At 68.1% G+C, this 56494-nt stretch carries 57 protein-coding genes and 4 pseudogenes (1 of these 61 cut by a window edge); 26 read left to right on the top strand and 35 right to left on the bottom strand.

Features of this window, described 5'->3' with window-relative positions; genetic code table 11:
• Together NC4_RS44755 and NC4_RS44045 are read left to right on the top strand one after the other, a co-directional pair.
• Positions 1–1267 (top strand): annotated as a pseudogene (locus tag NC4_RS44755) (arabinosyltransferase domain-containing protein); its annotated part reaches 276 nt to the left of the window's first position; the annotation flags it as partial.
• A gap of 168 nt (positions 1268–1435) precedes the next feature.
• The gene (locus tag NC4_RS44045) at positions 1436–2680 is read left to right on the top strand and encodes an arabinosyltransferase C-terminal domain-containing protein (protein WP_169814853.1); all 1245 of its coding nucleotides are present in this window, start codon (positions 1436–1438) and stop codon (positions 2678–2680) included.
• A gap of 104 nt (positions 2681–2784) precedes the next feature.
• On the opposite strand, the gene NC4_RS21245 is transcribed toward NC4_RS44045, so the two are convergent.
• From NC4_RS21245 to NC4_RS44035, 4 genes are all read right to left on the bottom strand, one after another.
• On the bottom strand, positions 2785–3939 hold the full coding sequence (locus NC4_RS21245; protein ID WP_084529551.1) for an alpha/beta hydrolase: 1155 nt from the start codon (positions 3937–3939) through the stop codon (positions 2785–2787).
• A gap of 133 nt (positions 3940–4072) precedes the next feature.
• Entirely contained in the window at positions 4073–4678 is a 606-nt protein-coding gene (locus NC4_RS21240) for a ketopantoate reductase family protein (RefSeq protein WP_218021253.1), read from the bottom strand.
• Between the two features lie 2 nt (positions 4679–4680).
• Positions 4681–4803, bottom strand: coding sequence for a hypothetical protein (locus tag NC4_RS44040; RefSeq protein ID WP_281186348.1), 123 nt, complete (start codon positions 4801–4803; stop codon positions 4681–4683).
• Positions 4804–4848: 45 nt separating this feature from the next.
• On the bottom strand, positions 4849–4983 hold the full coding sequence (locus tag NC4_RS44035; protein WP_281186347.1) for a 2-dehydropantoate 2-reductase N-terminal domain-containing protein: 135 nt from the start codon (positions 4981–4983) through the stop codon (positions 4849–4851).
• Positions 4984–5120: 137 nt separating this feature from the next.
• Here NC4_RS44035 and NC4_RS21235 point away from each other — a divergent pair, with 137 nt between their 5' ends.
• From NC4_RS21235 to NC4_RS21215, 5 genes are all read left to right on the top strand, one after another.
• Complete coding sequence (locus NC4_RS21235; RefSeq protein WP_067541157.1) at positions 5121–5726, top strand: ABC transporter permease; 606 nt, start codon at positions 5121–5123, stop codon at positions 5724–5726.
• A complete protein-coding gene (locus NC4_RS21230; RefSeq protein ID WP_067541156.1) occupies positions 5719–6879 on the top strand; it encodes an ABC transporter ATP-binding protein in 1161 nt (386 codons plus the stop codon). Before NC4_RS21235 ends, NC4_RS21230 begins: the two co-directional genes overlap by 8 nt.
• A complete protein-coding gene (locus tag NC4_RS21225) occupies positions 6876–7625 on the top strand; it encodes an ABC transporter permease (RefSeq protein WP_067541154.1) in 750 nt (249 codons plus the stop codon). The genes NC4_RS21230 and NC4_RS21225 overlap by 4 nt, the downstream gene beginning before the upstream one ends.
• Positions 7622–8608, top strand: a complete 987-nt coding sequence (locus tag NC4_RS21220) for a glycine betaine ABC transporter substrate-binding protein (RefSeq protein WP_067541152.1) — start codon at positions 7622–7624, stop codon at positions 8606–8608. Before NC4_RS21225 ends, NC4_RS21220 begins: the two co-directional genes overlap by 4 nt.
• 108 nt (positions 8609–8716) lie before the next feature.
• Positions 8717–9655 carry a hypothetical protein gene (locus tag NC4_RS21215; RefSeq protein ID WP_157554997.1) on the top strand — a complete coding sequence of 313 codons (939 nt, stop codon included), beginning with the start codon at positions 8717–8719 and terminating at the stop codon, positions 9653–9655.
• On the opposite strand, the gene sigJ is transcribed toward NC4_RS21215, so the two are convergent.
• Positions 9648–10568, bottom strand: coding sequence for an RNA polymerase sigma factor SigJ (gene sigJ, locus NC4_RS21210; RefSeq protein ID WP_067541150.1), 921 nt, complete (start codon positions 10566–10568; stop codon positions 9648–9650). The genes NC4_RS21215 and sigJ overlap by 8 nt on opposite strands.
• 177 nt (positions 10569–10745) lie before the next feature.
• Here sigJ and NC4_RS21205 point away from each other — a divergent pair, with 177 nt between their 5' ends.
• The gene (locus NC4_RS21205; protein WP_067541147.1) at positions 10746–12212 is read left to right on the top strand and encodes an MFS transporter; all 1467 of its coding nucleotides are present in this window, start codon (positions 10746–10748) and stop codon (positions 12210–12212) included.
• Between the two features lie 27 nt (positions 12213–12239).
• Here NC4_RS21205 and NC4_RS21200 read toward each other — a convergent pair whose 3' ends face one another.
• The 5 genes and pseudogenes from NC4_RS21200 to NC4_RS21185 all read right to left on the bottom strand — a co-directional run bounded on the left by NC4_RS21200 (position 12240) and on the right by NC4_RS21185 (position 16997).
• A complete protein-coding gene (locus NC4_RS21200; RefSeq protein ID WP_067541145.1) occupies positions 12240–12878 on the bottom strand; it encodes a response regulator in 639 nt (212 codons plus the stop codon).
• A gap of 1 nt (position 12879) precedes the next feature.
• Positions 12880–14049, bottom strand: coding sequence for a sensor histidine kinase (locus tag NC4_RS41725; RefSeq protein WP_067541143.1), 1170 nt, complete (start codon positions 14047–14049; stop codon positions 12880–12882).
• Between the two features lie 5 nt (positions 14050–14054).
• Positions 14055–14387 carry an MMPL family transporter gene (locus NC4_RS44750; RefSeq protein ID WP_369690775.1) on the bottom strand — a complete coding sequence of 111 codons (333 nt, stop codon included), beginning with the start codon at positions 14385–14387 and terminating at the stop codon, positions 14055–14057.
• Positions 14388–14508: 121 nt separating this feature from the next.
• A pseudogene (locus tag NC4_RS21190) lies at positions 14509–16206 on the bottom strand (MMPL family transporter); the annotation flags it as partial.
• Between the two features lie 92 nt (positions 16207–16298).
• Positions 16299–16997, bottom strand: coding sequence for a class I SAM-dependent DNA methyltransferase (locus NC4_RS21185; RefSeq protein WP_067541141.1), 699 nt, complete (start codon positions 16995–16997; stop codon positions 16299–16301).
• Positions 16998–17106: 109 nt separating this feature from the next.
• On the opposite strand from NC4_RS21185, the gene NC4_RS21180 reads away from it, so the two are divergent.
• Together NC4_RS21180 and NC4_RS21175 are read left to right on the top strand one after the other, a co-directional pair.
• Positions 17107–18414, top strand: coding sequence for a M14 family zinc carboxypeptidase (locus NC4_RS21180; protein ID WP_067541139.1), 1308 nt, complete (start codon positions 17107–17109; stop codon positions 18412–18414).
• Positions 18415–18467: 53 nt separating this feature from the next.
• Positions 18468–19085: a TetR/AcrR family transcriptional regulator gene (locus NC4_RS21175; protein ID WP_067541137.1), complete on the top strand. Its 618-nt coding sequence runs from the start codon at positions 18468–18470 to the stop codon at positions 19083–19085.
• On the opposite strand, the gene NC4_RS21170 is transcribed toward NC4_RS21175, so the two are convergent.
• From NC4_RS21170 to NC4_RS21140, 7 genes and pseudogenes are all read right to left on the bottom strand, one after another.
• Positions 19071–20003, bottom strand: coding sequence for a carbohydrate kinase family protein (locus NC4_RS21170; RefSeq protein WP_067541136.1), 933 nt, complete (start codon positions 20001–20003; stop codon positions 19071–19073). The genes NC4_RS21175 and NC4_RS21170 overlap by 15 nt on opposite strands.
• On the bottom strand, positions 20000–20674 hold the full coding sequence (locus NC4_RS21165; protein WP_174566869.1) for a class II aldolase/adducin family protein: 675 nt from the start codon (positions 20672–20674) through the stop codon (positions 20000–20002). The genes NC4_RS21170 and NC4_RS21165 overlap by 4 nt, the downstream gene beginning before the upstream one ends.
• 11 nt (positions 20675–20685) lie before the next feature.
• The gene (locus tag NC4_RS21160) at positions 20686–21117 is read right to left on the bottom strand and encodes a nitroreductase/quinone reductase family protein (RefSeq protein WP_067541134.1); all 432 of its coding nucleotides are present in this window, start codon (positions 21115–21117) and stop codon (positions 20686–20688) included.
• Positions 21117–22329: pseudogene (locus NC4_RS21155) on the bottom strand (lipase family protein). The gene NC4_RS21160 and the pseudogene NC4_RS21155 overlap by 1 nt, the downstream one beginning before the upstream one ends.
• A 16-nt stretch (positions 22330–22345) precedes the next feature.
• On the bottom strand, positions 22346–23320 hold the full coding sequence (locus tag NC4_RS21150) for an alpha/beta hydrolase (RefSeq protein ID WP_067541133.1): 975 nt from the start codon (positions 23318–23320) through the stop codon (positions 22346–22348).
• A gap of 105 nt (positions 23321–23425) precedes the next feature.
• Entirely contained in the window at positions 23426–23758 is a 333-nt protein-coding gene (locus NC4_RS21145; protein ID WP_067541132.1) for a hypothetical protein, read from the bottom strand.
• Positions 23759–23842: 84 nt separating this feature from the next.
• On the bottom strand, positions 23843–24436 hold the full coding sequence (locus tag NC4_RS21140) for a TetR/AcrR family transcriptional regulator (RefSeq protein ID WP_067541131.1): 594 nt from the start codon (positions 24434–24436) through the stop codon (positions 23843–23845).
• A 121-nt stretch (positions 24437–24557) separates the two neighbouring features.
• Here NC4_RS21140 and NC4_RS21135 point away from each other — a divergent pair, with 121 nt between their 5' ends.
• Positions 24558–26180 carry a carboxylesterase/lipase family protein gene (locus NC4_RS21135; RefSeq protein ID WP_084529549.1) on the top strand — a complete coding sequence of 541 codons (1623 nt, stop codon included), beginning with the start codon at positions 24558–24560 and terminating at the stop codon, positions 26178–26180.
• Here NC4_RS21135 and NC4_RS21130 read toward each other — a convergent pair.
• The 8 genes and pseudogenes from NC4_RS21130 to NC4_RS21100 form a co-directional block, all read right to left on the bottom strand.
• A complete protein-coding gene (locus tag NC4_RS21130) occupies positions 26159–26809 on the bottom strand; it encodes a response regulator (protein WP_218021251.1) in 651 nt (216 codons plus the stop codon). The genes NC4_RS21135 and NC4_RS21130 overlap by 22 nt on opposite strands.
• A complete protein-coding gene (locus tag NC4_RS21125; protein WP_084529547.1) occupies positions 26806–27798 on the bottom strand; it encodes a sensor histidine kinase in 993 nt (330 codons plus the stop codon). Before NC4_RS21125 ends, NC4_RS21130 begins: the two co-directional genes overlap by 4 nt.
• Positions 27795–28832: a serine hydrolase domain-containing protein gene (locus tag NC4_RS21120; RefSeq protein WP_218021250.1), complete on the bottom strand. Its 1038-nt coding sequence runs from the start codon at positions 28830–28832 to the stop codon at positions 27795–27797. The genes NC4_RS21125 and NC4_RS21120 overlap by 4 nt, the downstream gene beginning before the upstream one ends.
• On the bottom strand, positions 28826–29209 hold the full coding sequence (locus NC4_RS44030; RefSeq protein WP_218021249.1) for a serine hydrolase domain-containing protein: 384 nt from the start codon (positions 29207–29209) through the stop codon (positions 28826–28828). Before NC4_RS44030 ends, NC4_RS21120 begins: the two co-directional genes overlap by 7 nt.
• Before the next feature lie 88 nt (positions 29210–29297).
• A complete protein-coding gene (locus NC4_RS21115; protein WP_067541127.1) occupies positions 29298–29957 on the bottom strand; it encodes an RraA family protein in 660 nt (219 codons plus the stop codon).
• 86 nt (positions 29958–30043) lie between these two features.
• On the bottom strand, positions 30044–31531 hold the full coding sequence (locus NC4_RS21110; RefSeq protein ID WP_067541125.1) for a nicotinate phosphoribosyltransferase: 1488 nt from the start codon (positions 31529–31531) through the stop codon (positions 30044–30046).
• Positions 31531–32370, bottom strand: a complete 840-nt coding sequence (locus tag NC4_RS21105; RefSeq protein ID WP_169814844.1) for a phosphoribosyltransferase family protein — start codon at positions 32368–32370, stop codon at positions 31531–31533. Before NC4_RS21105 ends, NC4_RS21110 begins: the two co-directional genes overlap by 1 nt.
• A 45-nt stretch (positions 32371–32415) precedes the next feature.
• Positions 32416–33253: pseudogene (locus NC4_RS21100) on the bottom strand (phytanoyl-CoA dioxygenase family protein).
• 130 nt (positions 33254–33383) lie between these two features.
• Here NC4_RS21100 and NC4_RS21095 point away from each other — a divergent pair.
• Both NC4_RS21095 and NC4_RS21090 read left to right on the top strand, forming a co-directional pair.
• Positions 33384–34238, top strand: a complete 855-nt coding sequence (locus tag NC4_RS21095) for a DUF4389 domain-containing protein (protein WP_084529543.1) — start codon at positions 33384–33386, stop codon at positions 34236–34238.
• Positions 34239–34407: 169 nt separating this feature from the next.
• Complete coding sequence (locus NC4_RS21090) at positions 34408–35424, top strand: alpha/beta hydrolase (RefSeq protein WP_067541660.1); 1017 nt, start codon at positions 34408–34410, stop codon at positions 35422–35424.
• Here the strand turns inward: NC4_RS21090 and NC4_RS21085 are convergent.
• Genes NC4_RS21085 through hutH form a run of 4 tightly spaced genes read right to left on the bottom strand, consistent with a single transcriptional unit; the run spans position 35407 to position 41121 of the window.
• On the bottom strand, positions 35407–36708 hold the full coding sequence (locus NC4_RS21085) for a formimidoylglutamate deiminase (protein ID WP_067541120.1): 1302 nt from the start codon (positions 36706–36708) through the stop codon (positions 35407–35409). The genes NC4_RS21090 and NC4_RS21085 overlap by 18 nt on opposite strands.
• A complete protein-coding gene (locus NC4_RS21080; protein ID WP_067541119.1) occupies positions 36705–37922 on the bottom strand; it encodes an allantoate amidohydrolase in 1218 nt (405 codons plus the stop codon). The genes NC4_RS21085 and NC4_RS21080 overlap by 4 nt, the downstream gene beginning before the upstream one ends.
• A complete protein-coding gene (hutU, locus tag NC4_RS21075; protein WP_067541118.1) occupies positions 37919–39571 on the bottom strand; it encodes a urocanate hydratase in 1653 nt (550 codons plus the stop codon). The genes NC4_RS21080 and hutU overlap by 4 nt, the downstream gene beginning before the upstream one ends.
• Positions 39568–41121: a histidine ammonia-lyase gene (hutH, locus tag NC4_RS21070; protein ID WP_439957542.1), complete on the bottom strand. Its 1554-nt coding sequence runs from the start codon at positions 41119–41121 to the stop codon at positions 39568–39570. Before hutH ends, hutU begins: the two co-directional genes overlap by 4 nt.
• 94 nt (positions 41122–41215) lie before the next feature.
• On the opposite strand from hutH, the gene NC4_RS21065 reads away from it, so the two are divergent.
• The 8 genes from NC4_RS21065 (at position 41216) to NC4_RS21035 (ending at position 47441) form a co-directional block, all read left to right on the top strand.
• Entirely contained in the window at positions 41216–42034 is an 819-nt protein-coding gene (locus NC4_RS21065; RefSeq protein WP_067541658.1) for an IclR family transcriptional regulator, read from the top strand.
• 221 nt (positions 42035–42255) lie between these two features.
• On the top strand, positions 42256–42873 hold the full coding sequence (locus NC4_RS42925) for a hypothetical protein (protein WP_245721825.1): 618 nt from the start codon (positions 42256–42258) through the stop codon (positions 42871–42873).
• Positions 42874–42903: 30 nt separating this feature from the next.
• Positions 42904–43608 carry an ATP-binding protein gene (locus NC4_RS42920; RefSeq protein ID WP_245721824.1) on the top strand — a complete coding sequence of 235 codons (705 nt, stop codon included), beginning with the start codon at positions 42904–42906 and terminating at the stop codon, positions 43606–43608.
• A 104-nt stretch (positions 43609–43712) separates the two neighbouring features.
• On the top strand, positions 43713–44057 hold the full coding sequence (locus NC4_RS21055; protein ID WP_245721823.1) for a roadblock/LC7 domain-containing protein: 345 nt from the start codon (positions 43713–43715) through the stop codon (positions 44055–44057).
• Positions 44054–44398, top strand: a complete 345-nt coding sequence (locus tag NC4_RS21050) for a DUF742 domain-containing protein (protein ID WP_067541109.1) — start codon at positions 44054–44056, stop codon at positions 44396–44398. Before NC4_RS21055 ends, NC4_RS21050 begins: the two co-directional genes overlap by 4 nt.
• Before the next feature lie 64 nt (positions 44399–44462).
• Entirely contained in the window at positions 44463–45017 is a 555-nt protein-coding gene (locus tag NC4_RS21045) for a GTP-binding protein (protein WP_245721854.1), read from the top strand.
• On the top strand, positions 45014–46249 hold the full coding sequence (locus tag NC4_RS21040; protein ID WP_067541107.1) for a cytochrome P450 family protein: 1236 nt from the start codon (positions 45014–45016) through the stop codon (positions 46247–46249). Before NC4_RS21045 ends, NC4_RS21040 begins: the two co-directional genes overlap by 4 nt.
• A 19-nt stretch (positions 46250–46268) precedes the next feature.
• Positions 46269–47441 (top strand): cytochrome P450 family protein, encoded by a 1173-nt coding sequence (locus NC4_RS21035; protein ID WP_067541105.1) that lies wholly within the window; start codon positions 46269–46271, stop codon positions 47439–47441.
• Positions 47442–47545: 104 nt separating this feature from the next.
• Here the strand turns inward: NC4_RS21035 and NC4_RS21030 are convergent, their stop codons facing one another.
• Entirely contained in the window at positions 47546–48262 is a 717-nt protein-coding gene (locus NC4_RS21030; RefSeq protein ID WP_157554993.1) for an AraC family transcriptional regulator, read from the bottom strand.
• A 66-nt stretch (positions 48263–48328) separates the two neighbouring features.
• On the opposite strand from NC4_RS21030, the gene NC4_RS21025 reads away from it, so the two are divergent.
• Positions 48329–49066 carry an SGNH/GDSL hydrolase family protein gene (locus NC4_RS21025; RefSeq protein WP_067541102.1) on the top strand — a complete coding sequence of 246 codons (738 nt, stop codon included), beginning with the start codon at positions 48329–48331 and terminating at the stop codon, positions 49064–49066.
• Positions 49067–49313: 247 nt separating this feature from the next.
• A complete protein-coding gene (locus tag NC4_RS21020; RefSeq protein ID WP_169814843.1) occupies positions 49314–49721 on the top strand; it encodes an NUDIX hydrolase in 408 nt (135 codons plus the stop codon).
• A gap of 68 nt (positions 49722–49789) precedes the next feature.
• Here the strand turns inward: NC4_RS21020 and NC4_RS21015 are convergent, their stop codons facing one another.
• Together NC4_RS21015 and NC4_RS21010 are read right to left on the bottom strand one after the other, a co-directional pair.
• Entirely contained in the window at positions 49790–50959 is a 1170-nt protein-coding gene (locus NC4_RS21015; protein ID WP_067541100.1) for an MFS transporter, read from the bottom strand.
• A gap of 120 nt (positions 50960–51079) precedes the next feature.
• Positions 51080–51487 (bottom strand): carboxymuconolactone decarboxylase family protein, encoded by a 408-nt coding sequence (locus NC4_RS21010; protein WP_174566868.1) that lies wholly within the window; start codon positions 51485–51487, stop codon positions 51080–51082.
• 49 nt (positions 51488–51536) lie between these two features.
• On the opposite strand from NC4_RS21010, the gene pdxR reads away from it, so the two are divergent.
• On the top strand, positions 51537–52988 hold the full coding sequence (gene pdxR, locus NC4_RS21005) for a MocR-like pyridoxine biosynthesis transcription factor PdxR (protein ID WP_439957547.1): 1452 nt from the start codon (positions 51537–51539) through the stop codon (positions 52986–52988).
• Here pdxR and NC4_RS39215 read toward each other — a convergent pair.
• Genes NC4_RS39215 through NC4_RS21000 form a run of 3 tightly spaced genes read right to left on the bottom strand, consistent with a single transcriptional unit; the run spans position 52972 to position 54215 of the window.
• On the bottom strand, positions 52972–53181 hold the full coding sequence (locus tag NC4_RS39215; protein ID WP_369690774.1) for a DUF397 domain-containing protein: 210 nt from the start codon (positions 53179–53181) through the stop codon (positions 52972–52974). The genes pdxR and NC4_RS39215 overlap by 17 nt on opposite strands.
• Positions 53144–53341 carry a DUF397 domain-containing protein gene (locus NC4_RS39210; RefSeq protein ID WP_084529631.1) on the bottom strand — a complete coding sequence of 66 codons (198 nt, stop codon included), beginning with the start codon at positions 53339–53341 and terminating at the stop codon, positions 53144–53146. Before NC4_RS39210 ends, NC4_RS39215 begins: the two co-directional genes overlap by 38 nt.
• Entirely contained in the window at positions 53331–54215 is an 885-nt protein-coding gene (locus NC4_RS21000) for a helix-turn-helix domain-containing protein (RefSeq protein WP_067541097.1), read from the bottom strand. Before NC4_RS21000 ends, NC4_RS39210 begins: the two co-directional genes overlap by 11 nt.
• A 215-nt stretch (positions 54216–54430) precedes the next feature.
• Between NC4_RS21000 and NC4_RS20995 the strand changes: the two genes are divergently transcribed.
• Both NC4_RS20995 and NC4_RS20990 read left to right on the top strand, forming a co-directional pair.
• Positions 54431–54733 (top strand): hypothetical protein, encoded by a 303-nt coding sequence (locus NC4_RS20995; protein ID WP_067541096.1) that lies wholly within the window; start codon positions 54431–54433, stop codon positions 54731–54733.
• A 450-nt stretch (positions 54734–55183) separates the two neighbouring features.
• Positions 55184–56494 (top strand): enoyl-CoA hydratase-related protein (locus NC4_RS20990; RefSeq protein WP_067541095.1); only part of this gene is annotated, 1311 nt, incomplete at its 3' end.

Raw genomic sequence — 56494 nt, 5'->3', positions numbered from 1 at the left:
TTGATCAGTCTGCACCGCCTGGACAGGGCCGACGGCCGCCGCTCCCGCCGCTTCCTCCCGGCCGGTTGGTGGCGCTTCACGCTCGCCGACGCCGTGGTCGGCGGCGCGCTGGCCCTCTGGCATGTCATCGGCGCCAATACCTCCGACGACGGCTACATCCTCACCATGGCCCGCACCTCCCGCGAGGCCGGGTACACCGCCAACTACTACCGCTGGTTCGGCGTAGCCGAGGCCCCCTTCGGCTGGCCGTACGAGGTCCTCGCCCAGATGACCCGCCTCAGCGAGTCCAGCCTCTGGATGCGCCTTCCCGCCCTCCTGACCGGCATCCTCTGCTGGTGGGTCATCAGCCGGGAAGTCCTGCCCCGCCTGGGCTCCCGAGTCCGCTCCGGCACCGCGGCCCGCTGGACCGCGGGCCTGGTCTTCCTCGCCATCTGGCTCCCCTTCGACAACGGCCTCCGCCCCGAACCCCTCATCGCCCTCGGCGCCCTCCTCACCTGGTGCTCCATGGAACGCGCCATCGCCACCCGCCGCCTCCTCCCCGCCGCCGTCGCCGTCCTGATCGCGGCCTTCTCACTGGCCGCGGGCCCCAGCGGCCTGATCTGCGTGGCCGCCCTGATCGCCGGTTCCCGGACGATCCTGCGGACCATTACCGCCCGCGCTCGAACCGGCGGGCGGAAGGTGCTGGCATACAGCGCGCTTATCGCGCCGGGGGTGGCTGCGGGCGTGTTGGTGCTGGTGGTGGTGTTCGCGGATCAGACGTTGGCGTCGGTGGTGGAGGCCATTCGGGTGCGGCGGGTTGTCGGGCCGGATTTGGGCTGGTCGGATGAGTTGACGCGGTGGGAGTCGTTGTTGTCGTTGACGCCCGATGGGGCGGTGGCGCGGCGGTTCGGGATCCTCGTCATGCTGCTGTGCCTGGGTGTGTGTGCTGGTGGCGCTGCGGAAGGGTGGGCGGATTCCGGATACCGCGCGGGGGCCCGTGGCTCGGGTGCTCGGGGTGGTGTTCATGTCGCTGGTGTTGATGATGTTCACGCCCACCAAGTGGACGCATCACCTCGGGGTGTATGCGGGATTGGCGGCGGCGCTGGCGGCGGTGACGGCGGTCGCATTGGGGAGCAACGGGATTCGTGCCCGCTACTACCGGTCGTTGTTCACGGCGGGGGTGTTCTTCCTGCTGGCCATCACGTTCACCGGTTCCAACGGGTGGTGGTACGTGTCCGGCTACGGGGTGACCTGGCCGGATCGGGCACCGGCGTTGGGCGGCATCGGGTTCGCCACGGTGTTCCTCGGGCTGGCGGCGGTGTGTCTGGCGGTGGCGTTGTGGCAGTACCACCGCGCCGACACCCAGATCGGTCCGGCTGGAAAGTTGTTCGACCGCTTGGTGATTCGGCCATTGACCGTAGCCGTCGCAGCGCTCTTGCTGTTCGAGATCGGGACCATGGCCGTGGCTGCGTATCGGCAGTACCCGGCCTATTCGGTGGCGTTGTCGAATTTGCGTGCGCTGGGCGGGGATTCGTGTGCCATGGCGGATGACGTGCTGGTGGAGCGGAATACCTCGGATTCGTTGTTGCAGCCCTACACCGGGTCGGTCGCCGACGGACTTGCCGCCGAGAACACCGGATTCACGGCGAACGGAGTGGGCTCACTCGTACCGGATGCGGGCGGACCGGGCGGCGATCAGCAAGGGCCCCCGCCCGGCGATGGTTCGGGCGGCTCGGGGCCCGGCGGCTCCGGTGCGCCGGGCGGCACGGGCGGACCCGGCGGCAGCGGCGGGCCCGGCGGCCCGGGCGCCCCCGGCGGCCAAGGCGGACCCGGCGGCTCGGGCGCGCCCGGCGGTGATCCGCGCGCGAATCAGCCCGGAATCAATGGCAGCACCGCGGCGCTGCCGTTCGGTCTGGAGCCGGTGCGCACACCGGTTCTCGGCAGTTACGCGACCGGCGAACCGAAGCCCGCGTGGCTGACCACGCAGTGGTATCGACTGGATCTTGCTGCCGCACTGAATGATTCGGCCTATCGGGTGCTGATCCTCACCGCGGCGGGGCATATCGCCTCGGTCGACGACAGCGGCCGGGAGATTCCCGGTCAGCGGTTGCGCGTGGAGTTCGCGCATCGCGCCGACGACGGGACCGTACAGGCCCTGGGCGAGCTCATCCCGCCGAATGTGGGCGGCGCACCGATGTGGCGGAACCTGCCGCTCTCGCTGGATCGAATTCCCGAGGGGACCAATGCGATTCGCCTGGTCGCCGCGGTGGACGACCCCAGCGGAAAGCAGTGGATCGCCGTAACTCCGCCGCGGCTGCCCAAGCTGGCGACCTTGACCTCGGTGGTCGGCACGGATCCGGTGCTGGCGGATTTCCATGTGGGCTTCGCCTTCCCGTGCCAGCGCCCCTTCGATACGAAGGACGGCGTCGCCGAACTGCCGGTGTGGCGGATTCTGCCGGACAAGCTCAATGCGCGCGTCGCGGAGACGTGGCAGGGCGATACCGGCGGCGGGCCGCTCGGGTGGACGAATGTGCTCATGCGGTCGCGCACGGTGCCCAGCTATCTCGACAACGATTGGACTCGGGACTGGGGCGAACTCCAGTTGCTCAACCGATTCCTCTCGGTGCCGACGGCGACCATCGAGACTCGGGTCGAGAATCGCTGGGGCTGGGCGGATGAGGCGCCGATCAGGACGGAGTGACCGCGGCACACCGGCGCGGTAGCGATACCGAAAGGGGCGTGCCCCCGGAAGGCCGGACCTGGGGTCCCGCTCCCGGGGGCACGCCCCGAATGCGCTTCCGTCCGCTAGTTCTGCGGCGCCTGTCCGTCACCGGGCGGCTGTCCCTCACCCGGCGGCGGGCCTGCGGGCGCCTGCCCGGCGGGCAGCGGCTTGCCCACGTACTTGGCGATATCCGGCAGCATGCGGTTGGCGACCTGCTGCCAGTTGCCCCAGTTGTGCACGCCGATGCTCGGGAAGTCGTAGGTCACCTTGTCGTAGCCCAGCGTGCCGAGCTTCGATTCGAATGCCCGGGTATTCGCCAGCGCGATGGCCTCCAGCGGCATGCCCTGAATAATGACGTCGGTCGAGGACAGGTCCTGCTGCGCCGGTTGCCCGCTACCCGCGGAGATGTAGAGCTGAGTTCCATTGGCCTGCAGCTTGTCCGCGAAGTTGTACGGATTCATCCGCTTCCACTGCGCGCTGCCCTCGGGCGCCATGGAATCGATGTTGTACCTACCGGCCGCAATCATGGCCAGCCGCAGCGCTTCGCGCATACCGGGCGCGGCCATGTTCAGGTATCCGGAAAGCGAACCCGCGTAGACGAATTGCTCCGGATGGTAGGCCGCCATCATGAGCGAGGCGCTGCCGCCCATGGAGAGCCCGAACACCCCGTTGCGAGACTTGCTGAACCCCAGCCGATTCTGCAGCGCGGTCGGCAGGTTCTGGGTCAGGAAGGTCTCCCACACATAGGTGCTGGTCTTGCCCGAGGTCTCGGGCCAGCCGGAGATGGCCGATCCGGAGTCCGCGCTGGGCAGCGACGCACCGTCGGGATTCACGCCATTGAAGCTGCTCGGCTGCTCCCAGTCCACATAGAAGCTGGACATGCCGCCGACCGGCATCACCACATTGATATTGAATTTGGCCAGCGCCGCCGGAATGGTGGTGTACCGCTCCCACCCGTTCATATCGGCCTCGGCCCGCTCCCCGTCGAGCAGATAGACCACCCGATCGGTATTCCCGTCCGCCGCCCGCAGAATCCGAGTTTTGATCGACCCCATACTGGAGTCCACCCAGAAGTCGAACGCGGCCGGATCGTATTCCGCCGCAGCGGGTCCAGCTCCCACCGACGCCCCGAACGGTAGCAGCGCGGCCACCACGGCGCCGATAACGGCCCGCTTGACCCACCCACCCCGGGATCTGTGTCGGCGCTCCTGCGCCCCTAGCACAGCCACGCCACCCATATCCGATTTTTGCCTTTCTATTGTGCGGCCGAACCGGCCGCGCCTCCCCGATCACCCATCGCGGCACGATCTCCACACGATGGTCGCCGTGCAGCATAACGCGCGACCGATGCGATGGTCTCCCCCAATCGCGCTACTCTGCTGCCGCCGCGCGCGATACGTCGTCCACCAAGCGTTCGGTGAGCGGCATGGAGACGCCGTTGCGGAGTGCCACGCGCAGCAGTGCGCCGCCGAGGGCATCCACTTCCAAGGGGCGATCAGCTTCGGCGTCGCGCAGCATGGAGGATTTGGTTTCGGGCGGGAAGCTGTCGCAGAAGCGCAGGACCGCATCGACGTCGTCGGGCAGTCCGGCCACCCGGCTCAGTTCGGCGATCTCGTCGAGCAGGGCGATGAACTCGGCGCGATGCTCGGTCCGGATGATGCCGACGGGGACGCGGTGGCGGGTGGTCATCAGGGCGACGGGCGCGATGAAGATCAGTTTGCCCCAGAGCGTGGCGGCTTCGTCTTCTTTTGTCCGCGTGCGTATTCCGGCGGCTTCGAGCACCGCTGCCAGTGCGGCGAGCCGTGCGGGCGCGACGGTGGCGCTCGCGAGATCGATCTCCACGAACGGGCTGCCCTGCACGATCCGCCCCGGCGCCACCCGGGTCGATTCGACGCGAATTATGCCCGGCGCCACCAGTTCCGGGCGGTAGCGGGCGCGTAGCGCGGCGGGGTGCTCGATGCCATTGAGCAGCGGCACGATCAGCCCATCCCCAGGGCTTCCGGCGATACCCGTTCCAACGCGGCGGCGAGCGCGGTCTGCTTGACGCTGACCAGGCATACATCGACCGGTTCCCGAAGTTCGGTATCCGCTTCGACTTTCACGGTGAAATCCCCGAATTGCCCACTGCGCAACTGAATCCCGTGGTCCTACAGGGTTCGCACCGTATCCGGCCCGCCGATGAAGATCATCCGATGTCCGGCGCGGGCGAGCGGCGCGCCCACCAATCCGCCGACCCCGCCGGGTCCCAGTACCGCCACGGTCCACGGTCGTTTCTCGGTCATGTGTTTCAGTGTGCTCCCGCACCGATCTTCCGGCGCTGTGAGATTGTTCGCGCTATGCTCACCGCGATGCCGATCTGAGGGAGGGCAGGGCACTGGACACGCTGTGGACCTATATCGCCGACCACCGCCAGCAGCTGATGACGGATTCCTATCTGCACGTCTCCGCGGTGGTGCAGTCGGTGCTCATTGCCGCGATCGTCTCCGTCGTGATCGGCGCGCTGGTCCACCGCAGTCCCTTCGGTTCCGCGGTGTCGACGGCCACGGCCAGCATTATTCTGACCATTCCCTCGTTCGCCCTGCTCGGCATTCTGATTCCCGTTCTCGGACTGGGTGTTCCGCCGACCATTACCGCGCTGGTGCTGTACGCGCTGCTGCCGATTCTGCGCAACACCATTGTCGGATTGTCCGCGGTGGATCCGGCCGTCACCGATGCCGCGCGCGGTGTGGGCATGAACCGGCTGCGGGTGCTGGCCGTGATCGAACTGCCGCTGGCCTGGCCCGCCATTCTGGCCGGAATGCGCGTCAGCACGCAGTTGATGATGGGCATTCTGGCCATTGCCGCCTATGCGAAGGGCCCCGGCCTGGGCAATCTCATCTTCTCGGGGCTGTCGCGGCTCGGCACGCCGACCGCGGTGCCGAAGGCACTGACCGGCACGGTGCTCATCATCGTGCTGGCGCTGCTGCTCGACGCCCTGCTCGTCCTCGCCGGACGACTGACCACACCCGGGGGTATTCGTGAGTGACACACCCGCCGTGTCCGGGGTCGAGATCGTGCTCGACTCGGTCACCAAACGCTATGCCGGGCAACGGGATCCGGCGGTGGAGAACGTCTCCATGACCATTCCGGCCGGGGAGACGGTGGTGCTGGTCGGCCCATCGGGCTGCGGTAAGACCACCACCATGCGCATGATCAACCGGCTGATCGAGCCCAGTGCGGGGACCATCACCATCGACGGGCGCGATGCGGCGGCGGTGAATCCGGATCGGCTGCGGCGCGGGATCGGGTACTCCATTCAGCAGGCCGGGCTGTTCCCGCATCTCACGGTCGCGAAGAACGTGGCGACGGTGCCGGGGCTCATCGGCTGGGATCGCGCCAGGATCAGCGCCCGGGTGGACGAGATGCTCGAACTGGTGGGGCTCGATCCGGGGACCTTCCGCGATCGCTATCCGCGCCAGCTCTCCGGTGGTCAGCAGCAGCGGGTGGGGGTGGCGCGGGCGCTGGCCGCCGATCCGCCGGTGCTGTTGATGGACGAGCCGTTCGGGGCGGTGGATCCCATCACGCGTGGGCTGCTGCAGGACGAATTGCTGCGGTTGCAGGCGGAATTGCGCAAGACGATCGTCTTCGTGACGCACGATTTCAACGAGGCCGTGAAGCTCGGGGATCGAATCGCGGTGCTGGGCGATCAATCCCGGATTCTCCAGTACGACACCCCCGCCGCCATCCTGGCCGAGCCCGCCGATGCGACGGTGGCCGGATTCGTGGGCGCCGATGCGGCGCTCAAGCAGCTGACGCTGACCCGTGTGGAGGATGTCGAACTCGGTGCGTGCGCGACCGCGCTGGAGACCGATGCGGTGGAATCGCTGCGCGCCGCGCTCACCGCGAGCGACAAGGACTTCGGCCTCGTCCTGGACGAGCAGCAGCGCCCGCTGCGCTGGGTCACGCTCCCCCAGCTCGCGCTGGCGAAATCCCTGCGCGAGGCGGGAACGCCGGTGGGCGAGGGTGTTTCGCTGCGTTCCACCTTGCAGGAGGCGCTCGAGGCGCTGCTGGCCGACAGCACCGCCAGTGCCGTCGTCACCGGTCGGCGCGGGGTGTACGCGGGCCTGATCACCATCGACACCCTGGTCGCGCACCTGTCGGCCATTCGCGCCACGCACTCCGGAAACGGCTCGGCATGACCGCGCAGACCGAGCGCCGCGCCGAACGCATCCGGCTCTTCGCCCAGCCGGTGCTGGCCGTGCTGCTCAGCGCGGGGGTGCTGGTGTGGGCATTCGCCCGCTACCTCACCGCCACCCAGCAGGCCAGTCTCAGCGCGGGCAATATCGCCACCGTCACCCGGCAGCACGTGCTCATCACCGCGACCGTGGTGGCCATTGCCATCGCCATTGCGGTGCCGCTCGGCACCGCGCTCACCCGACCCGGATTCCGCCGTCTCACACCGCTTTTCGTCGGTATCGCCAATATCGGCGCGGCGGCCCCGGCCATCGGTGTGATCGTGCTGTTCTATCTGATCACCCGCACCACCGGCTTCTGGATCGGTGTGGCCCCGATCGTGCTGCTCGCGCTGCTGCCGGTGCTGCGCAATACCATTCTCGGCTATCAGCAGGTCGATCCCACACTCATCGATGCCGGTCGCGGACAGGGCATGTCGGCTCTGACGGTGCTGCGCCGCATCGAGTTCCCGCTGGCCGTCCCGTATATCCTTGCCGGACTACGCACCTCGCTGGTGCTGGCGGTGGGCAGTGCGACGATGTCGTTCCTGGTGAGCGCGGGCGGGCTGGGCATTCTCATCGATACCGGCTACAAGTTGCGCGACAATGTCACGCTCTGGGTGGGTGCGCTGCTGGCGGTGGCGCTGGCGTTGCTCATCGACTGGGTGGGTGCGCTGGCCGAACGTTTCCTCGGGCCCAAGGGGCTGCGATGAAGGACCGGATTCGTTGCGCCTGTGCGCTATTCGCGGCGTTACTGGCGGTCCTGCTCAGCGCGTCCTGTGGACTGGAGGCGGGCCGTTCGGTGCCGCTCCAGGTGAACCCCGGCAGCATCCAGCCGATTCCCGCCCTGCAGGGTGTGCGAATCACGGTCGGCTCCAAGGATTTCACCGAACAGGAGACCCTCGGCCTGATCATCGCCTTCGCCCTCGACGCGGCCGGAGCCGATGTGCGCGATCTGACCGATATCACCGGCTCCAACAGCCTGCGCGACGCCCAGCTGCGCGGTCAGGTCGATATCGCCTACGACTACACCGGCACCGGCTGGATCAACTACCTGGGCAATGAATCCCCCATCGCGGGCTCGGAGGCGCAATTCGTGGCCGTCCGCGACGCCGATCGCGCCGCACACGGAATGGTCTGGGCCGCCATGGCTCCCATGAACAACACCTACGCCATAGCGACCAGCGCCCGCACCGCCAAGGAAACCGGCGTCCGCACCCTGTCCCAGTACGCGAACCTGATCAACACCGACCCCGCCGCCGGAGCCACCTGCGTCGGCACCGAATTCAATGTCCGCCAGGACGGATTCCCCGGCGTCGCACGCAAATACAACATCGACACCGCCAAGGTCCAGAAACAGGTGGTCGACGACGCCATCGTCTACCAATCCGTGGCCGACGCCCGCCAATGCCGCTTCGGCTCGGTAGCCGCCACCGACGGCCGCATCCCCGCCCTCGACCTCCGCCTCCTCGAGGACGACCTCGGCTTCTTCCCCCAATACAACGCCGCCCTCGTCATGCGCGCCGACTTCGCCGAAGCCCACCCCCAGATCATCGAAGTCCTCACCCCCATCTCCCGCCTCCTCACCAACGAATCCATCACCGACCTCAACCGCAAGGTCGACGTCGAAGGCCGCGAACCCGCCACCGTGGCCCGCGAATGGATGGCCGCCCAGGGCTTCATCACAATCCCCTGATCCACCGGAAGCCCGTTAACGCGCTCCCCCGCTCCGGGGATTTCATTGCGAATCACTCGCCCGGACGTCCGGGCGGCGCTGAGATGGCATATCTACCGGGGAGACAGCGTGCGAAAGTTCATCACTCTTGGAGCGACCGTGCTCGTCGGGGTCGCGGCGGTGCTGGTGACCGCGTGTGGCGGGGGCGATGTGGGGCAGGCGACCACGTCACCGGCGATTGCCGCGCCGCTGGGGACCGGGCGGCCCAGTGGGACGGAGACCGGGGCCGCGGGGCAGGCTACGGTGCGGACGGTCGGGAAGACCGGCTGGTACGAGGGTTTCGAGATCACCGTGGAGAAGGCGACGGTGGTGCCGGACGAGTATGGCGGGGGGAGTGTGCGGATCGATATCACGTACGAGAACACGACCACCGACAACAAGACGCTGAGTATTGTGCCGACCTTGCAGATCGGCAAGGAGATCGATGCCGGGGCCGGATTCGACAATCCGGCGGTGCCCGGAAAGGGCGCGGCGACGGGGAGTGTCACGACGTCGGTGAGCAAGTTGGGGGATCCTGAGCATCTGCTCGACACCATGACGGTGGTTTACGGTACGGCGGCGGACAATCAGACGAAGATTCCCTTGCAGGCCGCCGCCAAGGTCGAGAGCGTCGCGCCGAAGACGTTCACCGTCGCCGGGACCCTCGTGCAGGATCAGACCACCGTCCAGATCACCGGCGGCACACTCGCTCCCAGCTATACCAAGAACGAGAACGGCAAGATGGATCTCGCTATGCGCATCGAGCTGGTCGGCGGATCCGGGATCGCCGATGGCGGGACCAATGTCTACTACGACTACTTCACGATCAAGACCCCGGATGGTCAGAACCTGCCCGCCGATATCCGCGGCCCGATCAACGAGCTGATCAATCGCAACGAAACCATCGACAACGCAAAGAATTACGTCGTCTTCGTGGTTCCGTCTCCGGGCACGGGCGCCTACACGGTGACCTACGACGCGAAGAAGGGCGAAGGCGCGGCTCCGGCATTCACCTTCACCGTCAGCTGACCGGTTCGATATGACCTAGTTTGTCCGGGTTGCGAACCGCGTAGATACCGCGAACCAGTGCGGTCTCCGGGTCGATATCGAGGACGACGACCGCGTACGGCGAGCCGCCGGACATGACGACGGCCGAGGGATCGCCATTGACCCAGCGGTATTCGATGCCCAGATCGGGAACGCGGGCGACAACCGTGGGGCTGGTAATGAGGCGGACGATCTTTGCGGCGCCCTGGATGGGGCGCAGGGCTGCGCTGGATTTGCCGCCGCCGTCGGACCAGAAGGTGGCGTCGGGGGCCAGCAGTTCCAGCAGGGCGGTGACATCGCCGCCCACCTGGGCGGCCAGGAATTTCTCGGTGACGGCGCGCTGGGTTCGCGGATCTGCCTGGTAGCGGGGGCGGCGGGCGTGCACGTGAGACCGGGCGCGGTGCGCGATCTGCCGGATGGCGGGGGTTTCGCGGGACAGGATTTCGCCGATCTCGGCGTGTGGATAACCGAATACGTCCTGCAGGACGAAGACCACGCGTTCGAGGGGCGTGAGGGTTTCGAGGACCACCAGCATGGCCATGGAGACCGATTCGGCGCGCAGGGTCGGGTCGGCGGCGTCGGCGCTGTCGCGGACTTCCGGACTGTCGGCGACCAGGGGTTCGGGCAGCCACGGGCCGATATAGGTTTCGCGGCGACGGGTTTCCAGGGTGCGCCGGGACAGGGCGTGGTTCACCGCGATGCGCACCAGATAGGCCCGGGGGCTGGTGATCTCCTCGGTGCCGGGGCGATTGCGGCCGCGCCAGGCCAGCCAGGTGTCCTGCAGGACGTCCTCGGTGTCGGCGACGCTGCCGAGCATGTTGTAGACGATGGAGAACAGCAGTTCGCGGTGGGCGGCGAAGATCTCGGTCGCCTCGTGGTTGGTGCGCTCGCTCATCGCATTCCTCCGGTGTCCTGCGGTGTCACTTCTTAGAGGAAATCAGCCCGCGGAACGTGACGGCCCCACCATCGGGTGTGATGTGAATCGCTCGGTGTCACGCCCTCCGGCGCCGCGGGCTCTCGGTTGGCGAACGGACGAAGAGGTCCGCTCCTCCCCGACCGAAGGACACCGCCAGTGCTACCGACCACCGAATCACCCTCGTTCCTGGCAACTCGCCGCGGCAAAGCGACGCTGGCACTGCTGTGCACGGTCGCGTTTCTCGACTTCGTGGACGGCTCGATCGTGAATGTCGCGTTGCCGACCATTCAGCGCGAACTGGGCATGTCCGTCTCGACCCTGCAGTGGGTCACCAGCGGTTACATGCTCACCTACGGCGGGCTGCTGTTGCTGGGCGGCCGCCTGGCCGATCTGCTGGGCCGCCGCCGGGTGCTCATTACCGGAACGGTGCTCATCGCCCTCGCCTCGGCGGTCGGCGGTCTGTCGCAGGACGGCGGACTGCTCATCGGCTCCCGGCTCGCGCAGGGCGTGGGCGCCGCGCTCATGCTGCCCGCGGCACTGTCGATTCTGACCACGAGCTTCCGCGAAGGCTCGGATCGCAATACCGCCCTGGGCGTGTGGGGCGGCGCGGCCGGTCTGGCGTCGGCCTCGGGCGTGCTACTGGGCGGCCTGCTCACCCAGGGCCCCGGCTGGCGCTGGGTGTTCTACGTCAATACCCCCGTCTGCCTGCTGGTGCTGGCCGCGATTCCGGCGCTGGTTCCCAATGACCGCCGCAACGAGATCCACGGCAGCTTCGACGTGCTCGGCACCGCCCTCGCCACCAGCGGCCTCATGCTGCTCGTCTACGCCCTGGTGAAGGCCCCCGATCACGGCTGGTCCGATGCCCGCACCCTGCTCATGCTCGCCGTGTCCGCCGCTCTGCTGATCGCGTTCGTGTACAACGAATCCCGCGCCGCGGAGCCCCTGGTCCCGCTGTCCATCTTCCGTATCAAGGGCCTGGCCGCCGCCAACCTGTCCTACCTGACCATTGCCGCGGGCATGCTGGCCATGTTCTTCTTCCTCACCCTGTACATGCAGTCGGTTCTCGGCTTCAGCGAACTCGAAGCGGGCCTGGCCTACCTCCCCTTCAGCCTGACCCTCGCCGTGTCCGCGGGCATCTCCGCGAAACTGTTCGCCCGCACCGGAACCCGCCCCTTCATCGTGATCGGCGCCGCCATCACCGGCCTCGGTCTGCTCTGGCTGGCCCGCATCCCCACCGACGGCTCCTACCTGACCGACATCCTCCCCGGCATGCTGGTCATGGCCATCGGCGCGGGCGGCGTCTTCGTCGCCGACAATACCGCCGCCAATGCCGGTGTCCCCACCGAACAGGCGGGTTTGGCCGCGGCCCTGCTGAATACGGCCCAGCAGCTCGACGGCGCACTCGGCATCGCCATCCTCACCGCCATCGCCACCTCCCGCACCACCACCGAAATCGCCTCCGGCACACCGATTCCCGACGCCACGACCGATGGCTTCCAACTGGCCCTCCTCGTCGGCGGGTTCCTGGCCCTCGCCGCCGCGGTCATCGGCATCCGCACCGCCGACTCCCGCGGCGCGGACTCGGAGTCCGCCACCGGTCCGGCGGCGATGGTCGCCGCGTAGCCCACTGCCGCACCACCTGCTGCCCCGCTACGCACTGCCGCGGGGCAGCAGGCCGCGGTCCATGGCTACGACGACGGCGTGGGTGCGGTCGCTGACGTCGAGTTTGGCGAAGATGCGCAGGAGGTGGGTTTTCACGGTGGCTTCCGCGATGGTGAGGCGTTTGCCGATGTCGGGGTTGGACAGGCCCGCGGCCACGGCCTGGAGGACTTCGATTTCGCGGGGGGTCAACGGAATCGGGTCCGGGCGGCGCATGCGTGCGATGAGGGCGTCGGCGACGCGGGGGGCCAGAACGGTGCGGCCGCGGGCTGCGGTGTGGATGGCTTCGACCAGTTGTTCGCGGGTGGTGTCCTTGAGCAGGTAGCCGATGGCCCCGGCTTCGATGGCGCGTTCGATATCGGAGTCGGTGTCGTAGGTGGTGAGGATGAGGACGCGGGTGGAGGTGCGGGTGGTGATCTCGCGGGTGGCGGAGACGCCGTCCAGGACCGGCATGCGCAGATCGAGGAGCGCCACCTCGGGTTTCAGGCGTTCGGCGAGTTCGATGGCGGCGCTGCCGTTCTCCGCTTCGCCGACGATCTCGATACCGGGTTCGGCGGCCAGCAGGGCGGCCAGGCCCGCGCGCATGACGACGTGGTCGTCGGCGAGGATCAGGCGCAGGGGGTCGGCCATATCAGCTCCGATCGGTCGGGGGTAGCGAGGCGAAGACGCGGGTGCCCGCACCGGGGGCGCTCGTGACGGTGAGTTCGCCGCCGAGTTCGGCGAGGCGGTTACGCATGCCGTTGAGGCCGAAACCGCGTGCCTCGTGCGGACTGAATCCGATGCCGTCATCGATGATTTCGAGCTCGGGGCCGGTTTCGGTCCCGGCCAGGACGACGGTCACGGTGCTCGCTCCCGCGTGCTTGCGCACATTGGCCAGCGATTCCTGAGTGCAGCGCAGCAGCGCGATCCGGGCGGGTTGATCACAGACGATATCGTCCAGCTCCGCATGCACGGTCAGTCCGGTGTCCTCGACGAATCGATCGAGAATGCGCCGCAGCGATTGCGCGATACCGCCGGACGCGCCACCGCCCGCCGGAGCGGATCCGACCAGAACCCGCGCCTCCGTGAGATTCTCGCGGGCCGTGCGCTCGATCGACAGCAGCTGCCTGGCGCTGCTCGCCGGATCGTGCTCGAGCCCGTTCCGCGCCGCCTCCGCCAGCACGATGATCGACGCGAACCCCTGCGCGAGCGTGTCGTGGATTTCCCGGGCGAGCCGCTCCCGCTCCTCGGCGGCCCCCTGGCGTTGATGCGCCGCCGCCAATTCCGCCTGGGCGTGTTCGAGTTCGCCGCTGAGCACACGGGCGCGCTCCTCGCCCTGCCGGAGCACCCGATCCATCCACAGTCCGAGCAGAATGCCGCCCGCCAGGCCGATCAGGGTGAATACCGTATTGCCCGGCGAGTACCGCGGCCCGATGGCGGTGCCGATCAGTGTGGCCACCGCGGCGGCCACGGTGCAACCGATGGCCTGCCGCGGCGTGGCGGTATAGATCCAGAACATGGGCAGCGACACGATGAGGAATGCCGCACCGCCCTCGAGCGGAACAGCTGTCCCGCCGAGCACCAGCACGAGCACGAGCAGGAATCCCCGCGACGCCAGCCGATTGCGGGGGAATGCCTGGAGGATCAGAAAACTCGCGGTGAGCACGCCCACCAGCGCGAACGTCACCAGCCGCGTGCTGGCGACGCGATCGTGCACCGCGATGAGCGGCGGGCACAGCCCGCCCAGCACCCAGAGGCCGAGATACCACCGCCGCAGAATCCGAATCCGGAACCGATCCTCGGTGCGCGGGCGGTGGTTCATTTCGCTCAGCTTACTTTCACCGGCACGCGACCTGCCGGGACGACGGCCCGCCCGGGCCACCAAGTGCGCTCACCGAGCAGGAGCAGCATGGCGGGCAGGATGACGATCCGAATGACGAACGCGTCCAGCAGCACCGCCGCGGCGAGCGCGAAGCCCATCTGCTTCATCTCCAGAATGTGCAGCGGAATGAAGCTGGCGAACACCGTGACCATGACGAAGGCGGCGCTGGTCACCACTCCCGCCGACGCGCCGACGCCGTCGAGCACCGCCTGCCGGGTGGGCACGCCGCTGTCCACGGCCTCCTTGATCCGGCTCAGCACGAAGACCTGATAGTCCATCGACAGTCCGAACAGAATCACGAACAGCAGCAGCGGAACCCGGGACCCGATGCTGCCGGTCGAGGTGAAGTCCAGCAGCCCCTCCGCCCACGAGTGCTGGAATACCAGCCGTCAGCAGGCCGAGCGAGGCCCCCGCCGAGAGCAGGTTCAGCACCACGCCGATCAGACCGAGCACCACGGAGCGGAAGGCCACGGCGGTCAGGGCGAAGGTCACCAGCAGCAGCGCTCCGATGATCAATGGCAGCTTGCGCTTCTGATGCTCCGGATAGTCGGCATAGCGCGCGACATCCCCGGTCACCGCGTAGTCGATATCGCCGAGCGCGCCGATCGTGGCCGGTACATAGTCCCCGCGCACGCGTTCGAGCGACCGCACCGCCGCATCGTCGCTGACATGGTGCGGCGCGGGCAGTTCCAGCAGGCTGACCCGGCCGTCGGCGGAGGTGCGCAGCTCGGCGGTACCGGTCAAGGCGGGATCGGTCGCGGCCCGCGCGGCCAGGGCCCGCAGCGCGTCCGTGACCTCGCCCGCGCGTGCCGGATCCGCCGCCACGACCACCTGGTGCATCGATTTCAATTCCGGGAAGGCGGCATTGAGCCGGTCGAAGGTCTGCATGGCGGGGACGGTGCGGGGATGGGTCTCCCGGCCCATATCGGTGAGTTCGAGCCCGAGCAGCGGCGCGGTCAGCGCGAGCATGGCCAGCAGCGAAACCAGTAGCCCGGCAGCGGTTTTCACGGCGATACGGCGCAGCACGAAGCCGGTGATCCGCCCGCCGGAGGAGTCGCGATGAGCGGGCGCGCGCCCGGCCGCCCGCCGCTCGGCGCGCGCGGTGAGCACCGCCAGCAGTGCGGGCAGCGCGGTGAGCGAGCTGACCACCGCGACCAGGGTGACCAGGATCGCCGCGGTCGCGATGGAGGAGAAGATCACGTCATCGGCGAGATACAAAGTCGCCGTGGAGATCGCGACGGCGAGCACCGAAATCGCCACGGCCCGAGCCGAAGTCGCCGCGGCGATCTCCACCAGGGCCCGTGAGCTCAGCGCGCTCCCGGCGCGGGCGCGTTCCTCCCGTGCGCGCTTCAAACAGAACAGCGTGTAGTCGACGCCGACCGCCATCCCGATCAGCAGAATGATATTGGTCCCGACCCCATTGTCCGGGAACACATATGACGCCACCTTCGACAACCCGACCGTCGCCGCGATGGACGAGAAGGCCAGCAGCAGCGGCACCAGCGCCATGGCCGCGGACCGGAAGACGATCAGCAGCGTGAGCAAGGTGACCGGCACCGCGATCAGCTCGGTCCGGGCCAGATCCCGCCCGCGCAGTTCATCGACGCCGCTGCTGACGGACGGACCGCCCGTCTCCTCGATCAGCAGTCCGGGATTGGCCCGCTGCACCTCGGCGGTCTGCGCCCGCAGCGCCGTCACATGCTTGTCGCCGTCGAGCTCGGAGCCGGTCATGGTCACATCGACCCGCAGGGCCGAGCTGTCCTCCGAATACACCGGCGCGGCAACCGATTCCACCTCCGGCAGGGCTCGCATGCGATCGGTGACCTCGCGCGCGACGCGGTCGGCGTCACCGGTGAGCCGCACCCCGTCGTCGGTGATGAGCACCCGTTCCACCGCGCGCTGCTGCAACCCGCCGGAGGCGGCGAGCGCCTCCCCGCGCCCGGCCTCACCGATCCGGAAATCCTCGGTGGCGGCATCCCGCCCGCCGATCCCCGTCCTCACTCCGAGGCACAACGCGACGAATACGAACCATCCGACTATGGCGAGCCACGGACGACCCGCGCTCCAACCGGCTATGGTGACCAGGCGATTTCGCATACTCGAATGCTGCTATCCGGCCACCGCCCGCCGACAGCCTCGACCGGTCGAACCTCGTGTCCACCGATCGGTGGACACGGGCCCGCCGACGGTCAGTCCGCCGTGGTCCACACCTGCGCCATGGTGAACGGATACCCCCGCAGCTCCGCCCATTTCGGCTTCGCCGCGAGCCAGGAGTCGTCCACCAGCGCCTCTTTCATCTCCACCAGCCGCCACCCGGCCTCCACCTCGGCGGTGACGTGATCGCTGAGCAGGTGCAGATTCGTGCTGATGGCCAGCGGCTCACCGGATCCCGCCGTGTAATGCGTGGGCATCCCCGTCACCATCATGAACTGCGGGTGATAGCTCACCAGCACGAACATCCCGCCCGGCGCGACCAGCCTGCGCGCCTCGGCATAGAACGGCAACAGTTCCGGCAGATGCTCGTCGACCAGCGACGAGATCACGAGATCGCATGCCCCGCCGGGCAATCCGCTCTCCCGCACATCCCCCTCGGTGAGCGTCGCGTGCACGCCCCGCTCCGCGGCCAGCGCCAGCATTCCGGAACTGGAGTCGACCCCGTCGATCTCCCCGATCCCCTTGCCCCGCAACCAGGTCCCGGTCCGCCCCGTCCCGCACCCCAGATCCGCCGCCCGCCCGATCCGATCCCACGACACCTCCAGCCGTTCCAGCAGCGCCAGATCCATCTCGTCCATGACGGTCTGCTCATAGGTGGCGGCCCAGCCGTCGTACCCGGTCACGACATCGACGGTGCGGTAGTTGCGGCGATCGAAATCAGCGAAGGTTGGCATAGCGGCAGTATTCCGTCCGAGCCCCGGTCTCGCCCAGCCATTTACAGTCCCACCCATTTTGTGTAATTTCATTACGGTCGTAGTCTCAATATCGAACTGAGGTGCTCAAGTGGAGCAGACCTTCCCCACCGTGGACGAACTGCACGCCCACGCCGATCGGCTGGCCGCCGAATATCCGAAGCTGGTGCGCATCAGCGAGATCGGCCGATCCCGGGCGGGCGAGCCGATCCGGGACGTGCAGATCGGGTCGGGGCCGCGGCAGCTGGTCGTGCTGGGAAATCCGCATCCCAACGAGCCCATCGGCATGGCCACCATCCGGCACCTGCTCGATCGGCTCACCCAGGCACCGGAGCTGTCCGATGAAATCGGCGCGACCTGGCATTTCGTCCCGTGCGTGGATCCGGACGGCACGCGATTGAACGAGGGCTGGTACCGGGGACCGTTCACACGGACCCATTTCGCGCGCACCATGTTCCGGCCGCCGAGCGCCGAACAACCGGAGTGGTGCTTCCCGGCGCAGTGGCGGGGCGAACCGATCGGGACGCCCATGCCCGAGACCCGGGCGCTCATGAACCTCATCGACGCGACCCGCCCGGCGCTCATCGCCTCACTGCACAATGCCGATTTCGGGGGCGGTTTCTATTACACGACCGGCGGCGACCCGACGTACTGGTCGGCGCTGACCGGACTGCTCACCGAGCACGGAGTCCCGATCCAACCGGGTGAGCCCGATGCGCCCGGGGCGCGACCGCTGGCCACGGGAGTATTCGAACTCCCGACCCTGACGCGCATGTGCGACACCCTGGCCGAGGCGGGCGTCGATCCGCGCGCCCTGTTCACCGGCGGCGGCGCCCACGATTACAGCCTCGCCCACGGGACCGCCGTGCTGGTCTGCGAACTACCGCTGTGGACCGATCCGCGCACCTCGGACGATTCCGTCAGCGATCGCCGGTTGGCCGAGGTCCTGCACGCGGCCGCCGACAGCTACGAGGAGACCGCCCGCACCATCGGCGCGGTGCTGGACCGGGTCGGCGCGGCGGCGGTGGGCAATCCGTTCCGGTCGGCGGTCACGGCGGGCCTGGACGCGGTCCTGGAATCGGCCGCCGTCAAACGCGCGACCCCGGCGCCCGATCGGTACGCCACCCGGGCGGAGATCTTCACCGAGCAGTACCAGTGGGCCGCCATTCTGCGACTGCGGCTGGGCGGCATGCTCGTTCGCATGCTCGCGGCGGAGGCCGCCGGATCACCCTTGGCCGCCGCCGAACTCCCGCGGTTCGGGGCCGTATTCGATCGCTGGTGCGCCGAGATCGAGCACGCGGCGCCCGGTGCGCTGGTTCCGCTCGACCGGCTGGTGACCGTTCAGGCCGCCGCCATTCTGACCGCGGCGACCCGGCTGCGCGACGGCCTGCCGATCTGACCGATACTGGTCCGAGCCGAGCACCGGCCGACTCGTCCGACCGAAGGGATGCGATGCGCCTGACCCGCGCCGAAGCCCGGCAACGCAATCGGGAGGCCCTGATCGAGGCCGCCGTGGCCGAGATGGCGGTCAAGGGGTACGCGGCGGCGCGGCTCGAGGACATCGCCGAACGCGCCGAGGTCACCACGGGGGCGATCTATTCGATCTTCGGCAGTAAACAAGGTCTGCTGGCTGCGACCATCGAGCACCTCGGCCTTCGAATCGGCGCCGCCACGGCCGATCTGGAGAGTCCGGAGCTGACCCTGCCGGAGGTGCTGCGCGGTCTCGCCGGGCTGTATTTCCGCACGGCCGTGAGCGATGGGGCGCACCGGCAGATGGCCTTCGAACTGGAGGCGACCGGTGCGGCGCTGCGTGATCCGGCGGTCGGCGAGATCCTGCGCGCGGCGGTCACCGACGCCGTCGACCAGTGCTTCGCCGGACTGCTGACCGATCGCCGGATCACGGCCGCCCCCAAGGCATCCCGCACGACGGCCGAGCAGGCGCATCGGCTCGCCGTCGCCGCGACCGCACTGCTCAGCGGGCTCGCCCAGCGGGCGGTCCTCGCACCGGGCACCGTCACCGAGGACGAATTCGTCAGCGCCGCACTGGCGCTCGCATCACTGGCGCACTGACAGCTTGATGAACTCGTCCACGGCCGCCAGGTCGAAGTCGCCGTGGTCGCTGCCGAGGCCCTGCGCCACCTGTCCCGCCGCGGCACAGCCCAGGACGGCGGCATCGCGCAGATCACGCCCGAGACCGATTCCGCGCAGGAATCCGGCGGAGAACGCGTCACCGCATCCGGTGGTATCGACGACCTCGACCGGGAAGGCCGGTACCGCAAGGGTTTCCGCGTCCGTGACGACCAGGACGCCCGCCGCGCCATCGGTGACGGCCACACATCCGACCCCGCGCTCGACGAGCGTGCGCGCCGCGGCTTCGAGGGAGCCGGACTCGGTGAGACCCAGTAGCTGTTCGGCATTGGGCAGCAGATAGTCGAGATACGGCAGGGCGGGCGCGATCCAGGCGAGCACCCCGGGATTGCCCGGGGAGAGCATATCGGCCGAGGTGGTGAGCCCCGCGGCGCGCGCCCGGGTCAGCAGTTCGGCGGCGGCAGCACCGCCGAGGAGTTCGGGCGCGCCGATATGCAGATGGTCGGCGGCGGCGATCTCGGCGTGCGGGAAATCCGCGGGGCCGTAGGTCAGATTCGCGCCCGGCACGTGGAAGGCGGGCCTGCTGCCGTCCGAACGGATCGGAAGGACCGAGGCCGAGGTCTGAATATCATTGCGGCGCAATAGTAATGAAGTGTCCACGCCATGGCGGCCCAGCATGGTCACCAGCAGGTCGCCGATGGGATCGGCTCCGATCGCGCCCGCCGATCGGACCTGCGCGCCCAGTTTGGCGAGGGTGATGGCGGTACCGCCCGCGGTTCCGGCCGGGCTGAAACGGATCTGGTCGACGAGCTGGGCGCCCTGCCCCTCGGGGATGGCGTCGACGGGTCGTACCTGCACGTCGAATACGTGCGCGCCGAGGCAGACGACGGTGTGCGTCATGGACTTTCCTTCGTGTCGAGCAGCCGGGGCTTACCGTATCCCCGGGCGAACGCGGCCGCGATGACCGCTTCCTGCTGCGCCTGATCGAGGGCGCGCGGCTTACCGAGGACCGCGGCCGTCAGGTACAGCTCGCACGCCCACTCCAGGAGCAGCACGTTCTCCACCGCCGCTTGGAGGGTCGGACCGATGGCGACCGCGCCGTGATTGGCCAGCAGCGCGGCCTGTTTGCCGTCGAGGGCCGCCAGCACCGAGGTGGCCAGCTCGGTGGTGCCGAAGGCGGCGAAGGGCGCGACCCGGATGGCCCCGCCCAGTACGAGTTGCTGGTAATGCACGCAGGGCAATTCGTCGAGCACCAGCGACAGCGCGGTCGCCTTGGGCGAATGGGTGTGCACGACGGCCCCGGCCCCGTAGCGCGCGTAGATGCCCAGGTGCAGTTCGAGTTCCGAGGTGGGCGCCAGGTCCCCGGCCACCACCGTTCCGGCCGGGTCGACGACGGTCACCTGTGCGGCGACGGCGTGTTCGAGCACCACACCGGTCGCGGTGACCGCGATCCGCTCGCCCGCTCGCGCGCTGACATTCCCGGCGGTGCCGATCAGCAATCCTTCGGCCGCCAGCCGCCGTCCGGCCGCCGCCACCTCCGCACGAATATTCGCGAGCTCCGGGTCGTCCACAAGGCCACACGCTAACCGAACGGCGCTCGCTTCAGGGTCACCACGGGAACCAATTGGTTCGGATCGGCCAGGTAGGTCGGGAAATCCGGGGCCAGTTCGACTATCCGTGCCAGCAGGCTGTCGCGCTCGGCGTCCGGCGCGGTCGTCGCGACGGCCCGGTATATGTCCGTGCCGATTTCCACGGTGACCTCGGGATTGGCGCGAATATTGTGATACCAGTCCGGGAATCGCGCCCCGCCGAGGCCGCAGGCCACCACGGCGGGGTGGCCCGCGACCTCGAAGCAGGCCAGCGGATTCGTGCGCCGCAGGCCGGTCTTGGCGCCGACGGTGGTGAGCAATATCAGATTCGTCCCGGCGAATCGGCCGCCGTTCGAGCGGAAGGCCGCGATGACGCGCCGCTGGAACTGGTGGTAGTCGCTGTCGGGCAGGGTCGGGGTGTGCATCAGCAGTTGCTCGGCGCGGGTTCCCCGCGGAACCTGGCGTCGATCCAGTTGACGGCGGCCGGTGCGCCGAGCACCGCGGTGCTGAGATGGTCCGGGCTGGAGAACAGTTCCGACAGCACCGGCACTCCGGCGGCGCAGTAGCGGCGCACGGTGTTCTCGATGGCGTCCACGGGAATGAGCGCGTCCTGCGGGGCGTGCCATTCGTAGACCGGCGTCATCGGAATGCCGTCGTGCAGTTCGAGGCTGTTGGCCTCCACCACTTCCCGTGCGCTGGCGGACTCGATGAGCGAGATGGATTTCTCGACATCCATGACGCCGCGCCCGGCCCCGGCCAGCAGAATGTCATTGGTGCAGCCATTGGCGATGCTGTCGCGGATGGCCAGGCCGGTGGCGTTCATATGCTCGCTGATGGGCAGTTGCTCCGGATATTCGCGTTCCATCCCGATGGCGGCGGCGATCGCCAGGCCGAAGACCGGATGGCGCTGATAGCCCAGACCTTCGATCATCTTCAGCATGTTCATGGGCACGCCGCCCGCCGCCGCACCGGCCAGATTCAGCTCCGGGGCGTACTCCCGCTGCAACGCAGCCGCCCAGGCGGTGGCCATACCGCCACCGTAATAGCCCAGCATGGCAACGGGACTCGTGTGCAGGCCGAGGTCGGCGACCCGCTGCACGGCGCGAATGCCGTCGAGGGTGATCAGGCCGCCCAGGCGCGCGGCGCCGTAGGCGAAGTTGGGACCCAGATGATCGGGCAGCGCGATCGACCAGCCGCGGGCGAGCACGGCATTGAGGACGGGCGCTTCCTTCACGACCAGATTGGGATCCTGGGTGTAGAGCACGCTGGAGACGGCGCACTTCGCGCCCAGGCCGTTGATGATGTGCTGAGGGCGCGCCGGGCCGCTGGTTCATCGGGCTGAGCACCGTGGTGGTGGCCGCGATGGGTGCGCCGGTGGAATTGGTCGACCGGAATTTGACGAGAGTGACCCGGGCTCCCGGAAATGTGATCAGCGGGGGCATCGGGCGCACCGCCAAAACCTCGCCGGGCGTTTTCGAATCGATATCCGGCGGCGCCGTGAAGAAAGGATCCGGATCAGGGATCGGATACAGCGGCGTGGCCGCGGCGGTGGCCGGGGTCAGCAGCAGTGCGGGCAGGGCGGTGAGCAGGAGCAGACGCTTGAGTCCGAGCACGATTCGCCATCCTCCATTCGACATTGCCGGGCATTTGTTGTCATTCGCTTAACGCTGCGTTCATAAATGGCCAGGAATCGTGGAGATCCTGCTGCCAGTACGGCCAGGAGTGGGTTCCGTCCGGGCGCAGTACGAAATTCGCCCGGACGCCGACCGCGGCGATGCGCCGCTGGAAATCGATGGTGCAGTCGTGAATTCCGTACTCCAGGATCGCCCCGAATGTCACGGCCTGCGGCATGAGTGGATCGGTGAGGCTGGCCAGGCCGGGCATCCCGTTGCCGGAGGAGACGTACACCGTCTTGCCCGCCAGCGCCGCGGCATTGGTCATGGGATCGTGCGCCGCCCAGGCCGGGTCGCCGTCCCAGCCCCACATATTGTCCGGATTGCCGCCGACCCAGCCGATGGCGTGCCGAATTGCCATGCGCGCCTCGTCACTGAGCGTGTCGGGGCAGCCGCTGAACATGGCCAGTCCCCGGTAGAGCGCGGGATGCCGGGTGGCGAGCACGGCGGCCGAGGCCGCGCCCATGGACAGCCCGCCGATCGCATTGCGGCCGGTGCCGTGGAACCGCTCGTCGATGAGCGGGGGCAGCTCCTCGGTCAGGAAGGTCTCCCATTTGAGCTCGCCGCCCAGGGCCGGTTCGGGCCGCTGCCAATCGGTGTAATAGCTTCCTTTTCCACCGATTGGTAACATAACATTTACATTCTTGTCGGCGAAAAAGGACACGATATCGGTCCGCTGCGTCCAATTGGTCTCGGCCGGACCGGTATCGACGCCGTCGAGCAGGTAATAGGCCGGCCGGAGCGCATCTCCGGCCGGGTGCAGGACATCGACGGTGGTCATCCGCCGCATGGCGGCGGAATACACCGACAACTGGGACCGCTCGGGGCTCAATTCCGCGATTCGGACGATCTCGCTGATATTCGCGGGTTCAGCCTCGGCGGTGCGGGCGGTGACAAGCAGCAATCCCATTGTGAGGACCGCCGCGAAGGTTGCTCTGCGTTGATTCACGGTCATCGACTTCCACCATCGGGATGTCTATCCGGACGCCGGTGTCACAATATGTGAAAAAGTCGCGTCCGCGCGGATATTTCTTATCCGCGTGTCGATGTCGATCGTGTTTCAGGAATCGATCCGGAACGTGCCGCTGCGCCCGCGCGCCTCGAGCCGACCGTCACCCCAGCTCGCACTGCCGTAGGCATCGACCTCGATGGCGTAGTCGCCCTCGGCCAGGGTCCCCGGCAGCTGAATCGACGTCCACGGGTGCCGTTCCACGATATCGAGATACGTCCGGTGCGGTTCCTCGTGCAATGCCACCAGGAAGATGCGCGCGTACTCGAACTTCTTGTGCGCGGCGGTTTCCGGCGCCCAGGTGATCCCGAGCGAACGGCTGTCGGTGAACTCGACGGCGACCCGCAGCGTCGCGGCCTGCTCGAGCCCGGCCTGGTGCCTCACGACTGCCTCCTACGCACCTCTGCATCCAGGCTGGCATGGACCTTGCGGTGAGGCAATGTGAATGGTCAGGCGCACGGTGCGCACTCAGGCCAACAGCGGTCGCACGGCCCGCTCGATGAGGTCGCGGGTTTCGGCGACGGTGACATGCCCGACCACAATGTGCTGCGTGAGCCCGTCGGCCAGGGCCTGCAAGGCGCGCGCGGTCGGCGCCGCCTCGACATCGTCGCGGAACTCCCCGCTGCCGCGCCCGTATTCGAGCAACCAGACGATGAGCCCGTGAGTGTCCCGCAGCGCGATGCGAATGACCTCCGCGAAATCCGCCCGGGTGGCCGAGTGCGCGAGGAAGGCCAGCCACACCCGCGCCGCGATCTGCTGATCGCCATCGGCGAGCACGAGCGCCTCCAGCACCACCGTCAACAGCGTCCGCGCCGACTTCGGCGCCCCGGAGGCCGCGACGCGCGCGTCCGCGCGCTCCTTGAGCTGCGCCGCAATATGGTCGAGCGCGAACCGCAGCATGCCGTCCTTGGGAAATGCCCGCTGCACCGCCCCCATGGAAACCCCTGCGCGATCGGCGGTTTCCCGCAGGGTGGCCCCTTCGATCCCGCGTTCGGCGATCAGCTCGCACACCGCCTGGGCAATGGCGGTGCGCCGGGCGTCGTGGTCGACCTGTCGCGGCATGCGTCGTCCTCATCCTCGTGATCGATGGTGAATCATCCTTCGTACCGATGCAGCCGCATCGGTACCACGATAACCTCCTCCGTACCGATCCAAGCGCATCGGAACAGCGGGAGGATGAGAGATGAGCTCGACCACAACCACTTCCACGCCGTTCGTGACTACGCGGATTCGCGGGGCGCTGGTGGCCGGGTGCGTGCTCGCACTGATCGCGGGCTGTGCGGCCGACGACGGCGCGGCGACGGCGGATCCGGTGGTGACCACGACCGCCGGGGAGCTGCGCGGGCACCTCGGCGAGGCGGGGCAGCGGCAGTTCAGTGCGATTCCGTACGCGCGGCCGCCGGTGGGTGAGTTGCGCTGGGAGCCTCCGCAACCGGTGCCGCCGTGGACCGGGACCCGGGAGGCGACCGGGCCGACCCCGGCGTGCGCGCAGCCGCCGGGCGAGACTTCGGCGACGGTGCTCCAGGAGGACTGCCTGTATCTGAATGTCACCGCTCCCTCGCGCGCGGATGCCGCGCCGGTGCTGGTGTGGATTCACGGCGGCGGCGGATATATCGGCGCGGGAGCCGATTACACGCCCCGGGAGTTCGTCGCGCGCGGGGCGGTGGTGGTCACCGTGAACTATCGGCTGGGCGCTTTCGGGTTCTTCAATCATCCGGCCTTCGCGGCGGGCGGGGGGAATCTCGGATTGCAGGATCAGGCCATGGCTCTGCGCTGGGTGCGCGAGAACATTGCGGCCTTCGGTGGCGATGCCCGCAATGTGACCGTCGCGGGCGAGTCCTACGGCGGATTCAGTGTGTGCGCACAGCTGACGCGGCCGGGGGCCGAGCAGTTGTTCGACAAGGCGATCATCCAGAGCGGTTCCTGCGCAACGCGCTGGCCCGCGGGTGCGCTGTACGCGGACGGACCGGCGGTCGCGCCCTACCGTTCGCGCACGGACAACGAACCACTGGCGCTCGGGGCCGCCACCGAGCTGGGCTGTACGGATCCGGCGACGGTGGCCGCATGCCTGCGGGCGGTACCGGCGGAGACCGTGCGGGAGCTGTGGCCCGGCTTCACCACCATCACCTACGGCACGCCGACGGTGCCGGACAATCCGATCGATGCCCTGCGGGCCGGGATATTCGCCCGCGTGCCGGTGCTCATCGGTGAAGTCGCGCACGGCCATTCGCTGTGGGTCGCCGGGCTCGAAGCCCAGTACGGCGCGCCCCTCACCGCCGAGTACTACCGCGCCGCTCTCGATACGGCCTTCGGTTCCCGGGCCGCCGAGATCGAGGCCGCCTATCCACTGAGCGCGTATTCGACACCGGCGGCCGCGCTGTCGGCGGTGCTGTCGGACTACAGCTGGATGTGCGCGACCAGTGCTGCCGCCCGCGCCCTGGCCGCGCACGTACCGGTGTTCGGCTACGAGTTCGCCGATCCCGCAGCCCTTCCCCTGCTGCCGCTCACACCGGACCTTCCGGCCGGAGCCTCCCACGGCTCGGAACTGACCTACCTCTTCGATATGACCCCGTCCCCGGGCCCGGTGGCGGCGGGCTCACAGCCGCTGGCCGCGGCCATGGTTGATTACTGGACGCGGTTCCTGCGCACCGGTGACCCGAATACGGCGGGATTGCCCGCCTGGCCGCGGCTCACCGCCGAGGATCACCGCGCGCTGCGGCTGTCTTCGGATCCCGGCGGCCTCGCCGTCACGGATCTCGCCGACCACCACTGCGACCTCTGGAGTCAGCCCAGTCCGGCCTCGTAGGCCAGGATGGCCGCTTGCACCCGATTCTTCAGCCCGAGCTGCCGAAGAACCGCGCTGACATGAAATTTCACGGTGCCTTCCGAGAGGAACAGCTCCGCGCCGATCTCCTGATTGGACAGGCCCCGGCCGACGCGCGCCAGCACCGCACGCTCCCGCTCGGTGAGCGGCTCCAGCCGGGCGCGCGCGGCGGTGGCCTTGCCGAGATCGCCGCCGCCAAGCTGCGCGATGACCTTCTGGGCAATGCGGGGCGCGAGGTACGCCGCGCCGCCCGCAACCGCACGGACCCCGAGGATCAGCTCGCGCGGGTCGGAGGCTTTCAGCAGGAATCCGCCGACGCTCAGTTCGAGTGCCCGCGCGACGTATTCGTCCTCGTCGAAGGTGGTGAGCAGGACGACGCCGACCTCGGGCAGCGCGGTGCGCAGCTCGGCGGCGGCCCCCAGCCCGTCGAGGCGGGGCATGCGGATATCGAGCAGAACCAGATCGGGCCGGTGCGCGTACGCCAGCTCGATGGCTTCGCGCCCGTCCCCTGCCCCGCCCACCACCTCGATATCCGGATCGGTGGTCAGAATCGCCCGAATCCCCGCACGAATCATGGCCTCGTCGTCCGCCAGCACCACCCGAATCGTCACCGCCGCTGGATTCCTGTCTGTTCGAACGGGATTCGCGCGATCACCGCGAACCCGTCATCGTCGGGCCCGGCGTGCAGGTCGCCGCCGAGCACGCTCACACGCTCCCGCAACGAAGCCAAACCGCTACCGCCGCCAGGCGATTCCCGCTTCTCGGCGCCGTCCTCGGCGGGGGCGGTATTACGCACGGTGACGGTTACGACTTCGGGAAGCTGGTCTATGCGCACGGTGACGGCCGTACCGGGCGCGTGCCGGGAGGCATTGGTCAGCGATTCCTGTACCACCCGGTGCAGCGCCGTGGCCACGGGGAGCGGCAGGGTGAGCAGGGCGGGCTGGCGCAGCTCGACCGCCAGTCCGGCGGCGCGGGCGCGATCGACCAGTGCGGCAATGGATTCGTCGGCCGGGTTGGTGGGGGCGGCGGCCTTCTCGCGCAGCAGGCCCACGGTGTGGCGCAGGCGGTCGGTGGCCGTGGTCGCGGATTCCCGGAGCTGGGCTACCGCCGCCCGGTGCCGGTCGCCCAGTTCGGGATCCAGTTCCAGCGCACCGGCGCGCACGGCGATCAGGGCCAGTTCGTGTCCGAGCGAGTCGTGCATATCGGCGGCTATGCGGGCGCGTTCGCGCAGTTCGGCTTGTTCGGCGACGAGTTCGCGTTCGCGTTCCAGCTGGGTGACGCGTGCTCGTCCGGCGTGCACCAAGTCGGCTTGCTGGCGGCGGAAGCGGCCCGCCAGCCAGGGCAGGAGCACGAAGACGCCGAGGCACGCCACCGCGCCGAAGCCGGTGGCGAAATTCAGGGGCATGACGGCGAATCCGGGCACTGCCGCCGCTCCGAGGATGGCCCAGGCGTTTCGTCCCTGGCAATGGCGACCGTGTAGGTACGCGAGGATGACCAGGAGCAGGAACACCATCTGCCGCCACAGTGGCAGGTAGTCGATGAACCAGCCGTTGAGCAGGCAGATCGCCCCGATCAACGCCAAGCTCGCCCGGTCCCTCATTGGGTCGACCCTACCGAGGCCAACCACCACCCTCGCGCGACGGCGACGGCGACCCCGGCGATGGCGACGGTCACCAGTGTGATCATCATTGGCGCGGCGAAGTAGGTGAGCTGCGCCCACGTGACGGTGCGGCCGTTCATGAGCAGCGAGATCGCCTGCGGATACATCGCGAGCAGCAATGCGGGCGCGAGCACTGGGAGCAGGCGAAGCCCGATGCGCCACCTGGATTGTCCTGCCCGGCGGCTCGCCCACCGGCCCGACCGCCAAACACCCAGCACACCCAGCCCCAGCGCCAGTAGAGCGACGAGGGCCAGCGCGGCTTCGAACCGCTGCCGGTCACCGCCCGGAATCTCCGGCGCCGCACCGCGACTCATGGCGACGAGGCCCGTGAGCACGTCGTAGGTGTCGTCGTGGAGTGCGGCGCTGTTGGCCAGCACCGCGAAGCCGTAGCCGGTGCTGGGGTCGATGGCCTGGACGGCGTTGTAGGTGAACAGATTTCCCGAATGCATGAGCAGGTCGTTGCCGTCCACGTTCTCCTTGCTCCAGCCCATCCCGTAGTCGTGATCGCCGCGCGGGGTGTGCATGAGTTCCAGGCTGGGTGCGGTCACCAACTGGGTTCCGTCACCCGTCTGGCTGATCAACCAGCGCCCCATATCGGCCGCGGTCGTGACGACGCCGCCGCTGCCGCTGTCGTCCAGGAAGCCCGGCAGCTCGGGCCGTGCCACCCAGACGCCGAAGAGCGAATTGAATCCCCGTGCCGGTGTGATGGTTTCGTCGTCGACGGCGCTGGCGGTCATGCCGAGCGGGTCGAAAACGTGCCGCTTCAGGTACTCCCCGAAGCCCAGACCCGACGCCACTTCGACCAGTCTGGCGGCCACGTTGTAGTTGGCATTGCAGTACCGCCATTGCGTCCCGGGTGCGGCCGCCAAGGCGCCCGAGCCAAGGACGGACACATACTCGGCGAGGGAGGCGGCCGTCTCCGTCACGCCGATGTCCACCGTGGTGTCGGACAGTCCGGAGGTCTGATTCAGCAACTGCCGCACCGTGATCGAGGCCGCTCGCGCAACAGCTGCCGGAATTCCGGCAGCTGTTGCGCCACCTGCGCATCCAGCGCGATCCCGCCGCTGTCGACCAAGGTCATGACGGCCGCGGCGGTGAACGACTTGCTCAGCGAGGCGATTCGCATCGGCGTGGTCGCGGTGAGCGCGTCGCCCCGCGAGTCGTGCCCGTATCCGGCGGCGTGCACGATCTCGCCCCCGCGGGTCACGACCACCGACAGGCCGGTGGATTCCATGGCTCGTTCGAGATACCGGTCGATGCTCGCGGGCGTCAGCCCGTCGGCCGGGGTGGCGGGGGCGAGGGCGGCGAGCAGGACCGAACCGGCAATCACCCCGATGAACTGGCGTTTCATGCCAGCGAATCTAGAAATCGCATGTGCCTGCCGGATCCGCCGATCGGCCATCATCGCACTGACGAAAGTCAGTCGCGCGCTCCCCGGTTCACGACAGGAATTGCAGCGTCGACGCCTTCCCGGATTCGAGCGCGGCGGTGTGCGCGGCGATATTGAGCCCGTCGCTCAGGGTCTCACCGGCATCGAGTTTCTCGATGAGCCGGGCCTCGGCCTGTTTGACGGCGGCCGCCGCATCCAGCAGCGCCTCGGCCTCGTCCGGATCGACCACGACCACTCCCTCGTCATCGGCGAGGACCAGATCGCCCGGTGACACCGGCACACCGCCGCAGGTGACCCGCACCTGGAGTTCGCCCAGTTCCGAGGTGGTTCCGGCCATGGGCGTCACGAACCGGCTGTAGATGGGCAGCGCACAGCCGCGCACATACCCGATATCGCGGTACCCGCCGTCGACAATGATCCCGCCCAGCCCGCGCACCAGCGCCCCGCGCGCGAAAAGCTCACCGGCGAGCGCGATCTCGCTGCCGCCGCCGTCCACCACCACCACATCACCGGGCGCGGCGCTCTCGATGGCGCGCAGCGCGCCGAAGAAGTCGGCCGTACAGCGAACGGTGAACGCGGGAACCATGATTCGCGTGGCGGCCGAGCGCGGGCGCATGGCGCTGTCCATGACCCGCAGCGTCTTGTCCGCATCGCACAGGGCGGTCGTGTCGACGGCGTGGAATTTCTGGGCAAGTCGGTCTGCGACCATGGGCAACGCCCCTTCGAGGCTCGAAACGGGTGGGCCACCCGACTCTACTAATCGAGTGGCCCATCCTGCCGGGAATCACGTGGCGATCAGCGCGCCGCCAGGACGCGCGGCGCGGTCTGCGCCCGCAGCCGGGCCCGGATGGCGGCGAAGCCCTCGCGGCGGACGAAAGCGCCGTCCCGCCACACCTCTTCGAGCGCGCTGGCGGCTTCCTGCGCCGGAGTGGCCTGTTCCTGGACGTACAGTTCGCCGGTGGCGTCGGCGGCGACGGCCAGCCTGCCCTTGGCCGAGCGCTTGGTGCCGGAGTCGGTGACCGGGTCCTTGAAGATGTCCCGCCCACGGCCGTCGACCTCGACATAGGTCGCCTTCATGGCCGAGGAGAAAGTATCGAGGGTGACATACTGGTAGGTGTAGGACCCGACACCGAAAACTACTGTGGTGGAAGCGAATCCCTGATCCGCCAGGCGGGCGGTAATGGCATCCGCGCGGTCGTAGGTGATGGAATCGCCGTAGATGACGCCGATGTGCGGATCCAGCACCCGGTACCCGGCCTCGTTCACGCTGCCGCCGAAGGCATCCCACAACAGCTGGACCACACCCCGCCCGGCGGGCGAATCATCGCGGCCGGTACCGCACAGAATCGTCTCCGGATCGCCGGAGTCGGGACGGATCACCAACGTGCCCTCCCGGGCCATGATGCGATCGCACAGCGCGGGCAGGGTGCGAGTGAGCACGCGCCACAGATCGAAGGTGTCGCTCACCACCGAGACGATGCCGCCGGGGTACAGCTCCAGCAGGCGGCGATAGGTCTCGTCCTCGGATTCCTTTGTGCCCGCGCACATGACCGAATGCTCGGTGGCCGCGACCGAGGCCAGAATGGGCTCGCCCGAGTCATCGGGGTAGAAGTAGCGAATCCAATCCTCCGACACCAGTGAATCCGAACCGCTGAACGACAGCAGGTGTCCCGCACCGGAGGCGGCGGCCGCCTCGATGCCCGGCATGCCGCGGAAGGAGAAGTCGTGGCCCTGGAAGTCGACGGCCGCCGGATCGGCGCCGGTCGCCTCGGCGCGTTCGGTCAGCAACCGGCGCAGCCGCCAGGCCGTGGTCGCCGAGGTCGACGGCTGCCAAATGGCCGCCGACAGTGCGGTTTCCAGATAGTTGGTCAGCCAGAAGAAGTCCGGGTGCGTGTTCTCGATGGTCAGCACGGGCACGCGCACCGGAACCAGCGTGCCCTCGGGCAGCGAGCGCACCGACAGCGGCAGGTAGCCCAGCCGGTGCAGGGCTCGAATGTGTTCGCTGCCAATCTGATTCGGCCCGACAATGGCCTGCACACGGTGCTCGTACTCGGCGCACACGGTATCGGCGTCGGCGGCGAAGAAGCGGCCGAAGCCGTCCTCCAGCACATCCCGCAGGAAAGCCTGCAATCCGAAGTGCACGACATGGTCGACGCCGGGAATGCGCGAGGCGCGGTGGGTCAGGTTGGAGTAGACCAGCGAGGTGCCCGGCGGGTACTGGCGGCGGTGGTCCAGCTTGTAGGCGTCGGTCAGGAACAGCGGGTCGGTGGCATTGCGGAACATCACAGGATTCCTTCTGCGAGAGCGTTTTCGACGATGTCGACGATGCGAATACAGGGTATGAGCGTCAGCGCCGCGCGAGCGCCGGGATGGGAGTCGGTCGTGTAGATGCCGGAGTAGGCCGCCAGATTCGAGGCGAGTCGCGGGCCGCCGGAGAACACCCCGTGCGTCACCCACAGATCGACGCGCTCGGCCGCGGCGAACTCCCCCGCCGCCGCCAGTCCGGCGAAAGTGCCTCCGCCGTCGCAGATGTCGTCGACGACGAGCGCCCGCCGCCCGGCGACCTCTGCGGCGGGGAACTCGAATCCGCTCAGCCGCCCGGTCTCCGGATCGCGCCGCTTGCGGCCATGGGCGACGGGCAGGCCGCCCAGGGCCGCGGCGACCTGCGCTGCGCGCTCCCGCGCCCCGGCATCGGGCGCGATCACCAGGTCGTAGTCGCGCGGCAGGACGGCGGCGGCCAGCGCTCCGAGTGGAATCTCGTGCAGCTTCGGGCCGTGCAGCTTCGACTTCGCCAGCGCGGAGTGAATATCGCAGTAGATCAGCTCATCGGCGAAAGCGCCGATGACACCGGCGTACACCGCCGCGCCACAGGGTACGTCCCGATCGGTGCGGGCCGCCGGGATATAGGGCATGAGCACCCGGGCGGATCCGCCGTGGTGGCGCACCAACGCCGACCACATACCCAGCGCGAGCAGGTCATCCGGAAAGCCCCCGCGCACGACCTCGAACCGCTCGGCCGCGGGATCGAACGCGGGCCCGGTCTTGACGAACCACTCCCCCGCCGGGAACCGCAGGAACTCCACGTCGTCCGCGGCCACGGACCCTGCCGATGTTCGCACCATCGCTTGGATCATGCGAACAACATAGCATAGTTTTAGTAGAGATGACTAAAATATTCCCTCACCCGTCTCGAGCAGACGTTTCGGGTGCATGCCGTTCACCTGGCCGATGAAGGGAGGGTGGATGCTGCGTCCTCGCTCACGGCCCGGACGATGTCGTGCGGCGTGGACAGCGTGAAGGCTTCCTGCGGGCGCAGCCAGGGCTCGCAGTACTGGGCGGTGAGGGCCAGCCGGGAGCTGTCGGCGCGATTCGCGCCACCACCGTGCCAGAGGGTGCCGAGGAAGAAGACACAGGAGCCCGCGGGCATGACGACGGGAACCCGCTCGTCCGACTCCGAAGGCAGGCGGTCGCCCCATTCGTGGCTGCCCAGCACGATGTCCGTCGCACCATTGGCGGGCGTGAAATCGTCCACGGCCCAAATGGTTGCGGCGCTCAGGGCCTTGCGCGGTCGCGGCAGCGGATAGAAACCGTCGTCGGTGTGCAGCATCTGCGCGGCCTCGCCCGGCCGGATATTGATCACCTGCACCATCGACAGCAGATAGTTGGGCATGAGCAGCCGGTCCAGCAGCGCCAGCACCCGCGGATGCTCGACCGCCCGATCACAGCTGCGGGTCTTGTTCAGCACGCTGTAAACCCGTTGCGTGCCATGGCCTTCGAAGTTGTTGCGCCCGGTGCGATCGAGCAGCGGCGTGACCTCGGCGCGATCTCGTCCAGCTCGTCCGGCGTCAGCAGGTTCTCCAGGATCACATAGCCGTCGCGCAGTACGGCGGCCAGATCCGCGTCGACCACGGCCGGATCCACGGATATTCCGGCACTCGCCATACGGCGGTACTTTCCGGCCAGATCACCGGCCAAATCGACAACGGACGAAACCTCGGCGCTCATGACGCCCTCCGATCGGGAACATAACGGAATTCTGTTACTCCCCGAATGTGGCACAGCGGCGGCCGGGTTCTGGGTTATATTCGCCTGAATCGATGACTTCGTTGCTTCAGCTGACCCCAGGAGATCCGCGATGACAGTCCCCGAAGGTTACCCGGTTCCCCCGCCGCCCCAGCCGATGAAGGCGGAACCATCGGTCGAGCTGGATGTCCTCCCACCGGCCGAACATTCCCGCTGGACGGTCCTGATCCGCCTGATCCTTCTCATTCCCCAGGCCATCGCGGTCTGGGCGCTGGGTATCGCGGCCCTGGTCGTGGTGATCTGCGGCTGGCTCGGCGCGCTGTTCACCGGCCGCCTGCCCGAATGGTGTGGTGACTTCCTGCGCGGTTACACCGCCTACGTCACCCGCGTCTACGGCTACGGCATGCTCCTGGTGGACGCCTATCCGCCGTTCGCCTGGGAGGCGCCGGACTACCCCGTCCGGGTGCTGTTCCATCCGCCGACCGAGCTCAATCGCCTGGCGGTCCTGTTCCGTCTGATCCTGGCCTTCCCCATCATGGTGTTGTCGATCTGGTTCACCAGCGGATGGATGGTCGTGTCGATCATTTTCTGGCTGATCGTGCTCATTACCGGCCGCATGCCGCAGACGGTCTTCGAGGCCACCTCGGCGGTCCTACGCATCCAGCTGCGCACGGGGACCTACACCTACCTGCTGAGTCCCACCTATCTGAAGGGCGTCTTCGGCGACGGGCAGCCCTCGCCCGATCCGAATATGGCGCTGCCCGCCCAATCCCCCACCCGGCCCCTGTTCGTCTCGAGCGGAGCCCGCATCCTGCTCATCGTCATTCTCGTCATCGGCATTCTGACCAGCTTCGCCCAGTCCGCCGGTCGCTCCACGAATGACGATTACGACTACGACACCGTGTCCTCGTCACAGCAAATTGATAGCTACCAGCTATCCGTGTGGCGGCAAACACAGCGAAACTAGCTAATACCAAGCAACATTCATCGTCGCCCCGGCGATAGGTTCACACAGAGCATGCGCGACAACGGCTTTTGGCTGTTGTCGCGCACGCATGTGTGGTGCCCGGTTCGGGGACCGGTTCCGAACTGCCCAGCGGTCATTGCTGACCGCGCGAGCGAAAGGACCGGAATCGATGCGTTCGATTCGTGCTGTGTTGCTGGGAACGGTGTTGTCGGTACTGGCATCTCTACTGGTCGTGGTTACCGGCGGCGCGACGGCCTCGGCGGCGTTCACTCCGGCCGCATTCGATTTCTGGGTGGAATCGCCCGTCATGGGACCGATCAAGACCCGCATTCTGCGCGCGGCGGACGGCAATACGAATCGCGTCGTCTACGCCCTCGACGGCATGCGGGCGCGGGAGGATCTCAGCGGCTGGGAGATCGAGACGAATGTCGCCGAGGCCATGGCGGCCGCGAATATCAATGTGGTCATGCCGATCGGCGGCCAATCCAGTTTCTACACCGACTGGAGCGCGCCCAGCGAATTCTTCGGTATCCCCGCGGGCACCGGTTCGGCCAATACCGGATCCGGTGCGACGGACGCCTTGTCGGGCGGTCCCGGCAAGAGCTACCGCTACGAATGGGAAACCTTCCTGACCCGCGACCTGCGCTGGGCCCTCCGGGATCGACTGGGATTCAACCCGAATCGCAATGGCGTCTTCGGCCTGTCCATGGGCGGCAGCGCGGCCTTGACCATGGCCGCCTACCACCCCGACCAGTTCAGCTTCGCGGGCGCGTTCTCCGGCTACCTGAACATCTCCGCGCCCGGTATGCGCGAGGCCATCCGCCTGGCCATGATCGACGCGGGCGGCTACAACGTCGATTCCATGGCCCCGCCCTGGGGCCCGCAATGGCTGCGCATGGACCCCTTCGTCTTCGCCCCCAACCTGGTGAACAACAACACCCGCCTCTACATCTCCGCCGCCAGCGGACGCCCGACCGCCATGGACGGCCCGAATATGGGCACCGTGAACGGCATGGCCCTGGAAGCCCTGGCGCTGGCCAATACCCGCGCCTTCCAGGTCCGCATGGCCACCCTCGGCGGCGGCAATGTCGCATACTCGTTCCCCGAGTACGGCATTCACGCCTGGAACAACTGGCAGGACGAGGCCTACCGCATGCTCCCCGACCTCTCAGCCAATATCGGTTAGCGCGGCGATCGAGGTCTCCAGGGCCTTCGCGATATCGCGGATTCGGTCGTGTCTGCGGTCGCGGACCACCCAGTTGCCCGCGACCATGACATCAGTGACATCGGATGCCGTTGCCGCGTAGAGGATTCCGGCCCGGTCCGCGCCCATGGTGCGGACCGAGCGGGTGTCGACGCAGACCAGGTCGGCGCCTTGACCGGGAGCCAAGGAGCCGACCTCGGACCAGCCCGAGGCGGCGTGCGCGGTGGCGGCGGAGAGCAGTTCGTCCGGGGTGAAGCGGCCGCGGCGAATGCTGGCGAGGCGGTCGTGCCATTCCAGGGCGCGGGTTTCGAACCAGGGGTCGATGACGGAATGGGCGTCGCTGCCCAGCGCGAGGCGCGCGCCCGCATCGGCCAGCTCGCGGGCGGGACCGATGCCGTCACCGAGATCGGATTCGGTGCTGGGGCACAGACAGGCCCAGGATCCGGAGAGCGCGGTGATGTCGACGGGATTCAGATGGGTGGCGTGTACCGCCACCGTGCGCGGGGTCAGCGCACCCGCCGCGGCGAGCAGCTGTGTCGGGGTGCAGCCGTGCCGGGCAAGGCATTCGGCGTTCTCCTGCGGCTGTTCGGAGAGGTGGACGTGCAAGGGGCGGTCGGCGGCGCCGTGCACCACCGCGGGCAGCTGCTCGGCGGGCACGGCCCGCACCGAGTGGATGGCCGCGCCCACCACGACGAGATCACCTGCGGGCCGGAAGGATTCGAGACGATGCGCCCAGGCGTCGGCGTCACCGTCGCCGAAGCGCCGCTGGACGCCGGAGAGCGGCTGATCGAATCCACCTGCCAGGTAACAGACATCCAGCAGCGTCAGGCGAATTCCGGCATCGGCGGCCGCTGCGACCAGGGCGTGTGACAGCGCATTCGGGTCGTCGTAGCGTCGTCCGTCCCGCTGGTGGTGCAGATAATGGAATTCGGCGACGCTGGTGTACCCCGCGAGCACCATCTCCGCGTACACGGCGCGCGCCAGCTGATAGTAGGAGTCCGGCTCCAGGCGCTCGGCCAGCGCATACATCCGATTGCGCCAGGTCCAGAAGCTACCGCGATCATCATGGGTGCGCCCGCGCAGGGCGCGATGGAAGGCATGCGAGTGCGCATTGGCGAATCCGGGCACGACCAGCCCGGAAAGCACGGTGCCGACCGGACTTTCATTGGCGGACACCGCCGTGATGACGCCGTCCGCGATATCGATCCGCACCCCGTCCGCGACCCCGCCGGGCAGCCACGCCTGCGGGCACCAATAGGTACTCATCCGGCCAGACTCCGCAGCACCCGCGCCAATTCCCTGGTGCCGTGGTCGATATCGCCGGGCTCCGCGAACTCCTCCGGCGCATGGCTGATGCCACTCGGATTGCGGACGTAGAGCATGCCGGTGGAAACGAAGGGAGCCAGTACGGCAGCGTCGTGCCCCGCACCGGTGGGCAGCACCGGCGCACCCCCGAGCAGCGCGGTGAGCTCATCCCGCAGCCGCGGATCGAAATCGGCGGTCCCCTCGAAGGATTGCTCCACCACCTCCAGCCCGCACCCTTCGAGTTCGGCCGCCGCCTGAGCCTGTTCGGTGATCGCGGCGACCAGCTCGCGCACGTTCCCCGGCTCGGGCAGTCGCGCATCGAGCCACACATCGACCTGCGAGGCAATGACATTCGTGCCGCCCGGCGTCGGCACGAGCCGCCCGACCGTGGCCCGCGCCTCGGGCACCGCCGCGGCCGCCCGCCGCACCGTGCGAATCATGTCCGCCGCGGGCAGCATCGGATCGCGCCGATCGTCCATGAGCGTGGTCCCCGCATGATTTCCCTGCCCCGTGAACGTGAACCGCCACCGCCCGTGCGGAATGATATTGCTCCCCACCGCCAGCGGCGCATCCAGATTGATGAGCCCCCGCCCCTGCTCCACATGCAACTCGACGAAAGTCCCGATCCGCCCGAGCGTCTCGGCATCCCGCCCGAAATGCTTCGGCATCAGCCCCGCCACCCGCGCGGCCTCCGCGAAGGTGGTTCCGTCCGTATCCCGCAAGGCCAGGGCCTCCGCCGGATCCAATGTCCCGGTCAACAGCCGCGATCCGAGACAGGGCACCCCGAACCGCCCGCCTTCCTCCTCCGCGAACACCACGATCGCCAGCGGCCGCCGCGGCACGAACCCCTCCGCCCGCAAGATATCGAACGCCGCCAGCGCACTCACCACCCCCAGCGGCCCGTCATACGCCCCACCCCCCAGCACCGAATCCAAGTGACTCCCGGTAACCACGGCATTCACCCCCGGCGCCCCGAACCACGCCCACACATTCGCATTCCGATCCGTGTGCACATCGAGCCCCCGAGCCCGCGCCGTCGCGGCGAACCACTCCCGCAACTCGCCGTCCGCGGTGGTGAACACGTGCCGCGAGTACCCACCGCGCGCCGGATCCGCCCCGACCCCACCGATCTCGGCCAGAAGATCGTTCGCGGAGACGGTTGATGCGTTATTCATGCGCGCTCCTGCATGGGAATTCGTAGATCTGTGGCGCGGGCGACGTCCTCGGCTTCGGGATAGCCCGCGTCGACGTGGCGGAGGACGCCGGTGGCCGGGTCGTTGGTGAGGACGCGCTCGATTTTCTGGGCGGCCAACGGGGTGCCGTCGGCGACGGTGACCTGGCCCGCGTGGATGGAGCGGCCCATGCCTACGCCGCCGCCCTGGTGGATGGAGACCCAGGTGGCGCCGGAGGCGGTGTTGACGAGGGCGTTGAGGAGGGGCCAGTCGGCTATGGCGTCGGAACCGTCGGCCATGGCTTCGGTTTCGCGGTAGGGGGATGCTACCGAGCCCGCGTCGAGGTGGTCGCGGCCGATGACTATGGGGGCGCTGATCTCGCCGGTGGCAACCATGTCGTTGAAGCGCAGGCCCGCTTCGTGGCGTTCGCCGTAGCCGAGCCAGCAGATGCGGGCGGGGAGGCCCTGGAAGGCCACGCGGTCGGCCGCGAGGCGGATCCAGCGGGCCAGGGATTCGTTCTTGGGGAACAGGTCGAGCATGGCGCGGTCGGTGGCGGCGATATCGGCCGGGTCGCCGGAGAGGGCCACCCAGCGGAAGGGGCCCTTGCCCTCGCAGAACAGGGGGCGGATGTAGGCGGGGACGAAGCCGGGGAAGTCGAAGGCGCGGTCGTATCCGGCCAGTTTGGCTTCGCCGCGAATGGAATTGCCGTAGCCGAAGACCTCGGCGCCGCGGTCCAGGAATCCGACCATGGCGCCGACGTGGATGGCCATGGAATCGCGGGCGCGGCGGGTGAATTCGTCCGGCTTGCGGCTGGCGTAGTCGTCCCACTCCTCCAGAGCGATGCCGATCGGCAGGTAGGTGAGCGGGTCGTGGGCGGAGGTCTGGTCGGTGACGATGTCGACCTCGACCTCGCGGCGCAGCAGTTCGGGCAGGATCTCGGCGGCATTGCCGATGAGCCCCACCGACAGTGGGCGGCGCTCACGCTTGGCGGCGAGGACCCGGGTCAGCGCATCGTCGAGGTCGTCGGCGATCTCGTCCAGGTACCGGGTCTCGACGCGGCGGGCGGCATGGCGGGGATTGCATTCGATACACAGCGCCACCCCCTCGTTCATGGTGATGGCGAGCGGCTGCGCGCCGCCCATACCGCCCAGACCCGCTGTCACGGTGAGGGTTCCGGCGAGGCTGCCGCCGAATCGCTTGGCCGCCACCGCCGCGAAGGTCTCGTAGGTGCCCTGCAGAATGCCCTGGGTGCCGATGTAGATCCAGGATCCGGCGGTCATCTGCCCGTACATGGTCAGGCCGAGGTTCTCCAGCCGCCGGAACTCCGGCCAATTGGCCCAGTCGCCAACGAGATTGGAGTTGGCAATGAGTACGCGCGGCGCCCACTCGTGGGTGCGCAGCACCCCGACCGGCTTACCGGACTGCACCAGCATGGTCTCGTCGTCGCGCAGATCGGTGAGGGTCCGGGCGAGGGCGTGGAAGCTGTCCCAGTCCCGCGCCGCCTTCCCGGTCCCGCCGTAGACCACGAGATCCCCGGGCCGTTCGGCGACCTCCGGATCCAGATTGTTGTGCAGCATCCGCAGCGCCGCTTCGGTCTGCCAGCTGCGGGCCGTGCGGGCGGTTCCGCGCGCGGCCCGGATGATTGCGGTCATTGTGTCGAAACCCCCTGGTCGAGTATGTGATTCACCGCGCCGGAGCGAACGAGCTCTTCCACGGCCGCGATATCGGGAGCCAGGTGGCGATCCGGCCCCGGACCGGGCACCGCCTCGCGCACCAGATTCCGCACGGCGTCCGTCACCGGCGCGGGCCGCAGCGGCGCCCGAAAGTCGAGAGCCCGTGCCGCGGTGAGCAATTCGATAGCCAGCACACTGGTCAACCCGTCCACCGCCCGCCGCAGCTTGCGCGCGGCGGCCCAGCCCATGGACACATGGTCCTCCTGCATGGCGCTGGACGGGATGGAATCCACCGAGGCGGGCACCGCGCACCGCTTGAGCTCGGACACGATGCCCGCCTGCGTGTACTGCGCGATCATGTACCCGGAGTCGACCCCCGGATCGTCGGCCAGGAAGGCCGGAAGCCCGTGCGACCGATGCACATCCAGCATCCGATCGGTGCGCCGCTCGGCAATGCTCGCCACATCCGCGATGGCAATGGCCAGGAAGTCCAGCACGTACCCCACCGGCGCACCGTGGAAGTTGCCGTTGGATTCCACCCGCCCGTCGGCGAGCACGACGGGATTGTCGATGGCGGACTGCAATTCCCGCTCGGCCACGGTCTCGGCGTGGGTCAGCGTATCCCGCGCCGCCCCGTGCACCTGCGGCGCGCAGCGCAGCGAGTAGGCGTCCTGCACCCGCGGGCAGTCCTCCCCGCGATGGCTGGCGACGATCTCCGAATCGGCAAGCGCCGCCCGCATATTCGCCGCCGACACCGCCTGCCCGGGATGCGGCCGCAGCGCCTGTAGATCGGCCGCGAACACCCGATCGGTGCCCAGCTGCGCCTCCACGCTCATGGCCGCGGTCAGATCGGCGATATCGAACAGCCGGTGCAGATCGGCGATGGCCAGCAGCAGCATGCCGAGCATGCCGTCGGTGCCATTGGTCAGCGCCAGCCCCTCCTTCTCGGCGAGCGTCAAGGGCGTCAGCCCGGCCGCGTCCATCGCCTCCGCCATGGGCCGCGGCCCCTCCGGCCCGTGCACCGAGCCCTCCCCCATGAGCGCCAGCGCGACCGCCGCCAGCGGCGCGAGATCCCCCGAGCAACCGAGCGACCCATACTCGGGCACGACCGGAACCAGCCCGCTGTCGAGCAATTCCGCCAGCGCCCGCGCCGTCTCCGGCCGCACCCCCGTATGCCCGGTCATGAGCGTGCGCAACCGCAGCAGCATCATGGCCCGCACCACCTCGGCCTCCACCGGCGTGCCCGCCCCCGCCGCATGCGAGCGAATCAGCGACCGCTGTAGATCGGTCCGCCGCTCCGGCGGAATATGCCGCAGTGCCAAGGCCCCGAATCCGGTCGACACCCCGTACACCGGCCGCTCACTGTGCGCCAGCTCGTCGATGTGCCCGCGCACCTTGGCCAGCTGCGCCACCCCGTCCGCGGCCAGCTCCACCCGCGCCCCGTACCGCGCCACCGCCACCACCTGCTCGGGCGTCATCGCCCCCGCGCCCACCACCACCCGCTGCGTCCCGATCGTCATGGGCACCATTCCAGCCCTCGAAAGGTTCGGATTCGAGCACCCACACCCGGGTTTCGTCTGGTATTTCAGACAGTACGAGTGGTGCGATGGCGAGGCGGTCCCGATGAGTACTGATATCCCGGCTCTCCGCCGCGGCCTGAGCATTCTCGGGCTGCTCGCCCAGCGGCCCAATCCCATGCCCGCCGCAGCCATCGCCCGCGAACTCGACATCCCCCGATCCTCGACATATCAGCTGCTCAACGAGCTACAGGCCGCCGGATACGTCGCCTATCTGCCCGGTGAGCACCGCTACGGCCTGGGCGTGGCCACCTTCGAACTCGGTTCCGCCTACCTGCGCCACGACCCCCTCGAGCGCCTCGCCGCCCCGCTCCTGCGCACCCTGGTCGACAGCGTGGGCTGCACCGGTCATCTCGGCATCCTGCACGGCAATGAATCCCTCTATCTCATCGAGCAGCGCCCGCCCCGCCCGCAGACCCTGGTCACCGATGTCGGCGTCCGCCTGCCCGCCCACCTCACCGCCACCGGCCGCGCCATGCTCCGCCATCTCGCACCCGCGCATGTGCGCGCCCTGTTCCCGAACGCCGCCGCCTACCCCATGCGCACCGCCCGCGGCCCCCGCGAGCTCCGCGGGCTCCGCCGCACCCTGCGCGTCGAGTCCGCCCGCGGCTGGTCGGTGGAGGACGGCTACATCACCCCCGGCTTCGCCACCGTCGCCGACGCCGTCTTCGATCACGGCGGCCGCCCCATCGCGGCGCTCGGCCTCACGCTGCGCCACCACTGCCCGGACGAGAACATCGAATGCGGCGAGACCTGGCCGGAATTGGCCGCCGCCGTTCGCACCGCGGCCGCCGCCCTCACCGTGGCCATCGGCGGCCGCCCGCCCGGGGAGTTCTTGTCGACCAGCGGTTTTGCTCAGCAATAGACGACCGTCAGTGCCTCTTTCCGACAGATACGGGGCGAAAGTGACGCGGTGATAACGAAATAGGTATGTTGTTGGCTACCGTCGGGCAGTTTTGCGCGAGTCGCCCGATCCGTGTGTAGCCGACAGGATTGACGAAACCCCATATGGCAGTGATGTTTCTCTGGATACTCGTCCCCATACTTGTGCTCGCGATAGCGGGGGCCGGGTATACGGCAGTGCGGTTGCGTGCCCAACGTACGCGCGCCGCCGATCTGGCCGCCCAGCTCCGTGGCTCGGAATACCTCCTCGAACAGCTTGTCCGCAAGACGCTTCCGTCCATGACGGAGTCGGCGCGCCGCCCGGGGCTGCCGGTCAGCGGACTGGAAATCCCTCCGGGCCTGGAGCATTCGCACACCGCGACGCTGCTGCGGCAGGCCGTCGACACCTATTCCGATGATCTGCGGCTGCTGTGGGCCGAGGCCCTCGATCACGGCCGCCGCGAGGCCGAGGCGCAGGCCCGGCAGGCCATCACCAGTGCGGAGCAGGCCGTGCGCGCCGAGGCGCAGGGCGCCTCGCGGGATGTGACCGGCGCCGCGGTGCGCTCGTTCGGCACCTCCGTGGTGAGCCTGGGCGCGGATGTCGGCAAGGTGGTCAGCGCCGCGCTGCGCGAACACCGCGACGACGCCGTCTACGAGACGCTCATCCGCATCGATCACAGTGTGCAGCAGATGATCCGGCAGGCGCAGTCCTACGTGATCGTCAGCGGCGGCCTGCCCGGCCGCCGCTGGCCGCAGCAGTCGGTGACCGATGTGGTCGGCGGCGCGGTCGGCCGTGTGCGCGACTATCTGCGCGTGCGTTAGGCGCAGGCCGACCGGGTAGTGTCCAGCCGCGTGGTGGAGCCGCTGGTGCACACCGTGGCGACGCTGCTCGACAATGCGCTGCGCTATTCGCCGCCGACCTCGTACGTGGACATCAGCTTTCAGGAGGGTCACCACGGCGTGACCATCCTCATCGACGACGCGGGCGTGCGCATGAGCCCGGAGCAGCTGGAGGACGCCCGCCTGGTGCTCTCCGGTGAGCGCGATATCGACATTCTCGAGCTCGGCCCCGCCCCCAAGATCGGTTTCCCCAGTATCGCGGCCCTGACCCGACGCTACGGATTCAGCGTCTACGTCGACGGCCCGAACATGTACGGAGGTGTGCGCGCCATGGTGTACATCCCCGAGCAACTGCTCGTCGCGCCGCAGGATGTGCGCGAACAGCCCGTCGCCGTCGCCCCGCCGGTGAGCGCCCCGCCCGCGGTCGCCCCTGTGCAGCGGCCCGCGGACGAGAGCGAGGTGGCCGCCGCGCTCACCGCCAGCGGATTGGCGAAACGGCGGCGCCGCACCGTGGTTCAGCCGAGCACCTACACCACCGGCCCGCTGCCCGTACTGCAGCCCGCCCCCGCGCCCGCGCGGCACGCCGCTCCGACGCTCCAACTCGCACGACCCGAAATCGCGGTCGCGTGGCACACCGGTTCGGTCAGCGGCCGCAATGCCGCGGCCGCGGCCGGGCCCGCCGCCGAACCCGATCAGACCGAAGGGAAGATCTCGTGAACTGATCGACTGCGACCAACCCGCAGGGCCCGGCGCCGGTCTCGAACCTGGAAGAGGGGCCCAATCGGCTGGGCTGGCTACTAGCCGAGCTGGATATTCCGGGGGTGCGGTTCGCGGTGCTGCTGTCCGAGGACGGCTTGCGAATGGCGCACTCCGGCAATATCACCCGCGACAATGCCGAGCGATTCGCCGCGGCCGCATCGGGATTGCGGTCCCTGGGCAAGGCGCTCGGTGAATTCTGCGGCGGGCCCGGGGACAATGTGCGCCAGAACGTCACCGAATACGACGGCGGGATGATCTTCATCACCGCCGCCGGAATAGGTGCGGTACTGGGCGTCTCCACCACCCCGGAGGTGGATGTGGCGCTGGTGGCGCACCGCCTCAACGAACTCGCCACCCGGGTCGGGCACGAGCTCGGCGCGGTACCGCGCGGCGGCGCCCGGCCATGACCGGCCCGCGGCGGGATCCCGACCTGGTCCGGGCGTACGTGCGCACCGGGGGGCGTTCGCGGCCCACCCGGCATCTGGACCTGGTCACCGTCATCGTCGCCGCCGGGACACCACTGCAGGGGGGCTCTCCCGACGCGCGCCGGATCTTCACCTTGTGCCGCAGTGCGCTGTCGATCGCCGAGATCGCCGCCCACCTCGACCTGCCGCCGTCGGTGGTGAAGATCGTCATCGCCGACCTGATCGACAGCGGTCATCTGATCACCCGGACGCCCGAACACACGTTGCCGGACGTCAGTTTGCTGGAAGAGGTACTGAATGGGCTTCGCGCCCTCGCGGTCTGACTCCGCCACCGCGGAATCCGGCCCCACGACATCGCCCACCGGCGTCGAATACCTGCCGTCCACCATCACCCGATCGGTGAAGCTGTTGGTGGCGGGCAGTTTCGGCGTCGGCAAGACCACCTTCGTCGGGAGCGTCTCGGAGATCAAACCGCTGCGCACCGAGGAGACCATTACCGAGGCCAGCATCGGCGTCGACGACATCACCGGGCTGGGGAGCAAGACGACCACCACGGTCGCCATGGATTTCGGCCGCATCACGCTCAATCCCGAACTGGCGCTGTACCTTTTCGGCACGCCCGGGCAGCGCCGGTTCCTGCCCATGTGGGAGGAGCTGGCCATGGGCGCGCTCGGCGCGCTCGTACTGGTCGACACCCGGCGCATCGAGCAGTCCGACGAGGTGCTCTCGGTGCTCGAGGAGCGCGGTGTGCCGTATGCGGTGGCGGTCAACGAATTCGAGGGCGCGCAGCGCTATCCGCTCGACGAGGTGCGCGATGCGCTCGACCTCACCGCGAGCACGCCGCTGACCGCCCTGGACGCCCGGGATCGGCGCACCTGCGTGCATTCGCTCATCACCCTCGTCGAATACCTGTTTCAATCGCGTCAGGAGTCTCGCCTTTGACCACGTCGACTGGATCGCCGGTCGGACCGTCCACGCTCACCGACGGCACCCACTTCCCGCTCTACACCCAGGAATTCGCGGCCGACCCGCACGGCAGCTATCGCGAGATGCGCCGCCGCTACGGTTCGCTGGTGCCGGTGGAGCTGGCGCCCGGGGTGCCCGCGACCCTCGTGATCGGGTATCACGACGCGGTTCAGATCCTCAATGATCCCGAGCATTTCCCGGCGGATCCGCGGGTGTGGCAGGACACGATCCCGGACGACTCCCCGGTCAAACCCATGTTGCAGTGGTATCCGAATGTGCTGCGCAATTCCGGTGCGACGCATTGGCGATACCGGCAGGCGAATGTGCACGCGGTCGACGGCGTCAATCTGCACGGGCTGCACGCCATCGTCGAGCGCGAGGCCATTCCGCTCATCAATGCCTTCTGTGAGAACGGCGAGGCGGAGCTGATCAGCCAGTACGCCATGCCGCTGGTGTTCGCCGGGCTCAACGACATGCTGGGCTGCCCACCGGATATCGGCGCGCGGGTGGCCGCGGGCATGGCCGCGCTGTTCGACTCGGTGGACGAGAACGCCGCCCTGGGCATGCAGATGCTCAGTGAGGCGCTGCTGGAGCTCATCGCGCTCAAGCGGCGCGAGCCCGGCGCCGATATGGTGACCCGGCTGCTGCAGCACGACGCCGGTCTCGACGACACCGAGATGCTGTACAACATCATCAGCATCTACGGCGCCGGACTGGAGCCGCAGCAGAACCTCATCATCAATACGCTGCGCCTGATCCTCACCGACGACCGCTTCGCGGGCGATGTGCTGGGCGGAAGCCTTTCCACCCGTGACGCTTTGGACGAGGTGCTCTTCAACGACCCGCCGATGGCGAACTTCTCCGTCTCCTATCCGCGCCAGCCCATGCTCATCAATGGCACCTGGCTGCCCGCGCATCAGCCGGTGGTCATCAGCATGACCGGCTGCAACAACGATCCCGCCATCAGCGGCGGGGAACGCATCGGCAACCGGTCCCACCTGGCCTGGAGCCTGGGTCCGCATGCCTGTCCCGCGAGATCCGTTGCCTCACTGGTGGCTCAGGAGGCCATCGATCAGTTGCTGGATACGCTGCCCGAGTTGCGCCTGGCCGTTCCACTCGATGAACTGGTCTGGCGCCCAGGGCCTTTCCACCGGGCGCTGGCAGCGCTGCCGGTGGTCTTCCCGGCGTGCCCGCCACTGAATGTGTGAGTAGGAGAACGCTGTGACGATGGAACCCCTGGCGCTGGATCTCACCGGTGTCGACATTCAAGGCGAGAACGCCCGCATTCGTGCCCGTGGCCCGGTGACCCTGGTCGAGCTGATGGGCGTGCCCGCCTGGTCGGTGACCGATGCGGACCTGCTGAAGCGGCTGCTCGCCGATCCGCGCGTCTCCAAGTCCGCCTCGCAGCACTGGCCCGCCCTGCAGAACGGCGAGGTGGGCGCGGACTGGCCGCTGATCACCTGGGTGATCGCCGAGAACATGTTCACCGCCTACGGTTCCGATCACCGCCGCCTGCGCAAGCTGGTGTCCCCGGCCTTCACCCATCGCTGCACCGTGGCCATGCAGCCCCGCATCGAGGAGCTGGTAACCGATCTGCTGGACAAGCTGGCCGCCACCCCGGCCGGTGAGATCGTGGATCTGCGTGAGGGTTTCGCCTACCCGGTGCCGATCCAGGTGATCTGCGAGTTGCTCGGCGTCCCCGAGGATCGGGAGCCCGCCCTGCGCGTGTGCGTGGCCCGGTTCTTCGACACCGAGATCAGCCCCGAGGCCGCGCTGGCCAACTACATCGAAATGGGCGAGCTGATCGCCGAATTGGTGGCCTTCCGCCGCGACAATCCCGGCGACGATGTGACCAGCGTGCTCACCTCCACTCGCGACGAGGACGGCGAGCGCCTCACCGAGAAGGAGATGATCGACACCATCATGCTGGTCATCAATGCCGGTCACGAGATCACCGTGAACCTGCTCGACCAGGCCATCTTCGCGCTGCTCACCCATCCCGCCCAGCTCGCCGCCGCCCGCGCGGGCGAGGTGAGCTGGGCGGAGGTCGTCGAGGAGGCGCTGCGCTTCGAATCCCCGGTCGCCCATCTGCCGCTGCGCTATGCGGTGGAGGACATCGAGATCGACGGAATCAAGATTGCCAAGGGTGAGGCCATCCTGGCCTCCTACGCCGCCGCAGGCCGCGACCCGAAGGTCCACGGCGCCACCGCCGACGACTTCGACATCACCCGCGCCGTCAAGGACCACCTGGCCCGTCTCGAGGCGACCATTGCCCTGCCCGCCCTGTTCGAGCGCTTCCCCGGCCTGCGCCTGGCCACCGATCCCGCCGAGGTGCCCCCGGTCATCGGCTTCATCGCCAACGGCCACCGCAGCCTCCCGGTGTACCTCACCGCGGAGTAGCTCGGCCGCTGTTGTCGATTCAGGCCCGGTGTCCGCCGGGCCTGAGTCGTTTCGGCGACCCGGTCAGCGAATGTCGAACTCCACCTTCGCATTCAGCACGGCGGTCAGCGACAGGCCGAAGGTTCGGCGGAGGTTTCGCTGAGGTGGGACGGCGAGGCGAAGTCGGCGTCGGCGGCGCAGCGGGTGAGGTCGTGGCCGGATTGCAGGGCGGCGCCGACGATTCGGAGGCGGGACCACTGGCGGTAGCGGCGGAAGGTGGTGCCGGTGCTGGCGGCGAAGGTGTGCAGGAAGTGGGATTCGGACATGCCGAGGTCGGCGGCGATCTTTTCGGCGCGCAGGTGGGCGGCGGGGGTGGTGCGAATCTGGCTGATTACATGGGTGATTCGGGGATCGATGGGGCGCGGAGCCGGGGTGAGCTCCGTGAGCAGGCGGTCCAGATCGGGGACACCGGCGGTTGCGGCGGCGATCAGAGCCGGTTCGTGACGTGAGTCCAGGCCGTAGGGGCCGTCGGTTCGGGTCATGCTGTCGCGCAGGGTGATTGCGGCGGCGGTGCCGGGTTCGGCGAGGATCAGGCCTATCCAGCCGTCGCTCATGATGCGGTGCGGGGCGCGGGCGGGGGCGAAGGAGCTGCGGGTGACGATCTCCCGGTTACCGGGGAGCTCCAGGCGGAACGGTGCGGTCACGCCCAGGCCCAGGACGGCGAGCGGGGTGGCGTGCATGCCGACGCCCAGATCCGGGCCGAGGTAGCCCGCATGGTCCGGCCGCATCCAGAGCACGGGGCGGCGGACACCGCAGGTTTGTGAAAGCGCGGACCCGGTCACGATTGCGAGGCTAGTCGGGACCGGCGGGTTCGAGCCGGTCACCCGGATGAAATGAGGTCGATCGGAATGGCAATGCGAATCGTGTGCGCCGGTGACAGCCAGACGCGCGGACAGTACGGGGTGGGCTACATCCCGATTCTGGCCGAGCGTCTGCGCGGGCAGGGCGTCACATTCACCAATGCCGGGGTCAATGGCGACACCTCGGCCAATCTGCTGGCCCGGCTCGACGATGTCATCGCGGCGCAGCCGGATGTGGTCTCCGTGCTGATCGGCACCAATGACGCCTGGGCCACGCTGAGCGCGGCCAATGCGGAAAAGGTCATGCAGAAGAAGGGCCTGGCGGTCGCGCCCACGCTGGAGCGGTACCGGGAGAATCTCGCCGCCATCATCGGCCGCCTGGACGCGGAGACCGATGCGCACCTGGCCGTGCTGTCCCCGCCCGCCCTGGGCCAGGATCTGGCCTCCCCGGCGGTCCGGATCGGCGCGCAGTTCGCCGAGGCGGCGTGGGCGGTGGCCGCCGATCACCATGTGGAGTATCTGCCGCTGTTCGAGCGTCAGCGCGACTATCTGGAAGGCTGCGGGGCCATTGCCCTGCCGTATCCGGAGGGCCTGGTCCAGCGGTACACCTCGGTGCTCGGCCACAAGCTGCTGCGGCGGTCCTACGATGCCATTGCCGAGGGCAGGCAGCTGGCGCTGACCTCGGATTTCGTCCATCAGAACAGCCGGGGCGCGACCATGATCGCGGACCTGTTGGAGGGGTTCCTGCGGGAGACGGCGCTGCCGCGTTCCGCCCGGTTGCCGTGAACCGAAAATCCGAGTTGACGAACCGCCAGGTCTGTCTCCGGTTGGTTACGAAATATTTCCGGGCTGGATATCCGTACGGATTATTTGCAACGGAAGTACTGTATTCAACTGCTGCTGAATGCTTCTCGGGCGGTAGCGTTGAAGGTGGTACTGGTCGTGGATGTCCGGTGTTACGGGATGCGGGTGTGCAGTGCAGGGTTTCGAGTTGTCGCCCAGACAGTCTGTCGGGGAATCTGCACTGGCCGAATTGTCGGAGAAGGCCGCCGCGGAAGGCGTGGCCTTGCGAGTCGGAGTGGTACTGGAGCGGGACGGCTCGGTACTGCTGCTGGAGCGCGATGAATACGCCGAGGGGCGCAGCACGCTGAGCCTGCCGGGAACCATTGTGCGCACCGGGGAATCGCTGGCCAGAGCCGTGGCGCGGGCCGTCGCGGAGGAGACCGGGCTGACGGTGGTCGACATCCACCGGCACCTCGGCGGTTTCGACTATTTGTCGAGTGCCGGAAAGCCGGTTCGCCGGGAGCATTTCGCGGTCGAAGTGGCGGCCGTCTCGCCGATTCAGCTCACCAACTATGCCGACTATCGCTGGTTGCCCCTCGATGGCGAGCTACCCGTCACCTCCTCCATTCGCGCCATTCTCGCCACCTATCGGATGTGAGTCCGGCCCGATACGCGAATAGCTGAGCCCGGCTTGCGCCGGGCTCAGCTGGTGTGTGCGAATCGGATTCAGTGGCGGGCGCCGCGAATGATGGGCAGCGCGAGCAGGATCATAGCCGCGCCGATCCAGAGCACGCTGGTGGTGGCAATGCCATTGACCGCGAAGCCGCCGAACAGCGCGCCGAGGGCGATCGGGATATTGAAGACCGAGACGAACAGCGACGAGGCGGCTTCGGTGGCGTCCGGGGCCGAGCGCATGATCCAGGTCTGGAAGGTCACCGGAACCGCACCGTAGCCCAGGCCCCAGAGAACGAGCGCGGCGGCCGCGGTGAGGGTCGTGTGATCGGCGACGGCGAGGATCAGCATGGCCGCGGTGAGGGCGGCCACGATGGCGGCCGTCGCACCGCGCAGGCTCTTCGCGACCAGTGCGCCGACGAGGAAGTTGCCGCAGATTCCCGCAATCCCGAACACCAGCAGCAGTACGCCGATGGCGTGGTCGCCGATGCCGTCGCCGAGCAGGATGGGGCGCACGAAGGTGTAGGCCAGGAAGTGGCCGGTGATCACCAGGAAGGTCAGGGCCAGCGCGGCGCGCAGGGTGGCATTGGCGCCGAAAACCTTGGGCAGATCCGCGAATCCGATGGTGCGCTGCGCGGGCAGGCTGGGCAGCAGGAAGGCCATGGCGATCACCGAGACCAGGCCGAGCAGGCCGACCACGGCGAAGGCGGCGCGCCAACCGCTCAGATCGCCGATGAAGGTGCCGGTGGGAACGCCGAAGACGGAGGCGGTTTCGACGCCGCCGAAGATGACGGCGGTGGCGCGGCCCACCTGATGCTCGGGCACCAGGCGCAGCGCGATACTGCCCGCGATGGACCAGAAGCCGCCGACCGCGATGCCGATCAGGAAGCGCGCGATGAGGATGACGGTGAAGCTGGTCGCCATGCTGGAGGCGAGATTGGCCGCGCCCATGAGCGCGATGAGGGCGACGAGCATGATGCGGCGGTCGATGCGGCCGGTGAGGATCGTGATCAGTGGTGCGGAGAAGGCGGCCACCAGACCGGGCACCGTCACCATGAGCCCGGCGGCGCCCTCGGAGATGTTCAGGGCCGAGCCGACCGGGGTGAGCAGGCCGACGGGCAGCAGTTCGGAGGTCATCAGGGAGAAGATGCCGAGCGTCACGGCCAGGACGGCGAGCCAGCCGCGCACGGTGGCGCGCTCGGGGGCGGAGGTGAGGGCGGTCATGGTGGAAAACCTTTCGTGCACAAGGGGTCCCGGGGCGGCTCGCGGGGAGCCGCCCGTCGCGTCGAGATCAGCGGATCAGAAGGTTCCGGGGGTCTTGCGGGTGGTGACGTTCATCCGGTTTCAGGCATTGGTGGTGAAGATGAGCGCAATGAGCTGGGCGAGTTCGGATTCGCCGAAGTGTTCGGCGGCCTCGTTGTAGACCGAATCCGGAACGCCTTCGGGGAGTTTGGTGACGGCCTCGGTGAGGGCGAGGGCGGCGCGCTCGCGGGCGGTGAACAGGCTCGACTCCTCCCAGGCGCTGAGCTGGTAGATGCGCTCCTCGGCTTCACCGGCCTTGCGGGCATCGGTGGTGTGGTAATCGATGCAGTAGGCGCAGCGGTTGATCTGCGAGGCGCGAATCTGCACCAGTTCCAGCAGGACCGGATCGATGCCCTGGCGGGCGGCGGCGTCGAGGGCCATGACGGCCTTGAAGACCTTGGGGGCGACGGCGGAGAAGTTCATGCGTTCGGCGATCTGGATCGTTGTCATGACATAAACGTACGGGCGGAAAGACCCACGTATAGGGTTCATTCCCATGGTGGAAACATGGGTCAATTCCAGGCGCTCTCCGGAGCTATCCGAGACGGATCAGGGTGTCGACCTGCACCTCGAGCTGGCCGGGGTGGGGAATCGCCGGGTTCGGCTCATGGCCGCGCTGCGGGAGGCCATTCGCTCCGGGCGGCTCGCGCCCGGGACGCGGCTGCCGCCGTATCGCAGCCTCGCCATCGACTTGGGCATAGCCCGCAATACCGTGGCCGCGGCCTATGCCGAATTGGTGGAGGAGGGCTGGCTGACGGCGCGCCAGGGTTCCGGCACCCGGGTGGCGCAGCGGGCCGCGCCCGCCCCGGAGGAGCGCACCGGACGCCCCTACCGCCCGGCCCCGCGCCGGGTACGGCACGACCTGCAACCGAGTTCACCCAATGCGGCGGCCTTCCCGCGCACGGACTGGATCGCCTCCACGCGCCGCGCCCTGACCGCCGCGCCCAATGACGCCTTCGGCGTGGGTGATCCGCGCAGTCGCGTCGAATTGCGCACCGCCCTGGCCGAATATCTGACGCGGGCGCGCGGTGTGCGCACCGAGCCCGAGCGGATTGTCATCTGCTCCGGATTCGCCCAGGGCCTGCAACTGCTGGCGACGGTCCTGGAGGGCCCGATTGCCATGGAGGCGTACGGATTGGGCTACTACCGCCAGATCCTGCACGGCGCGGGCCAGGAGACCGTCCCGCTGACGGTCGACCCGCACGGCGCACGCATCGACGAACTCACCGCCACCGACGCCCGAGCCGTCCTGCTGACCCCCGCGCACCAATACCCCACCGGCGGCCCCCTGCACCCGGAACGCCGTGCGGCAGTGATCGATTGGGCACGCTCCACCGGCGGCGTGGTGCTCGAGGACGACTACGACGGCGAATTCCGCTACGACCGCGAGCCCGTCGGCGCTGTCCAAGGTCTCGACCCCGAACGCGTCGTCTACCTGGGCTCGGTCAGCAAGAGCCTCTCCCCCGCCCTCCGCGTCGGCTGGATGGCGCTCCCCGTCCGCCTCATCGACAAGGTCCTGTCCGCCAAGGGCCCTCGCGAAATGCAGGTCAGCGCCGTAGACCAACTAACCCTCGCCGACTTCTTCACTTCAGGCGCCTACGACCGCCACCTCCGCCGCACCCGCATCACCTACCGCCGCCGCCACGACCTCCTGATGCACACCCTCGCCACCCGCTTCCCCCACATCCACATCAGCGGAATCGCCGCGGGCCTGCACGCCGTCCTCGAACTCCCCGACGGCACAGAGGATTCCACCGTCCAAGCCGCCCGCCGACTGGGCCTCGCCCTGGACGGCCTCCACCCCTACCGCCACCCCGCCAGCCCCATGCCCACCCGAGACGGCCTCGTCCTCGGCTACGGCACCCCCTCCGACCACGGCTTCACCGCCGCCCTGGAGGCCCTGTGCCTAGCCCTCCCCGACCCGCCCGCACCAGTCAAAGACCAGCGATGAACGCATCCCACTGCGCCGACGTGAAGATCAGCGCAGAACCCATGGGGTCCTTGGAGTCCCGGACGCCGACCGAACCGTCACCGAGATGGGCGACTTCGACGCAGTCCTGGCTGCCACCACTGTGGCTGCTCTTGAACCAGCGCAATCCCGACGAATCAGTGCTCAGCGCAAAGCTCGCTCGCGGTAAATGCATCCCACACCTCAGGGGCAAGAATCAGGACTCCACCATTGGGATTCTTCGAGTCTCGAACTCCGACCATGCCGTTGCTCAGATGAGCAACCTCGACACACTCTTGGCTGGCGCCGCTATAGCTGCTCTTGAACCAGCGGGCACCGAATAGCTCATCGTTCACGCTCATACTCCCTTGCCGCTTGACGAAGTAGATCACGACTGCGCTGCCCATCCAACGCTACCCGCCGCAACGCCTCGTGCGCAGCGCGATAGCGCTCGACATTGTCCTCATCATCGAAATACATTGCCCCGGTATAGCTCTCGACGTAAACCACGGAGGGCTCGAGGGGCTGGTCGACGATACCCTCTCCGAAGTCGAGAATGATGAACGGTCCTGTTAGATCGCCCAGCGGCACCCCGGCGGAGTACGGCAGGATACGAATGGTCGCGTCCGGCTGTGTCCCGGCATCCGCCAGGTGCCGCAGTTGAGCGGCCATTATTCGACGACTGCCGATCACTCTGTGCAAAGCGGATTCGTCGAGAATCATGTCGAGAGTCGCAGCCTGAGCGCGGCGGGCCATCAGAGCCTGCCGATGCATCCGCATCTCGACACGCCGCGAAATCTCGGTGTCGATCTCATTTGGCCGCGCCGCGCGAAGCAAAGCCCGGAAGTAGTCGGCGGTCTGCATCAGGCCGGGAATCAGTTCCTGGAACAGAGTCAACTCCTGCGCTGCGGACTCCAACCCCATGTACACATCGAAGTTGGCCGGAATCAGGTCGTTGTACTGGTGCCACCAACTTCTGGCGTTGCCTTGCTGAGCAAGTCCTTTGAGCGCAGCGGTCTCGGTCTCGCTGGCTCCCAGCACCTGGCACAGGGCCTCGATGTCCGCTAAGCGAATATTGTCGGCTCGACCAGCCTCGAGCCGCTGGACCGTGCTAACCCCACGCTCGATTCTCCGGGCGACCTCTACGAGGGTCAGTCCCGACTGCTGGCGCAACTCCCGCAGATAGCGTCCGAGCTGACGCCGCGGGACTGTGGAACCCGTGTCAACCATTGATGAATCTCCAGGATGGGTGGCGGGACACCGTTTTTTGGTAATTACGAGCCCGGATTCTGGTAATTGATCATGGAATTCTTGGTTTTTATGCTGGGCGTTTGCATCAAATGAGGTGAATTCAGCCAGTTTATGCCCCTCCTCGCTGGTCCTGGACGTGTTCTGTTGGCGCGCAGCGCAACCCGTCGTTAGCCCAAGCAAAGGAGGTCGGCACAGTGGCCAGCAGCCGCGAGGATCTCAAGCAGATCGAGATTCAGGTCATCCAGGACGTCATCGACGCCGCCGAAGTTCTACTGCGACAGCTCGAAGCCACGGGCGGCGCGAACCTTGCGCCGCGCTCGCAGGCGTACGCGATCTTCATCCATGCCGTTCTCGTCAGCGCCCGCACCACCGGGTACTACGGCCCGGGGAGTCTGGCGCACGCGCCATTGCTGGACGCGATTCTCGCCGGGGCCGACGCGACCCCGTGGGACACAACCCTCTTCGATGCGCTCCTCCAGCGCGTCGTCCTCGACTGATCTCAGGAGACGACCATGAACACCGGGCTTTGGCTGCTCAGTTTCGTTCCTGTTGCCGCCGCTGCGTTTCGGGCGGGGGCGTGGTGGCGGGCCGTGTCGACCTACGGTCGGCATGCGGTCGGCAACTCCTGATCAACACGTCGAAAGGAGTCATTCAGGTTGGCGGAGAGGTTGATTCATGTTTTCGACTAACGTCCCGTGAACGTCAATGTCCCGCTTAGGACAACCTATCCCACGGGGTGTGTGGCACTGATAACACTGAAATGTAGGTTTAAAAATCGGACATATCGCTCACCATGGCAAATAGCTCTCACAATGCAACGTTTCAGAACCCGGTAATCGGGTCACGAGGTGCGCTCGAGTTATCGGCTGGCTAGCTTCGTCTGCGAACTACGCACGGACGCCGGGGATTCGGCTGTTCGTTCGCTACATGTTTGATGGAGGAAGTACGTGCGCATCCTGCTGGTCGCCAGCGCGTTCAACAGCCTCACGCAGCGGGTCCACACCGAGTTGAGGGAACGCGGGCATCACGTGGGGGTGGAGCTGGCACCGGGGGACGACGAGCTCCGGGCGGGAGTGGCGCGGTTCCGGCCGCAATTGATACTCGCGCCCATGCTCACCACGGCGATTCCGGAGGACATCTGGACCTCGCACACCGTGCTCATCGTGCATCCGGGGCCCAAGGGCGACCGCGGGCCGTCCTCGCTGGACTGGGCGATTCACGAGAACGCACCGCAATGGGGTGTGACCGTGCTCCAGGCCATGGCCGAGATGGACGCGGGGCCGATCTGGGCCAGTGAACCGTTTCCCGCCACCGGCGGGAAGAGCGAGCTGTATCGGAACGAGGTCGCGGATGCGACCGTGCGCGCCGTACTGCTGGCCGTGGAGCGGTTCGAGCACGGCGGGTTCACACCGGAACCCCTCGACTACGCGCGGCCGGATGTGACCGGGCAGCTGCGGCCCTATCACGCACAGGAATTCCGGCGCATCGACTGGTCGCAGGACAGCACCGCGACCGTCCTGCGCAAGCTGCGCGCGGCGGATTCGCAACCGGGCGTACTGGATTCGCTGTTCGGGCGGGAGTTCTTCCTGCACGGCGGCCATTACGAGGATCAGCTGCGCGGTCCCGCCGGAACCGTCATCGCCACCCGCGACGGCGCGATCTGCCGCGCCACCGGCGATGGCGCGGTGTGGCTGCCGCAGCTGCGCGCCCGCCGAATGCCCGGCGGCCCGGCCACTTTCAAACAGCCCGCCACGCACGTACTCGGCCCCGAACTGCTGGCGGGCATTCCGGAAGTCCCGGTAACGCCGACCGAGGCCGCCACCCCCGACACCTGGCCGGAACTGCGCTACCGCGAGCACGGCGAGGTCGGATACCTCGAATTCGCCTTCGCCTGCGGCGCCATGAGCACCGAACAGTGCCAGCGCCTACTGGAAGCCTATCGATACGCGTGCTCCCGGCCGGTGAACGTGCTGGTGCTCGGCCCTGCTCGCGACTTCTTCTCCAACGGCATCCACCTGAACGTCATCGAGGCCGCCGCCGATCCGGCCGCGGAGTCCTGGCGCAATATCAACGCCATGGACGACCTCGTCGAGGAAATCCTCACCACCACCGACAAACTCGTGATCTCCGCCCTGGCCGGTAACGCCGCCGCGGGCGGCGTCATGCTCTCCCTGGCCGCGGACGAGGTCTGGTGCCGCTCCTCGGCCGTGCTCAACCCGCACTACCGCCTGATGGGCCTGCACGGCTCGGAGTACTGG

The sequence above is a fragment of the Nocardia crassostreae genome (genome assembly GCF_001613405.1).
Classification (GTDB): Bacteria; Actinomycetota; Actinomycetes; order Mycobacteriales; family Mycobacteriaceae; genus Nocardia; species Nocardia crassostreae.
Note: the sequence above shows the minus strand (reverse complement) of the source record. Positions and strands in the feature narration are given on the sequence as shown.

Bases quoted from the DNA above. Each gene is read 5' to 3' on its own strand.
- NC4_RS44045 (WP_169814853.1), top strand. From the start codon at position 1,436: ATGGCCGTGGCTGCGTATCGGCAGTACCCGGCCTATTCGGTGGCGTTG.
- NC4_RS21245 (WP_084529551.1), bottom strand. From the start codon at position 3,939: ATGGGTGGCGTGGCTGTGCTAGGGGCGCAGGAGCGCCGACACAGATCC.
- NC4_RS44035 (WP_281186347.1), bottom strand. From the start codon at position 4,983: ATGACCGAGAAACGACCGTGGACCGTGGCGGTACTGGGACCCGGCGGG.
- NC4_RS21235 (WP_067541157.1), top strand. From the start codon at position 5,121: ATGACGGATTCCTATCTGCACGTCTCCGCGGTGGTGCAGTCGGTGCTC.
- NC4_RS21225 (WP_067541154.1), top strand. From the start codon at position 6,876: ATGACCGCGCAGACCGAGCGCCGCGCCGAACGCATCCGGCTCTTCGCC.
- NC4_RS21220 (WP_067541152.1), top strand. From the start codon at position 7,622: ATGAAGGACCGGATTCGTTGCGCCTGTGCGCTATTCGCGGCGTTACTG.
- sigJ (WP_067541150.1), bottom strand. From the start codon at position 10,568: ATGAGCGAGCGCACCAACCACGAGGCGACCGAGATCTTCGCCGCCCAC.
- NC4_RS21200 (WP_067541145.1), bottom strand. From the start codon at position 12,878: ATGGCCGACCCCCTGCGCCTGATCCTCGCCGACGACCACGTCGTCATG.
- NC4_RS41725 (WP_067541143.1), bottom strand. From the start codon at position 14,049: ATGAACCACCGCCCGCGCACCGAGGATCGGTTCCGGATTCGGATTCTG.
- NC4_RS44750 (WP_369690775.1), bottom strand. From the start codon at position 14,387: ATGGACTATCAGGTCTTCGTGCTGAGCCGGATCAAGGAGGCCGTGGAC.
- NC4_RS21185 (WP_067541141.1), bottom strand. From the start codon at position 16,997: ATGCCAACCTTCGCTGATTTCGATCGCCGCAACTACCGCACCGTCGAT.
- NC4_RS21175 (WP_067541137.1), top strand. From the start codon at position 18,468: ATGCGCCTGACCCGCGCCGAAGCCCGGCAACGCAATCGGGAGGCCCTG.
- NC4_RS21170 (WP_067541136.1), bottom strand. From the start codon at position 20,003: ATGACGCACACCGTCGTCTGCCTCGGCGCGCACGTATTCGACGTGCAG.
- NC4_RS21160 (WP_067541134.1), bottom strand. From the start codon at position 21,117: ATGCACACCCCGACCCTGCCCGACAGCGACTACCACCAGTTCCAGCGG.
- NC4_RS21150 (WP_067541133.1), bottom strand. From the start codon at position 23,320: ATGACCGTGAATCAACGCAGAGCAACCTTCGCGGCGGTCCTCACAATG.
- NC4_RS21140 (WP_067541131.1), bottom strand. From the start codon at position 24,436: ATGCCGCGACAGGTCGACCACGACGCCCGGCGCACCGCCATTGCCCAG.
- NC4_RS21135 (WP_084529549.1), top strand. From the start codon at position 24,558: ATGAGCTCGACCACAACCACTTCCACGCCGTTCGTGACTACGCGGATT.
- NC4_RS21125 (WP_084529547.1), bottom strand. From the start codon at position 27,798: ATGAGGGACCGGGCGAGCTTGGCGTTGATCGGGGCGATCTGCCTGCTC.
- NC4_RS44030 (WP_218021249.1), bottom strand. From the start codon at position 29,209: ATGAAACGCCAGTTCATCGGGGTGATTGCCGGTTCGGTCCTGCTCGCC.
- NC4_RS21115 (WP_067541127.1), bottom strand. From the start codon at position 29,957: ATGGTCGCAGACCGACTTGCCCAGAAATTCCACGCCGTCGACACGACC.
- NC4_RS21110 (WP_067541125.1), bottom strand. From the start codon at position 31,531: ATGTTCCGCAATGCCACCGACCCGCTGTTCCTGACCGACGCCTACAAG.
- NC4_RS21105 (WP_169814844.1), bottom strand. From the start codon at position 32,370: ATGGTGCGAACATCGGCAGGGTCCGTGGCCGCGGACGACGTGGAGTTC.
- NC4_RS21095 (WP_084529543.1), top strand. From the start codon at position 33,384: ATGACAGTCCCCGAAGGTTACCCGGTTCCCCCGCCGCCCCAGCCGATG.
- NC4_RS21090 (WP_067541660.1), top strand. From the start codon at position 34,408: ATGCGTTCGATTCGTGCTGTGTTGCTGGGAACGGTGTTGTCGGTACTG.
- NC4_RS21085 (WP_067541120.1), bottom strand. From the start codon at position 36,708: ATGAGTACCTATTGGTGCCCGCAGGCGTGGCTGCCCGGCGGGGTCGCG.
- NC4_RS21080 (WP_067541119.1), bottom strand. From the start codon at position 37,922: ATGAATAACGCATCAACCGTCTCCGCGAACGATCTTCTGGCCGAGATC.
- hutU (WP_067541118.1), bottom strand. From the start codon at position 39,571: ATGACCGCAATCATCCGGGCCGCGCGCGGAACCGCCCGCACGGCCCGC.
- hutH (WP_439957542.1), bottom strand. From the start codon at position 41,121: ATGGTGCCCATGACGATCGGGACGCAGCGGGTGGTGGTGGGCGCGGGG.
- NC4_RS21065 (WP_067541658.1), top strand. From the start codon at position 41,216: ATGAGTACTGATATCCCGGCTCTCCGCCGCGGCCTGAGCATTCTCGGG.
- NC4_RS21050 (WP_067541109.1), top strand. From the start codon at position 44,054: ATGACCGGCCCGCGGCGGGATCCCGACCTGGTCCGGGCGTACGTGCGC.
- NC4_RS21035 (WP_067541105.1), top strand. From the start codon at position 46,269: ATGGAACCCCTGGCGCTGGATCTCACCGGTGTCGACATTCAAGGCGAG.
- NC4_RS21025 (WP_067541102.1), top strand. From the start codon at position 48,329: ATGGCAATGCGAATCGTGTGCGCCGGTGACAGCCAGACGCGCGGACAG.
- NC4_RS21015 (WP_067541100.1), bottom strand. From the start codon at position 50,959: ATGACCGCCCTCACCTCCGCCCCCGAGCGCGCCACCGTGCGCGGCTGG.
- NC4_RS21010 (WP_174566868.1), bottom strand. From the start codon at position 51,487: ATGACAACGATCCAGATCGCCGAACGCATGAACTTCTCCGCCGTCGCC.
- NC4_RS39215 (WP_369690774.1), bottom strand. From the start codon at position 53,181: ATGCATTTACCGCGAGCGAGCTTTGCGCTGAGCACTGATTCGTCGGGA.
- NC4_RS21000 (WP_067541097.1), bottom strand. From the start codon at position 54,215: ATGGTTGACACGGGTTCCACAGTCCCGCGGCGTCAGCTCGGACGCTAT.